The organism is Niveispirillum sp. BGYR6, from assembly GCF_027568365.1.
In the GTDB taxonomy this organism is placed as follows: domain Bacteria; phylum Pseudomonadota; class Alphaproteobacteria; order Azospirillales; family Azospirillaceae; genus Niveispirillum.
Genome location: NZ_JANLNL010000010.1, coordinates 1 through 57,671 on the forward strand (window position 1 = coordinate 1; position 57,671 = coordinate 57,671).

A 57,671-nucleotide genomic window follows, 5' to 3' on the forward strand; every position below is an offset into this window, starting at 1 on the left:
GCGCAATCTGCCGCCTCATTCGCGCCGCCATCCTCATCGGCTCACCCAAAACACCAATCGCCGCCTGAAATCACCAAAAACAAAACCCCGCCGAATTTCGACGGGGTTTGTCAGCAGTCTGAAGGGCCAGACCGGCGACGGTCTGGCCCTTTTGCTTATATATTCAGTGGCCTCAATCGCCGGCGCCAACATCCGTTGGCTTGGCTTTACGCGGCCCGTGCCGCGCGGCGGCAGTCGCCGCCGTACCAAGCGGCGATGCGTTCATCTCATCGCCGCTTGGTATTACCGACGCCCGAAAGCGTAGAACGCCACGACGGCAAAACAGAGCAGCGGCAGCAGGAAGGCCATCTGCATGGTACCGGCCGCCACCGCCACCCAGCCCATCAGCGGCGGGCAGATGGCCCCGCCAATGATCGCCATGATGATGAAGGAAGAACCCAGCGGCACCAGTGGCCCCAGCTTGTCGATACCGAGGGCAAAAATGGTGGGGAACATCACCGACATGAAAAAGCTGGTCAGCATCAGCGCGCCGACCGCCACCGGACCGGGCGCAAAGGCCGCCACCGCGCACAGCAGCGCGTTGATCACGGCATAGATCCCCAGCAGCTTGGCCGGCGCCACCCGCGTCATCAATCCGGTGCCGACGAAGCGGCCAATCATGAACATCACCAGACTGGCCGACAGCATGAAGGCCGCCTGCTTTTCCGGCACCGCCGGCATGGCATCCTTCACGAAATCAACGAAATAGCTCCAGATACCCACCTGGGCGGCGACATAGAAGAACTGGGCCAGCACTGCCATGACCAGGCTGCGACGGGCCAGCAAGCGGCGCACCTGCTGGCCAAACGCCTCCCCCGCGCCCTGTTCAATATCGCCCCTGGGCAGCCTTGTCAGGATCACCGCCAGGGCGATGAAGCCCGCCACCCCGGCCAGCAGCGCATAGGGCAGCCGCACCGTTGCCGCCTCCATGGCGCGATAGGCCGCCAGATCGGCCGGTGCCATGGCGGCCAGCGCCTCTGGTGTGTGTTCCACGCCGGAAAAGATCAGCACGCCGCCGATAATGGGGGCGATGAAAGCGCCAAAACCGTTGAAGGATTGCGCCAGATTAAGCCGCTGCGGTGCCCGGCTGGGGTCACCAAAGGCGGCGATATAGGGGTTGGCGGCCGTTTCCAGAAAGGCCGCACCAGCCGCAATGACAAACAAGGCCGTCAGGAACAGCCCATAGGTCTGAACATAAGAGGCGGGCAGGAACAGCAGGGCGCCCGCCGCATAAAAGCTCAAGCCGGTGATAATGGCCGCCTTATAGCCGAACCGCCGCATCACCAGCCCCGCCGGCAAGGCCATGACGAAATAGCCGATATAGAAAACGAACTGGATGAAACCCGCCTGCATCCTGTCCAGGCCCAGGGCCTTCTGGAAATGGCGGATCAGGATGTCGTTGAAATTATTGGCAAGGGCCCACAGAAAAAACAGGCTGACCACCAGCGCAAAACCCCAGCGATAGCCGCTGGTAATGAAGGGTGCCGGGCCATGCCCCGCACTCCCGGACTTTTCCTCTCCTGACATAACGGCCGTCTCCTGGCTCTTTTTTGCATGGGGAAAATCAACAAAGGGCGATGGCTTTCAGCGCATGGTCTGTCCCCTTCACCACGGGCCCGGATTGTTCCCGGCAACAGTTTATATCATATATGCAAATTACTTCTCATAAGCAAAATCTAAAACGGTAGGGGAAAGCCTGTCTCCCAAGGCAGGAGAGCCGTTGCAACAGGGCCCCGACGCGCTTGGCCTCCCCGTACCATCACGCCCTCCTGTGTCAATTTTCCCTTCATAAAATCCGGCGAAAGTGTCAATATAAATTGACACCTTTCAAGGGAAGCGCGTGCGATGTCGAAACCGTTTCCGTTTGCCGCCATCGTTGGCCAGGAGGATATGAAGAAAGCCCTGTTGCTGGCGGCGGTGGAACCGTTGCTGGGCGGGGTGCTGGTGATGGGGGACCGGGGGACCGGCAAATCCACCGCCGTGCGGGCGCTGGCCGAATTGCTGCCCAAGATCGAAACGCGCAGTGGCTGCCGCTATAATTGCCCGCCCGGCGCCCCCCAGCCGGCCTGTGCCCGCTGTTGCACCACCGGCACGGGAAGGCCGGCGCTGGTGAAGATCCGCACGCCCATGGTCGATCTGCCGCTGGGGGCGACGGAGGACCGGGTTTGCGGCGCCCTGGATATTGAAAAGGCGCTGGTGGCCGGCGAACGGGCCTTTGAACCGGGGCTGCTGGCCGCCGCCAACCGGGGTTTTCTCTATATCGACGAGGTGAACCTGCTGGAAGATCACCTGGTCGACCTGCTGCTGGATGCGGCGGCATCGGGCGTGAATGTGGTGGAGCGGGAGGGGTTGAGCATCCGCCACGCCGCCCGCTTCGTGCTGGTCGGCAGCGGCAACCCGGAAGAGGGTGACCTGCGGCCGCAATTGCTGGACCGGTTCGGCCTGTCGGTGGAGGTCCGTACCATCATGGACCTGAAATTGCGGATAGAGGTGATCCGCCGCCGTGATGCCTATGAAAGCGACCCCGATGGTTTCGTGGCGGCCTGGGCCAAACAGGATGCCGCCATCGGCAGCCAGGTGGTGGCGGCCCGCAAAATCCTGAAACAGGTGGCGGTGCCGGACGCCATCCTGTTCCGCCTGTCGCAGCTTTGTATGCGGCTGGGGATTGACGGGATGCGGGGGGAGTTGACCCTGATGCGCGCCGGCCGCGCCGCCGCCGCGCTGGATGGGCGCATGGCAGTGACCTGGACCGATATTGAGGAGGTGGCACCCATGGTGCTGTGCCACCGGCTGCGCCGCGACCCGATGGACGAGGCCGGCACCACCCCGCGCATTGAACGCGCCTTGGCGGCCCTGGATGCCGGGCATGGTCATGCCTGACGGGACCACCACTTGCCCCGACATGCAGCAGCAGAGCGAGGATCGCTGGCGCGATGCCATCACGGCCGCGCACATCCTGGCACGGGGCGGGGCCGCCATTGGCGGCCTGTGGCTGACAGCGCGGGCATCGGGGGTCCGTGACCATTTTCTGGATCAGTTGGGACGGATCACCCAGGCCACGCCGACACTGAAACTACCGCCCGGTGCCACGGCAGCGGCCCTGTGCGGCCATCTGGATATGAGCCGTTCACTGAAGAGGGGCCGCCTCATCTGGGACAGCGGCATTCTGGCCGCCGCCGATGGCGGTATCCTGCTGATCCCCATGGCGGAACGGCTGGAGGCGGGGGCGGCGGCCATCATTGCGGCGGCGATGGATACAGGAACCTGCCCAGCCCTTCGCCCGAGCGCTGAGGGGGGGCAGCAACCCAGCCGCTTCGCCGTGGTGGCATTGGACGAGGCCGCCGAGCCGGAGGAGATGCTGCCCGCCTGCCTTTCCGACCGTTTGGGCCTGCATATCTGCCTGGATGGCGTTACCTTGCGAACCATCCGCGCCATGCCCTTGGGCGCGCCCCCTGCCCCACCGGTTGATTGGCGATCCGTCTGCCTGGATGATGGGATGCTGGAACAGCTTTGTGGCATCGCCAGTGCGACCGGTCACGGCTCCCTGCGGGCGTTGCAGCATCTGTCAAAGGTGGCGCGCCTCCATGCCGCCCTTGATGGGCGGGGGACTGCCGGGGTGGCGGATGCTGTGGCGGCCCTGCGGCTTTGCCTGGGCATCCGGTTGGAGCATCGCCAGACCCAACCCGAACAGCCCACCCCTGCCGCCACCCCGGATCAACCGCCCTCTGCCGGCGGCGGGGAGGGCGAAGGGGAGAGCGGCGGGCTGGACTGCCTGACCGAACTGCTGACCGCCATCGAACAGGGTGCCGTGGACGGCCTGTCCCTGTCGGTCAGCGAACGGGCGGCCCGACAGGGCAAAAAGACCGGCAAGGGTGGGGCGGCCACCCGCCATGCACGGCGGGGCCGGCCCTTCGGCAGCAGCAGCACGCCCCCCTTCCCCGATGCCAGGCCCGATCTGGTGGAAACCCTGCGCGCCGCCGCCCCGTGGCAGCAGCTGCGTGCCCGCCTGTATCAAGTCCGCACCGGGGCGGAGCCAACCCATCCGCTGATCCGGAAGGAGGATTTCCGTTATCGCCGGCGGCGGCACCAGCAACCATCGACCGCCATTTTTGTGGTGGATGCCTCGGGCTCAACCGCGCTGGAACGGCTGGGCGAGACCAAGGGGGCCATCGAACAATTGCTGGCCACCTGCTACGTCCGCCGGGACGAGGTGTCCTTGATCGCCTTCCGGGGCAAGACGGCGGAAATCCTGATGCCGCCGACCCGGTCGCTGGTGGCGGCCAAGCGCAAATTGTCCGCCCTGCCCGGCGGCGGGCCGACGCCGCTGGCGTCTGGCCTGGAACGGGGGCTGGAGATGGCGCTGGCGGCCCGCCGCCGGGGCAGCACCCCCATCGTGGTGGTGATGACCGATGGCAGCGGCAATATTGCCCTGGATGGCACGGCCGACCGTGCGCTGGCCGGACGACAGGCAGAGACCATCGCCCGGCTCTATCGCGCCAACGGGCTGAAATGCCTCTGTATCGATATTGCCCGCCGCCCGCGTGACAGCGTGGCCACCCTGGCGGGGCTGCTGGGGGCGGAGCTGCATTTGCTGCGTCAGGCAAACGCCGCCCATATGTCGGAGATTGTCCGCGCCTCCATGCATCGGGGGGTGCCAGCATGATCGGCAGCTGGCTGGATTGGGACAGGGATGGACGCGACTGGCCCCACCGGTCGGCCAGCCGCTTTGTCTCCACCGCCGGGATAGGCTGGCATGTGCAGGAAATGGGGCCGGCGGACGCGCCGGTATTGCTGCTGCTGCACGGCACCGGCGCTTCCAGCCATTCCTGGCGGCATCTGCTGCCGCTTCTGTCAACGGTGTACAGGGTTGTGGTGCCCGACCTGCCCTGCCATGGTTTCAGCCGCCCCCAGGGCTGGCCGGACCTGTCGCTGAACGGCATGACCGGGGCCATCCAGTCCTTGATTGCGCTGCTGGGCATCGCACCCACGGGCATTATCGGCCATTCGGCGGGGGCAGCCATCGCCGTGTCGCTGGGTGCCAAGCCCGCCGCCCAGACCAAACCGCTGGTGATTGGCATCAATGGGGCCTTCCGGCCGATCCGGGGGGAACGCGTCTTTTCCCCCCTGGCCAAGGCCTTGTTCGCCGCCCCCCTGTCGGCCAGCCTGTTCGCCCTTGTGGCGCGGGGCGGCTGGTTCGGGGACAATCTATTGACCGCCACCGGATCGCCCATCGACCCGGCGGGGGCGGCGCTGTACCGGCGGCTGCTCACCGCGTCCAGCCATGTGCGCGGGGCGCTGGGGATGATGGCGGCCTGGGATCTGACACGATTCGATGCGCTGCTGTCTGCCCTGCCTCAGCCGCCCGTGCTGATCGCCGCCAAGGATGACCCGATGGTGCCCTGTGGTGACAGCCGCCATGCGGCGAGTGTTGCGCGCGGCGCCAGCCTGACGCTGGTGGATCGCGGCGGGCATCTGCTGCATGAATGCCGCGCTGATCTGGTGGCGGGGCTGATCACGGACGCGTTGCGGGCGCGCCCGGCCAACCGGGTGGATGCAGCATGAATATGATCACCCCCCATCTCCGGCCTGACGCCCAGGCCCCCGATCCGTCCAGGCCCCAGGCGATTATCATCGGGGCCGGTGTGGGCGGCCTGTCCACCGGGGCGCTGCTGGCGGCGCGGGGCTATGGCGTCACCATCATCGACCCGCTGGATGCACCGGGCGGGCGGGCCTATGCCCACCGCCAGGATGGTTTCATCTTCGATGCCGGCCCCACCATCATCACCGCCCCCTGGATGTTTGAGGATCTGTGGCGCGATTGCGGCGGGCAGCTTTCAGAGGATGTGGCGCTTCGGCCCTGCAACCCGTTTTACAAAATCCGCTTCGATGATGGTGCCTGGTTCAACTATTCCGGCGACCCGGCGGCGATGGCGGCGGAGGTGGCGCGCTTCAACCCCGCCGATGTCGCAGGCTATCAAAGCTTCATGGCGGAAAGCCGCCGCATTTACGAGGTCGCCTTTGAACAACTGGCCGATAAGCCCTTCCACAGCCTGGGCTTCACCGCCCGCACCCTGGCATCGCTGGCCCGGCTGGGGGGCTATCGCTCTGTTTATGCGGTTGTTTCAAGGCATTTCCGCGATGAAAGGCTGCGCACCATCTTCTCTTTCCATCCGCTGCTGATCGGCGGCAACCCTTTCTCCGCCACCTCCTTTTACTGCCTGATCGCGCATCTGGAGAGCCGGTATGGCGTGCATTACGCCATGGGCGGCACCAACGCGCTGGTGCAGGGGATTGCCAACCTTGTCCGCCGCCATGGCGGGGTGATCCGGCTGGGCGAAACCGTGGACACCATCCTGACGGCGGGACGCCGCGCCACCGGCGTGCGGCTGGTCTCGGGGGAAATTGTGCCGGCAGATATTGTCATCTCCAACGCCGATCCGGCCACCACCTATGGCAAGCTGCTGCGCCATCATCCCAGGCGGCGCTGGACCGATGCGAAGATCGCGCGGGGCGATTATTCAATGGGTCTGTTCGTCTGGTATTTCGGCACCAACCGGCGCTATGAGGATGTGTATCACCACACCATGCTGTTCGGGCCGCGATACCGGGGCCTGTTGGATGATATTTTCCGCCATCAGCATCTGGCCGATGATTTCAGCCTTTATCTGCACCGCCCCAGCGCCGTGGACCCCACGCTGGCACCCGCCGGCGGCGATGCCTTTTATGTGCTGAGCCCCGTTCCCCATCTAGGCAGCGGCACGGACTGGCAGGCGATGGCGGAACCCTATCGCCAGCGGATCGCGGCCTATCTGTCCCGCACCCTGCTGCCCGATCTGGAACGCCATATCGTCACCTCCAGACTGGCGACGCCGCTGGATTTCCGTGACCGGCTGCTCTCCTGGCAGGGGGCCGCCTTTGCGCTGGAGCCCAAGCTGCTGCAAAGCGCCTGGTTCCGCCCGCATAATCGCAGCGAGGAATTGGACAACCTGTTCCTCTGCGGGGCCGGCACCCATCCCGGTGCGGGGCTGCCGGGGGTGCTGTCATCCGCGCGGATCGTCAACGGGCTGGTGCCGGATGCCGCCGCCTGCATCCGCCAGCACAGGGAGAGGCATCAACCATGATGGACGCGCTTGAATGCAGCCATGACAGTCCGTGCCGCACCCCACGCCGGACGGTGGCGACGAATTACGGCTTCACCGGTGATGCAATCGACCTGGATGACTGCACCGCCGCCATCCGGCGCGGGTCGAAATCGTTTCATATCGCGTCGCTGCTGTTGCCGCGCGGCACGCGGCAGGCGGCCCATGCGCTCTATGCTTTCTGTCGGCATTCCGATGATGTGATTGATGATCCGGCCCGCCGGCCCGATGCGCTGCTGCGGCTGCGCCACCGGCTGGAGCGGATTTATGCGGGTGCCCCTTGCGACCATGCCTGTGACCGCGCCTTTGCCCGGATCGTGCAGAATTATGCCATCCCCAAAACCATCCCGCTGTCCCTGCTGGACGGGTTCGCCATGGATATGGCGGGGCGGCAATACCACACCATCGCGGCGGTGAAAGAATATGCGGCAGGCGTGGCCGCCACCGTCGGCCTGATGATGTCGCTGGTGATGCGGGCCGGCGATGGCTGGACGCTGGCCCGCGCCGCCGATCTGGGGCTGGCCATGCAATTGACCAATATCGCCCGCGATGTGGGGGAGGATGCGCGCCAGGGCCGGCTTTACCTGCCGCTGGACTGGCTGCGCGAAGCGGGGATCGACGGGGACACCTTTCTGCGCGATCCACGCTTCACCCCGGCCCTGGGCGGGGTGGTGAAACGGCTGCTGGAGGAGGCGGACCGGCATTACCAATTGGGCCATGCCGGGATCGCCCGGCTGCCCGGCAACTGCCGCCACGCCATCCGCACCGCCGCCCTGACCTATCAGGATATCGGACGCAGCATTGCCCGCAACGGCTATGACACCATTTCCCGCCGCGCGCGCACCAGCTTGCCCCGCAAACTGGCCCTGGTGCTGCGCGCCGTCCGGCCCACAGAATTGCAGGCAGATCGGGGGGCAACGGCCCCGCCCGATCCCGCCGTGGCGGAACTGGTGGCCGCCGCCGCCGATGCCTTTGCCCTGGTGGAGGGCCAGCGCCGCGCCGGGGCGCGATCAGGCTCCCCCTTGGAGCGAGTAGCCCTGATCATGATCGAAATCCAGCAGCGCCAGCGCGACGACCAACGCCAGCAGCGGTTGGCGCGCTGGCAGAAGGTGGCGCGCCTTGTTTGAACGCTATTTCGGATTGATCGAGGCGGGTTTTGTCTTCAGCCTCGCCATTGCCTTTTACATCTGGCAGCGGCGCGACCTGCGCCGCTATGAACAGCAGGACCGGGAGGCGCGGGAAAAGAAATCAGACAACCCGCCCCCCTGATGTCAGGGATAGCGGCCCCGCCGCGGCATCCGGAAAGGCAGCATCAGCCGCACCAGCGGGTGGGACAGTCGCCGGCAATCCAGCGTTTCATGCACCATCACCAGCCGCTGACCCTGCAACGACGTCTCAATGCAGGCGCGGGTATAGAAGGGGGAATCCTCCAGCCGTGTCAGCAATTGCGGGGTGCCCGCCGCATCACAGGCAACCCCACTGCGCACGCCCCAGAAGCCACGCGGCAGGGGTTGCCGGGGTGGAAGGCCGATGACCTCCGGTGCCGCTTGACCGCTGTACCGCAGGGCCAGACGGCGGGGGGTGCCGCTGCGCAAAGTGGCATCATAGAGGATGATGGTGTCACCCCTCGCCCCGCAAAGGCCCCGCGCCCAATCCCAGCCGATGAAATCCTGTTCAATCGGGCGGTTGCCAAAATTCATGTCGTGATAGGCTGGTCCGCGCCAGCCACCGCCCGGCAGGGCGTCACAGGTGATGGTGGCCCTGGCCCGTGGCATTCGGGGGCACCAGACATGCCGGCCTTCCTGGTCCAGATCGACAGAATGTGTGCTGGCAATATCCGCCACCAGTTCCACACGGCCCGACACGCGGCCAGGTTTCAGGCGCTGCCCCGGCCAGGGCAGTGCCGTTTCACTGAAATCAATCACCAACCTGTCATCCTGCATCACCATACGGCTGGGACCGATGCGCAGATGCTGCGGCCCGCGATCCAGGCTGCCCTGCCCCCGTTCGGTCATGCACCAGATATTACCCTGCGGGCCATATAGCGCGACATTGAAGGCGACATGATTTTCAGGCCGCCCCCGCCCCGACCAATGATAATAGGGGGAGAAGACGGAGCCGATGAAGGCGATGATGGTCAGCGCGTATTGTCCGCAATCGCTGACCGCATCGGCATACCACCAGTGATAGCCACCGGGCGGGACCGGCCGGTCAAAGCCCGGTCCGCCAGCAAACGCTCCGCCGCGATCTTGCCCGACAGGGCCGCCATCGGCACCCCCGGCCCCGGATGCACGCTGCCCCCGGCCAGATAGAGGCCCCGGATCGGCCCCTGGGCGGAGGGCCGCCGGAAGGACGCCATCGCGCCATGCGACGCCATCCCGTACAGCGCCCCGCCCGTGGCCGGGAACAGCCGGTTGAAACCATCCGGTCCCGTGACCGACATGGCCTGTCTGTCGAACGGCAGGGTCAGCCCGTTGCGGGCCAGACGGCGTTCCATCGTGGACAGGCATCGGTCGATCTCGCTTTCCGAATAGGCGCGGCTGTCGCCGTCCGCCGGCATGTTCATCAGGCTGTAAAGCCGCTCCCCCTTGCCGGTGGCTGGCCCGCACAGGGCCCCCATATCCGTCCGGTCCTGGGCGCAGATATAGATGGTGGGATCATCCGGCGGGCGGCGGTGTCGCTGAAGGGCATCGAACTCCGCCGCATAATCGTCGGAGAAAAACACCGTATGATGGGCCAACGGCACCCCGCACGGCCGGGCCGGACCACAGGCAACCAGGGCCGACAGGGATCGCTGGGCCACGGGCCGGCCCGGTTGTCTGGTGGAACCCAGCAGCGGGGCCAAGGCGGCAATATCGCCATTGAAGATCACCGAACCGGCGCGGAGCTGGCGTTGCTGATCGGTGGTGACACCGGCAACGGCCCGGCCCGACCGGTCCTTGTTGATGGCGATGATCTTCTCCCCAAAGCAGAACACCACCCCCATAGCCTGGGCCAATTCCATCAGCCGCTGCGCCAGCCTGTTCATGCCGCCATCGACGATCCACACGCCCGCCTGTTCCACATGCGCGACCAGCATCAATGTCGCCGGCGCCAGAAAGGGGGAGGAGCCGCAATAGGTGGCATAACGCCCGAACAATTGCCGCAGTCGCGGATCAGCGAAATAGCCCGACAGGGCTGACCACAGGTTGCTGTAAGGCTTCAGCGCCAGCAGCGCCCCCGGCCGATGCAGCCCGATCCGGGCCGACAGTGACAGTGGGTTGGGCCGGGGGGCATCGATAAAGCTGCGCTCCAGCAACTGATAGACGCGGGCACTGTCGGCGGCAAAGCGCTGGAAACCGGCCGCCGCTGCCGCCCCGGCAAAATCCCCGATGGCGTCACGGGTCCGGTCCTGATCGGCGAACAGATCCAGCCGGGTGCCCCCCTGCCAGTAATGCCGGGCCAAAAGATCAGATCGCGTCAACCGCACTTCGCTGTCCAGCGTGGTGCCGCAGCGGGCCAACAGCGCATCGAAGACCCATTTCATGGTCAGCACCGTGGGGCCGGCATCGAATTGCTGCCCGCCGGCCGTCACCTGACGCAGCTTGCCGCCCGGCCCCGCCGCCGCCTCCACCACCATCACCGGCACGCCGGCGCTGGCCAGCACCAGGGCGGCCGACAGGCCACCCATCCCGGCACCCACGATCACAACGCTATCGTCGCTTCCCCCCGCCACACGCCCCCCTGCTGCATTGACTTTCCATTTTTGTGTGTCAATTTATGTTTACACATTTTGTCGTCAAATAGAATTGACATTTAAGTGTGAGGAGGCCGCCCCATGGATTTGCCTGAGCGCATTGAAACCGGCTTGCAGCTTGCCCTGCGGCTTGCCACCGCCAATGGCTGCCCGCCCTTATTGGCCAAGGGGATGCGCCACGCGGTGTTTCCTGGTGGGGCGCGCATCCGCCCCCGGCTCTGTCTGGCGGTGGCCATGGCCTGCGGCGACCCTGACCCACAGGCGGCCACTGCCGCAGCGGTGGCGATTGAGCTGCTGCACTGTGCCTCCCTGGTGCATGACGACATGCCCTGTTTTGACAATGCGGCGACCCGCCGGGGCCAGAGCGCTGTGCATGTCGAATATGGGGAGGAAATCGCCCTGCTGGTGGGCGATGGGTTGATTGTGGCGGCGTTTGAAACCCTGGCGCGGGAAACGCTGCACGCGCCAAGGCTGACCGCACCGCTGGTAGCCACCATCGCCAAGGCGGTGGGTTCCCCCTATGGGCTGGTCGCCGGTCAGGCTTGGGAGAGCGAGGCTGAGATTGACATCGTGCAATATCACCGCGCCAAGACGGCATCGCTGTTTGCCGGGGCCGTTTCCACCGGTGCGCTGGCGGCCGGCGGCAATCCGCAGGATTGGCTGACCTTGGCCGATGCGCTGGGATCCGCCTATCAGGTGGCTGACGATCTTTATGACGCGATGGGCCTGACCGGCAGCATGGGCAAGCCCGTCGGCCAGGACGGGCGGAATGGCAAACCCAACATCGCCCTGTCGCTGGGCATTGCCGGCACGTTGAAGCATCTGCGCACCCTGGTGGAAACAGCCGCCGACAGCGTGCCCGACTGCGCCGGGCGGGAGACCTTCCGCGCCATGATCCGCCATGAGGCGGTGCGGCTGATGCCGAAGACGCTTTCTGTCAACGCTGCTTGACACGGGACATGTCGACGCGGCTCCCCCATGCCGACGCTGTGCCCGTGGCGGGGATGGCGGCGCTGCCGCTTCGCCTGCGGCTGCGGCTCTGGCGCAACCGGCTTGTGGCATCGCCCGGTTTTCGCCGGTTGATCGCGCGGCTGCCGCTGCTGCGCGCCATCGGCAATCGCAAGGCGAACGACCTGTTCCGCCTGACCGGTGGGTTCATCTTCTCCCAGGTGCTGCTGGCCGGGGTGCGGCTGGGCTTGTATGAGGCTTTGGCGGGCGCACCGGCGACAACCGCCCTTCTGGCCACCCGGCTTGGCGTGCCGGAGGCCCGGTTGCGGGTGCTGCTGCGCGCCAATGGCTCCCTCGGCCTGCTGGTGGAGGCGGCCCCCGACCTCTGGCTGCTGGATGATGCCGGCGTGATCCTGGCGGCCGACCGGGGGCTGGCGGCCATGGTGCTGCACCACGCCATGCTGTACCGCGATCTGACCGAACCCGACCGGCTGCTGCGCGACGGTGCCGCACAGACGGAGCTGCGACACTATTGGGCCTATGTGCGGGAGATGGGACAGCAAGGCCCCGACGCGGCGGCGGTGGAGGGCTATTCCCTGCTGATGCGGGAAAGCCAGACCATGATGGCTGACTGCATCCTGGCCAGCCATGATTTCAGCCAATACCAAACCCTGTTGGATGTGGGCGGCGGGGATGGCGCCTTTCTGGCCGCAGCGGCGGCGGCCCATCCCCGCCTGTCACTCTGCCTTTTCGACCTTCCCGCTGTCGCAGAACGGGCCGCCCGCCATCTGACAGGGCTGGGGCTGGCGGAACGAACCCATATCCATGGCGGTGATTTCACCCGCGACCGGCTTCCGGCGGCGGCTGATTGCGTCACCCTGGTCCGGGTGCTGTGCGATCATGACGATTCGCGGGTGGCGGCCATTCTGGCCAACCTTCACCGCTCCCTGCGTCCCGGCACCAGGCTGGTGGTGGCAGAGGCGATGGATGGCCCGGCCGAAGGGGCACGGCTCTCCGCCGCTTATTTCGGGCTTTATTTCCTGGCCATGGGATCGGGGCGTTGCCGCAGCGCGCGGGAGATTGCCGATCTGCTGTCAGCCGCCGGCTTTCATTCAATCCGTACCGTGGCCACCGCGAACCCGCTGATCGCCACCCTGGTCACCGCAAAGCGGTAACGGCCATCCCCTGCACGGTTAAAAAGTGTAAATATTGATTGACAGTTTGATGTGTCAACTTAATATGACACTCGCGTAATCAGAAGCCATGCCTTGGGGAGTTGCCCGGATGTACGCGTCGGCAATCGTGTTTGAGAGACCGGGGGAAGTCGCCGTTCAGCGGCTGGCCCTCCACGCTCCCGGCCCCGCCGACTTGGTGGTCGACACCCTTGTCAGCGGTGTTTCCACCGGTACGGAGAAGATGCTGTTCCAGGGCACCATGCCCCGGTTTCCCGGCATGGCCTATCCGCTGGTCCCCGGCTATGAAACGGTGGGCCGGGTGGTACAGGCGGGCCCGGCCGCCGGCCATCTTGTGGGGGAAACGGTCTTTGTCCCCGGTGCCAGTTGTTATGCCGATGCGGCGGGCCTGTTCGGGGCCAACGCCTCGCAATTGATCGTCCCCGGCGCACGGGTGTTCAAGATCGCCGAGACACTGGCAGAAAACGGGGTTTTGCTGGCCCTGGCGGCAACGGCCCATCACGCGGTAAGGCGCGCCCAGGGGCCTGTCGGTCTGGTGGTGGGCCATGGTGTGCTGGGCCGCCTGATCACCCGCATGGTGATGGCGCTGGGTTTCTCAGCGCCCATGGTTTGGGAAACGGCGGCCGCGCGCCGCACAGGTGCCAGCCCCTATGGGGTGATGGATCCAAAGGATGACCGGGACAGCCGGTACGACACCGCCATTGATGCCAGTGGAGATGCCGGTGCCATTGACGGCATCATCGACCGGCTGCGCAAACCGGGGGAACTGGTCCTTGCCGGCTTTTATGGGGAGCGGGTGGGGTACGCCTTCGCACCCGCCTTCATGCGGGAACTGACGGTTTCCATCGCGGCGGAATTCCGCCCGGAAGATGTGCGCGCCGTCATCGAACTGGTGGAAGCCGGGCGCCTGTCGCTTGACGGGCTGCTGACCCACCGGGCCGCCCCGAAAGACGCATCGTCTGCTTACCAAACCGCTTTCAACGACCCCGGCTGCCTGAAAATGGTGATCGACTGGAGGAACGCCGCATGAGCCTTGATCTGGACGTCCGCAGCAGCCCGAAACAGATGAGCCGACGCCTGCGCGAAGAAGCGGCGATTGAACCCGATGCGCCGCACACCGGCAAAGTCAGCAAGGAAACCCAGATCATCGCCATCTATGGCAAGGGCGGTATCGGCAAGAGCTTCACGCTGGCCAACCTGTCCTACATGCTGGCGCAACTGGGCAAGAAGGTGCTGCTGATCGGCTGCGATCCGAAAAGCGATACGACCTCCCTGCTGTTCGGCGGGCGTGCCTGCCCGACCATCATCCAAACGGCATCGCGCCGCAAGGAAGCCGGCCAGGAGGTTTCCATCTCCGATGTCTGCTTCAAGCGCGATGGCGTCTTCGCCATGGAGTTGGGGGGGCCGGAGGTGGGCCGTGGCTGCGGCGGTCGCGGCATCATCCATGGGTTTGAAACGCTGGAAAAGCTGGGGTTCCACGAATGGGACTTCGACTATGTGCTGCTGGATTTCTTAGGCGATGTGGTCTGCGGCGGCTTCGGCCTGCCGATTGCGCGCGACATGTGCCAGAAGGTGGTGGTCGTTGGCTCCAACGATCTGCAATCGCTCTATGTCGCCAATAATGTCTGCTCGGCGGTGAAGTATTTCCGCAATCTGGGCGGCAATGTCGGCGTGGCGGGTCTGGTCATCAACAAGGATGATGGCACCGGGGAAGCCCAGGCCTTTGCCGATGCGGTCGGCATCCCAGTGCTGGCCTCCATCCCGCAGGATGAGGATATCCGCCGCAAGAGCGCCAATTACCAGATCATCGGCACCCCCGATAACCGGTGGGGGCCCCTGTTTGAGGCCCTGTCGATCAATCTGGCGGAGGCCCCGCCGGTGCTGCCGCGCCCGCTGGATCAGGATGGTTTGCTGGGCCTGTTCGATGCCAGCCAGACCGGCGGCAATTTCCAGCTTGTGCCGGCCACACCGGAAGATATGTGCCCGGCGGGCGCGCTGAAACGCGCCTCGCTGGAAGTCATCTACGACCGGGTCTAGGGGGCACACAACCATGGATGACCACCACACCCTTTTCGCAGCGGAAACAGCCGGCAGTGACGACGGTGGCCAACCCGCCGCCGCGGCTGGGTGCCATGGTGGCGTCGAACTGTCGCGTGCAGCCGCCCGTGCGGCCGGCAATGATGAAGTCATGGACCGGCTGGAACGCGATTACCCCAAGGGGCCGCATGACCAGCCGCAATCCATGTGCCCGGCCTTCGGGTCGCTGCGGGTGGGGCTGCGGATGCGGCGGGTTGGCACCATCCTGTCGGGATCGGCCTGCTGCGTCTATGGCCTGACCTTCACCTCGCATTTCTACGGGGCCAAGCGTTCCGTCGGCTATGTGCCGTTCAGTTCTGAAACGCTGGTCACCGGCAAGCTGTATGAGGATATCGTCGAAGCCGTGCATCTGATGGCCGATCCGGGCCGCTTCGATGCGCTGATCGTCACCAATCTCTGCGTTCCCACCGCCTCTGGCGTGCCGCTGAAAATGCTGCCGAAGGAGATAGATGGGGTCCGTATCATCGGCATCGACGTGCCGGGCTTTGGCGTGCCCACCCATGCGGAGGCCAAGGATGTGCTGTCGGGTGCCATGCTGGCCTATGCACGGCAGGAAGCAGAGGCCGGGCCGGTGCAGAGGCCGCGCGCCGGGTTGAAAGACAAGCCGACCGTCACCCTGGTGGGGGAAATGTTCCCCGCCGATCCGGTGGTGATCGGCAATATGCTGGACCCGATGGGGCTGGCCGTGGGGCCCAGCATTCCGGTGCGGGAATGGCGCGATCTTTACGGTGCGCTGGATTGCGCCGCCGTGGCCGCCATCCACCCCTTCTACACGGCAACCTTCCGCGAATTTACCGCCGCCGGGCGGCCCATCGTCGGTTCCGCCCCCATCGGGCTGGATGGCACCGATGCCTGGCTGTCCGCCATCGGCCAGCGCTGCGGCGTGCCGCAGTCCCGAATCGACCAGACACGCAACGCCATGCGCGGTGCCATCAGCGCCGGGTTGGCCGCCAACCGAATCAAGGGTCGCATCACGCTGTCGGGCTATGAGGGCTCCGAACTGTTGGTTGGGCGGCTGCTGGTGGAGTTGGGTGCCGACCTGCGCTATGTCGGCACGGCCTGTCCGAAGACGCCCTACAATGCTGAAGATGCGGAATGGCTGGCGGCCAAGGGCGTCATCGTCCGTTTCCGCGCCTCGCTGGAACAGGATTTGGCAGCCTTCGCGGAATTCAAACCCGATCTGGCCATCGGCACCACGCCGGTGGTGCAGAAGGCCAAGGAGGCGGCAACGCCGGCGCTTTACTTCACCAACCTGATTTCCGCCCGCCCCCTGATGGGGCCAGCGGGGCCGGGATCGCTGCCTTCTGTCATCAACACCGCCATCGCCAACAAGCCGCGCTTTGATGCCATGAACGCCTTTTTCGAAGGGGTGGGCACGGGTGACGCCGCCGGCATCTGGGAAGATGTGCCGCCGGACCGCAGCGCCTTCCGCCGGAAATACGCGGCCAAGACCAACCAATCGCGCAATGCGGTCGAGAATGGAGATAGCGTCGGATGCTGATCCTCGACCATGACAGGGCCGGCGGCTATTGGGGCAGCGTCTATGCCTTTACCGCCATCAAGGGGCTGCAGGTCATCATCGATGGCCCGGTGGGCTGTGAGAACCTGCCCGTCACCTCCGTGCTGCACTATACCGACGCCCTGCCCCCGCATGAGTTGCCCATCGTGGTCAGCGGCCTGTCGGAGGATGAGTTGGGCCGCCACGGCACCGAAGGGGCGATGAAACGCGCGCGGCTGGCGCTGGACCCCAGCCTGCCCGCCGTCGTTGTCACCGGATCGATTGCGGAAATGATCGGCGGCGGCGTCACGCCGGAAGGGTCGAACATCGTCCGCTTCCTGCCGCGCACCATTGATGAGGATCAGTGGCAGAGTGCCGACCGCGCCCTGAAATGGCTATGGACGGAATTTGGACCCAAGGGCGGCAAGGTGCCGGCCCCCCGCCGCCGTCCGGAGGGGGCCAAGCCCCGCGTCAATATCATCGGCCCGATCTATGGCACCTACAATCTGCCGTCGGACTTGGCCGAAATCCGCCGGCTGGTGGAAGGGCTGGGGGCGGAAATCAACATGGTCTTCCCGCTGGGAAGCCATGTGGACGATGTGCGCAAGCTGGCCGATGCCGATGCCAATATCTGCCTGTACCGGGAATTCGGCCGTTTGCTGTGCGAAAGCCTGGACCGGCCCTATTTGCAGGCCCCCATCGGCATCCATTCCACCACCGCCTTTCTGCGCCAGTTGGGGGAAATGCTGGGCCTGGACCCGGAACCCTTCATCACCCGCGAAAAGCACACGACGCTGAAACCGCTCTGGGATCTCTGGCGCTCGGTGACGCAGGATTTCTTCGGCACGGCCAGCTTTGCCGTGGTGGCCGGCGAAACCTATACGCGCGGCGTGCGCCATTTCCTGGAAGAGGAAATGGGATTGCCCTGCGCCTTCGCGGTACAGCGCAAGCCGGGTGTTAAGACCAACAATGATGCGGTCCAGGACCTGCTGACCGGCAAACCGCCGATGATCATGTTCGGATCGTTCAATGAGCGCATGTACATGGCCGAACGCGGCCAGCGCGGCAAGTTCATCCAGCTCTCCTATCCCGGTGCCATCGTCCGCCGCCATACCGGCACACCGGTGATGGGCTATTCAGGGGCGACCTGGATGATCCAGGAAGTCTGTAACGCCCTGTTCGACATGCTGTTCGACATCCTGCCCCGGGCGGGGGAGCTGGACGCCATCGAGCCGACCACCACACGCGCCGGCAGCGCCCTGCCCTGGTCGACGGACGCCCAGGCGCTGTTGGAACGGCAGATCAGTGCAGAGCCGGTTCTGGTGCGTATTTCAGCGGCCAAGCGCCTGCGCGAAGCCGCCGAACGGGAAGCGCGCCAGGACGGCGCGCACGAGGTCTCACCGCGTCACCTGGCGGGGGCCACAAGGCCCAGCAGGGTGAACGCATAGGACGCAACCAAAATGCCGCCCGATGACGGCAGCAGGGAGGACAGAATGACGTTCAGCATCCGGCACAGTGCGGTAGATGACGCCCGCCGGCACCGCCAGTTTGAACGCGTGGAGATGCAGCTCCTCTTCCTGATCTCCTATCCGCTCTGCCTGATCGCAGCGATGACGGGCCGGCTTGCCCTGCATGTCAGCCGCCGCAGCACCCGCCCGGCGCAATCCGTCTTTGCCGAGGCCCGCGCATCGGTCCATGCCGCCATTGGTTACGCGTTCAACGTGTGACTATCGCCTTGCCGGTGTTCTCGACACCGACAAAAGCCCGGCCGCACCGCCACAAGGGTGCTGCCGGAACCCGGCCGCGGGGGTGCCGCGGCGTTCGAGACGAGGAGGTGGATTTGATGGCTGACTCATCAAACGTCTCACTTTCGGGTCTGACCGAAAGCGAAGCCCGCGAGTTCCATTCGCTCTTCATCCAAGGCTTCCTGATCTTCACGGCGATCGCCATCGTCGCGCATGTTCTGGTCTGGATGTGGCGCCCATGGATACCGGGGCCGAACGGTTATGCCTCTCTGGAGAGCATCAACCAGACGGCCCAGGCAGTTCTGCCAATGATCGGTTAGGGGGAAGCGACATGTGGAGAATCTGGCTGTTGTTCGATCCGCGCAAGGCGCTGGTCGCACTTTCCGTGTTTCTGTTCACGCTCGCCATCCTGATCCATTTCATTCTGTTGAGCACTGACCGGTTCAACTGGCTGGAGGGCAAGCCCCTCAAGACCAGCGCCATCGAACAGTCGCTCTCTCAGGATGCGGATCACCGGCACGTCGGCTGAAGCAAAAGACGGCAGCAGGCGTGGCCGGCAACGGCCCGCCCGCCGCCAACGCTCAACCACAGACATCGCCAACTGGATCACCAACTGGCTGGCCGCTGCGGGAGGATACGTACATGGCGCTGCTCAGTTTTGAACGCAAATATCGCGTGCGCGGTGGCACGCTGATTGGCGGTGATCTGTTCGACTTTTGGGTCGGGCCCTTTTATGTCGGGTTTTTTGGTGTCACCACCGCCTTCTTCGCCGCCTTGGGCACGGCCCTTATTCTTTACGGGGCCGCCATCGGCCCCACCTGGAACATCTGGCAGATTTCCATTGCCCCGCCGGACCTCTCCTATGGGCTGGCGCTGGCGCCCCTGAAACAGGGGGGGCTCTGGCAGATCATCACTGTCTGCGCGCTGGGGGCCTTCATCTCCTGGGCGCTGCGGGAGGTGGAAATCTGCCGCAAGCTGGGCATCGGCTATCACGTGCCCTTTGCCTTTTCCTTCGCCATTTTCGCCTATGCCACGCTGGTGGTGTTCCGCCCGCTGCTGCTGGGGGCCTGGGGCAACGGTTTCCCCTATGGCATTTTCAGCCATCTGGATTGGGTGTCGAACGTCGGCTATCAGTATCTGCATTTCCATTACAACCCGGCGCATATGATCGCCGTGTCCTTCTTCTTCACCACCACCTTCGCGCTGTCGCTGCATGGCGGCCTGATCCTGTCCGCCGCCAATCCCGGCGCGGCATTGGACGAGCCGGGCCAGCAGGCCGAGGTGAAGACGCCGGAATATGAAGACACCTTCTTCCGCGACATTATCGGCTATTCCATCGGCACGCTGGGCATCCACCGTCTGGGCCTGATCCTGGCGCTGAATGCCGGGTTCTGGAGTGCCGTCTGCATCATTATCAGCGGCCCCTTCTGGAACAAGGGCTGGCCCCAATGGTGGAGCTGGTGGCTTGAACTTCCGATCTGGCGCTGAGGGAGGGTTGAGCGATGACACAATATCAAAACATCATCACCCCGATCCAGATCAGCGGCCCCATCGAAGAAGGGATGCCGCTGCCCCGGGGGGACGGCAAGCGCACCGGCAAGCCCTTCTTCGTGCGGCTGTTCGGCATGATCGGCAATGCCCAGATCGGCCCGATCTATCTGGGCTATCTGGGCACCCTGTCGCTGGTTTTCGGCTTTATCGCGTTTGAGATCATCGGTCTGAACATGTTCGCCTCGGTCGGCTGGAACCCGATTGAGTTCGTGCGCCAGCTTTTCTGGCTGGGGCTGGAACCGCCGGCGGCCAAGTACGGGTTGAAGGTGCTGCCACCGCTGGCCGAAGGCGGCTGGTGGCTGATGGCGGGTTTCTTCCTCACCCTGTCTGTCCTGCTCTGGTGGGTCAGGGTCTATCGCCGCGCCCGGCAATTGGAAATGGGCACCCATGTTGCCTGGGCCTTTGCCTCGGCCATCTGGCTGTTTCTGGTGCTGGGCTTCATCCGGCCCTTGCTGATGGGCAATTTCTCCGAAGCGGTGCCGTTCGGCATCTTCCCGCATCTGGATTGGACGGCGGCTTTCTCCATCCGCTACGGCAATCTCTACTACAACCCGTTCCACTGCCTTTCCATCGTCTTCCTTTATGGCTCGGTCCTGCTGTTCGCCATGCATGGCGCGACCATTCTGGCGGTTGGCAAATATGGCGGGGAGCGGGAACTGGAGCAGATCACCGATCGCGGCACCGCCTCTGAACGCGCCGCCCTGTTCTGGCGCTGGACGATGGGCTTCAACGCCACGATGGAATCCATCCATCGCTGGGCCTGGTGGTTTGCCATCCTGACCCCGCTGACGGGCGGCATCGGCATCCTGCTGACCGGTACCGTGGTGGATAACTGGTACCTGTGGGGTGTCAACCACGGGCTTGTGTCACCGCTGCCCACCATGTGGCCTGGCGTTGTCGATCCGGCCCAGGGAGGGGCACCATGAAACTCTGGCTACCATTCGCCGCTTCTGCCGGCGCCCTGCTGGCCATCGCCAGTTTCGTCGGTGCCGGCTGGGATGCCCCGCCGGTGGCAAGCGAACAGATCGGCTTTCGCGGTACCGGTATGGTTCATCACCGGGACATTGAAAGCGAAGCCGCCCTGCGGCAGGCCAATGTGGTGCCCCAGGCCCCCTGGCAGGCCGATCCAGCGGGCGACAAGGCCGGGACGCTGTATCAGAATGTGCAGGTGCTGGGCGATCTGTCCGACGATCAGTTCAACCAGTTCATGGCCTCCATCACCGAATGGGTGGCACCGGAAACCGGCTGTAATTACTGCCATAACCCGGAAAACATGGCGTCGGACGAGATCTATCAGAAGGTTGTCGCCCGCCGCATGATCCAGATGACCCAGGCGATCAATGTCGACTGGAAGCCCCATGTCGCGGAAACCGGCGTCACCTGTTACACCTGTCATCGCGGCAAGCATATTCCCGCCGCCATCTGGTCGGCCAGCCTGGAACCGAAACCGGCCGGCAACATGACGCAGAACCGGCAGGGCCAGAATGTCGTTGCCGACTATGCTGGCAAAAGCTCCCTGCCGCAGAATGCGCTGATGGATTATCTGCTGGGGGATCAGCCGATCCGCGTGCATTCCACCACCGCCCTGCCCACCGGCAGCAACCATGCCGGCACCAAGGAAACAGAGCACACCTGGGCGCTGATGATGCATATGTCGGAATCGCTGGGGGTGAACTGTGTCACCTGCCACAATTCCCGCGCCTTCAATGACTGGGACCAGAGCCCGCCGCAGCGGGTGACCGCCTGGCATGGCATTAAAATGGCCCGTTACCTGAATACCAATTACATGGAAGGTTTGACCCCCGTTTTCCCGGCCAACCGCAAGGGGCCGGAAGGGGATGTGCTGAAGATCGGCTGTGCGACCTGCCATAATGGCGTGCAGAAGCCGCTCTATGGTGTGTCCATGCTGAAGGACTATGTGGCGGCCATGACGGTCAAGGGATCGACCGAGGTGCCGGATTTCACGACCTATGTTCCCGGTAAAACCCAGGTTCTGGGTGGCCCACCGCCGACGCAGTGATGGGGGATGGACTTGCCCTGGAAAAGTAAGAACCATCCATGCTTTGCCCGTCAGGCGGCGAGCTCGGACAGGATAGGGCTTCTTTAAGCCCACAGGCTAGAGCAGATCGCGGAAAAGCGGAATCGCTTTGCAGCGTGAATCTGCTCGCTGAACAAGAGCTTAGAGCCTGATGCGTTTACGATTAAACGCATCAGGCTCTAAGTGTAATACCACCGGCATGAGGATCGCACAGCGCCAGAGCCTGCCCGCCTTCGCCCAATGTAGCGACGCGCCCACCAAAAAAGTATAAAACGCGTTCATATCAGGAGAAATACGCAGCTGCAATGCTGGCAAAACGTGTCTCGGAGGGGGAGAAATAGGGGGCGCCTTACTAACGCCCCCGTACTTCAAGAAGCCGCTTTCTCCATCTCCCCCGCCCACGCTGCATGTTCGTCGCGCAGACTTTTGATCACGCTGGCCCAGTCGCCCAGGTCAGGCTGGCGGTGGATGCGGTGGTTGGGGTACCAGGGGGAATGGGTTGTGCCGATTTCCCAGCGCCAATCCACCGAATGGGCCAGCAGCAGTGATACCGGCTTGCCCATGGAACCGGCCAGATGCGCGACACCGGTATCCACCGCCACCACATGATCCAAATTGGCGATCACCGCGGCCGTGTCGATGAAATCCTGCAACGCCCCGCTGATGTCATGCAGGCGGCCGCGGAAGGCCAACGCATCCCCCGCCCGGTTGCCCACCTGCAGCGAAATCCACTGCGCATCCGGTACGGCATCCAGCACCGACCCCAGCAGAGCCAGCGGCAGCGACCGGCGGGAATCTTCCGAATGCTGCGGCCGGCCGGCCCAGACCACGCCGATGCGCCGCTTACCGGGCTGGGCCGGGGGCAGCAGGGTGGCGCCACGCGCCACCTCCGCTTCCGGCAATTGCAGCCAGCCGGGCAGCAGGGGCAGGTCCGGCACCCGCAGGGACAGGAAATGCGGCAGGCTTAACAAAGGGATATGGTAATCAAAGCTCTCTTCTACCCCGAACCGGTGCGGATTGTCGGGCCGGGAAATTACCCGCATACCGGGCCGGTCCAACACGGCAGACAACATCCGCACCAGCGGGGCGGAAACCTCCAGCACCACCTCATCCGGGCCATAGCGGTCGGCCAGAATCTGCGCCAGCGGCGTGAATTGCAGGATGTCGCCGAAGCCCTGCTCGCCCCAGATATAGATGCGCTTGCCGGTCAGCTCCTCCCCGCGCCATTGCGGGGCCCCCAGCATCCGGCGCGGTTCGGGGAACTGGTCCCAGACCCAGCGCCATTCATAATCAGCCCAACCCTGGGCATAATCGCCCCGCGCCAAACAGGCCAGCGAATGGTTCCAGCGGGCCAGCGCATTGCCGGGCGCCAGCTTCAGGGCCACGGTCAGCGAAGCAGCGGTGGCATCAATGAACCCCGCCGTGCGCAGCGCCTTATCCAGCGTCTGCAACACCTCCTCCAGCCGTTCCAGACGGCCATCGGGCAGTCCGTCGGGCAGCACGGCCAAGGCGGCCGTCAGTTCCGGCAGCCGGTCGCCGATATCGGCCAGCAGCCGTTCTCCCAGTTCCCGCGCCTCGGGCAGGAAGCGGCCGAACAGGATGACGCCGATAATCAGCGGTACCACCGCCTCGCGCGAGCGGTTGGTCCAGGCCAGACCGGTGCCCATATTGACCCAGGCCGAATAATTCAGCGGCGAGAGGTGCAGGATGCGGCGATAAAGCGGAATGGCATCTTCATGCTTGCCTTGGGTCTGCAGCATCACCGCCAGGTTGACCATGGCGGCCACGGCGCGCGGCAGGTCGCCCATCCGTTCGAACACAGTGCCGAGCGAGCAATAATAAAGCGGCTCGGCCGGCTCCAGCCTCATGGCATGTTCAAATAGACCGGCGGCGCGACCATTATCGCCCTGGAAGGCAGCGATCACGCCCAGCTGGTGGAGGGCGGGTGCCGTCAGTTCCGGCCGTTCGGTCAGTTGCAGAAACAGGCTGCGGGCCTGATCCAACTGGCCGGTCGATTGCAAGTGCAAGCCCTGGGCAAAGGCGGGCACGCGACGGCCGATCTCCATCAGCACCGCCCCGCTCCGTTCCACGATGGGGATCGACAAGTCGGTATTATTGCTGGCGCTCATTATTCTCTGTGCCTTTGATCGGGTCGGAGGTCATCTGGATCTGACTATAGACATTCTCGCCACTGCCGGCACCACTGACAAGGATCGGCAGCGCTTCGCCCTTGGCGCTTCCACTCTCCGTTCCGCCCGACGAAGCAGCGTTATCGGTGCTGGTACCGCTGCCGCCGCCACTGGAGGAAGAGGAAGAGGAAGAGGAAGAGGAAGAGGAAGAGGAAGAGGAAGAGGAAGAGGACGAAGATGAAGAGGAGCTGGTTGTGGAGGAAGCCGGGGAACCAGTAGAAGAGCCCGTGCTGCTGCTGGTCGTGGTGGGTGTACTGCTGCCCGCCGACACGCTGGGGCCAGACACATTGCCGGTCGCCACGTTGGTGGTGACGGCAACGTTGGTGGTGACGGCAACGTTGGCGGTGATGGCCACCGTGGGCACCACGGCCGACACAACGATACGCTGCACGGCGCTGGTGGTCAGGGTCGGGGCTGCCGGCGTGACGGTCAGCTGACCGTCCTGATAACGGATGGTGTAATTGCCCAAACCTGTACCGGCGGCATTGCTGGCACTGATCGCATAGGTGCCCGCCACCGCGCTGGCCGGCGTGCCAGGGCTGGCCAGGGTCACTGTGGCCACATTGTCACCATTGACCAGTCCATTGGCGCTGAAACCGGTCAATGCCAGATCCGTACCGGCCACCTTGCTGGCATCGGCGGCAATGATGGTCAAGGCCGCCGGATTAACCACCAGGGTGCCGCCGACATAGGTGATGGCATAGTTTGCCAGGCCGTTGCCGATAGCACCGGAGGCGGTGATGCCATAGCTGCCCACCCCTGCCGTTGCCGCAACACCCCCGCTGGACAGAGCCACGCTGCCCACACTGTCACCATTCACCAGCCCAACGGCGTTATAGCCGGTGAGGCCGGCGACATTGCCGTAGGTCTTGCTGGCGTTGGTGGCAGCAACAACCAATGTCGCGCGATTAACCGTCAGCGTGCCACCAACATAACTGATGTCATAGTTGGACAGACCGCTGCCGGTGGCGCTGGAGGCGGTGATGCCATAGCTGCCAACGACAGCCGTCGCCGTAGCGCCCCCGCTGGACAGGGCCACACCTGTCACGCTGTCACCATTCACCAGACCGGCCACGTTATAGCCGGTCAGACCAGCCGCATTGCCATAGGTCTTGCTGGCGTTGGAAGCAGCAATCACCAGGGCCGCACGGTTCACCGTCAGCGTGCCCCCCAGATAGGTAATGTCGTAGTTCGACAGGCCCGTACCCGTCGCACCCGTGGCGGTAATGCCATAGCTGCCGGCTGCCGCCGCCGCACCCGTGCCGGCACTGGACAGTGTAATGCTGCCCACATTATCGCCGTTAACCAGCCCGATGGAACTGAAGCCCGTCAGGCCGACGCTGTTGCCATAAGTCTTGGCGGCATCCGCCGCAACAATGGTCAAGCCGGCACGATTGACCGTCAGCGCCCCACCGACATAGGTAATGTCATAGTTCGACAGGCCGTTGCCGGTGGCGCCCGAGGCGGTAATACCATAATTGCCAACCGTCGCGGTGGCACCGGTACCGGCACTGGACAGCACCACGCTGCCCACGCTGTCGCCGTTCACCAGACCGGCGGCATTATAACCGGTCAGGCTGACGGCATTGCCATAGGTCTTAGCAGCATCCGCCGCAACAATGGTCAAAGCCGCCCGATTGACCGTCAGCGCCCCACCGACATAGGTAATGTCATAGTTCGACAGGCCGTTGCCGGTAGCGCCCGAGGCGGTAATACCATAATTGCCAACCGTCGCGGTGGCACCGGTACCGGCACTGGACAGCACCAAGCTGCCCACGCTGTCGCCATTCACCAGTCCGGCGGCATTATAACCGGTCAGGCCGACGGCATTGCCATAGGTCTTGGCAGCATCGGCCGCAACAATGGTCAAAGCCGCCCGATTGACCGTCAGCGTGCCGCCGACATAGGTGATGTTGTAGTTCGACAGCCCTGTCCCCGTGGCGCCCGACCCTGTGATCGAATAGCTGCCGACAGCGGCGGCCGCGCCGGCGCCAGCGCTGGACAGCACCACGCTGCCCACGCTGTCACCATTCACCAGACCAACAGTATTGTAGCCGGTCAGGCTGGCCGCATTGCCATAGGTCTTGGCGGCATTACTGGCGGCAATCACCAGGGCTGCCCGATTGACCGTCAATGTGCCGCCAGCATAGGTGATGTCGTAGTTTGACAGGCCCGTACCCGTCGCACCCGTGGCGGTAATGCCATAGCTGCCGGCTGCCGCCGCCGCACCCGTACCGGCACTGGACAGTGTAATGCTGCCCACATTATCGCCGTTCACCAGACCGATGGAACTGAAGCCCGTCAGGTTGACGCTATTGCCATAGGTCTTGGCGGCATCCGCCGCAACAATGGTCAAGCCGGCACGATTGACCGTCAGCGCCCCACCGACATAGGTAATGTCATAGTTCGACAGGCCGTTGCCGGTAGCGCCCGAAGCGGTAATGGCATAATTGCCAACCGTCGCGCTGGCACCGGTACCGGCACTGGACAGCACCACGCTGCCCACGCTGTCGCCATTCACCAGTCCGGCGGTATTATAACCGGTCAGGCTGACGGCATTGCCGTAGGTCTTGGCAGCATCGGCCGCAACAATGGTCAAAGCCGCCCGATTGACCGTCAGCGTGCCGCCGACATAGGTGATGTTGTAGTTTGAAAGCCCTGTCCCTGTGGCGCCCGACCCTGTGATCGAATAGCTGCCAACAGCGGCGGCTGCGCCAGCGCCAGCGCTGGACAGCACCACACTGCCCACGCTGTCACCATTCACCAGACCAACAGTATTGTAGCCGGTCAGGCTGACCCCATTGCCATAGGTCTTGGCGGCATTACTGGCCGCGATCACCAGGGCCGCACGATTGACCGTCAATGTACCGCCGGCATAGGTGATGTTGTAGTTGGAAAGCCCCGTCCCCACGGCATCGGCGGCATTGACGCTATAGGAACCGGCCGCCGCCCGCGCATCCGCCCCCAGGCTGGACAGGGTGACGGCGCTGACGCTGTCCCCATTCACCAGTCCGGCGACATTGAAGCCCGTCAGACTAGCGGTATTGCCATAGGTCTTGACACTGCTGCCGGCGCTGATGGTCAGGTTGGCCGGCGTCACACTCAGTGTGCCACCGATATAGGTGACGGCATAATTATCCAGCCCTGCGCCAGTAACGTTGCTGGCATTGATGGCGTAGTTGCCCACTGTGGCCGCAGTACCCAGCCCACCGCTGGTCAGTGTCACGCCGCTGACACTGTCACCATCCAGCAAGCCGGCAACGCTGTAGCCGGACAGGCTGCCATTGCTGCCATAGATCTTGGTCGCATCATTGGCCGTCACGGTCAGGATGGCCTTACCCACGGTCAGGGTGCCGGCAGCATAGTTGATGACATAATTGGAAAGCCCAGCCCCGGTGGCGTTGCTGGCCTGGATCGTGTAGCGGCCGATGGCGGCATTGGCCGCACTGCCATCGCTGACCAGCTGCACGGCGCTGACACTGTCACCATTCACCAGACCGCTGGCGCTATAGCCAGTCAACCCTAAAGTACCACCATAGGCTTTCACGGCGTCGCTGGCGGTAATGGTCAGCGACGCCTGGTTCACCACCAAGGTTCCGTTGACATATGTGACGGCATAGTTCGACAGGCCGGTACCTGTCGCACCGCTGGCGACGATGCTGTAGCTGCCGGCATTGGCCGAGGTGCCAGACCCGTTGCTGGCCAGCGATACCGCACTGACGCTGTCACCATTCACCAGACCATTGCTGGTAAAGCCCGTCAGGCTGACGCTGTTGCCATAGGTCTTCGTCGCACCCGATGCCGTCACCGTCAGGGAGGCCGGGTTCACCACCAAGGTGCCGTCAGCGTAGGTGATCGAGTAGTTCGACAGACCGGTGCCCGTCGCACCGCTGGCGACGATGCTGTAGCTGCCGGCATTAGCCGAGGTGCCAGACCCGCTGCTGGCCAGCGACACCACACTGACGCTGTCACCATTCACCAGACCGGAACTGGTAAAGCCCGTCAGGCTGACGCTGTTGCCATAGGTCTTCGTCGCACCCGACGCCGTCACCGTCAGCGACGCCGGGTTCACCACCAAAGTGCCGTCAGCATAGGTGATCGAATAGTTCGACAGGCCCGTGCCTGTCGCGCCGGAACCCGTGATCGTGTAGCTGCCCACCGTCGCCGTGGTACCAGACCCGCTGCTCGCCAGCGATACCGCACTGACACTGTCACCATTCACCAGACCGGAACTGGTGAAACCCGTCAGGCTGACGCTGTTGCCATAGGTCTTCGTCGCACCCGACGCCGTCACCGTCAGCGAGGCCGGGTTCACCACCAAGGTGCCGTCAGCATAGGTGATCGAATAGTTCGACAGGCCCGTGCCTGTCGCGCCGGAACCCGTGATGGTGTAGCTGCCCACCGTCGCCGTGGTGCCAGACCCCGTGCTGGCCAGCGACACCGCACTGATGCTGTCACCATTCACCAGACCATTGCTGGTGAAGCCCGTCAGACTGACGCTGTTGCCATAGGTCTTCGTCGCACCCGATGCCGTCACCGTCAGCGACGCCGGGTTCACCACCAAGGTGCCGTCAGCATAGGTGATCGAATAGTTCGACAGGCCCGTGCCTGTCGCTCCGGAACCTGTGATCGTGTAGCTGCCCACCGTCGCCGTGGTGCCAGACCCCGTGCTGGCCAGCGATACCGCACTGATGCTGTCACCATTCACCAGACCATTGCTGGTAAAGCCCGTCAGGCTGGCGCTGTTGCCATAGGTCTTCGTCGCACCCGATGCCGTTACCGTCAGGGAGGCCGGGTTCACCACCAAGGTGCCGTCGGCATAGGTGATCGAGTAGTTCGACAGGCCCGTGCCCGTCGCACCGGAACCCGTGATCGTGTAGCTGCCCACCGTCGCCGTGGTACCCGAACCCGTGCTGGCCAGCGAGACCGCACTGATGCTGTCACCATTCACCAGACCATTGCTGGTAAAGCCCGTCAGGCTGACGCTGTTGCCATAGGTCTTCGTCGCACCCGACGCCGTCACCGTCAGCGACGCCGGGTTCACCACCAAGGTGCCGTCGGCATAGGTGATCGAATAGTTCGACAGGCCCGTGCCTGTCGCGCCGGAACCCGTGATCGTGTAGCTGCCCACCGTCGCCGTGGTACCCGAACCCGTGCTGGCCAGCGATACCGCACTGATGCTGTCACCATTCACCAGACCGGAACTGGTGAAGCCCGTCAGGCTGACGCTGTTGCCATAGGTCTTCGTCGCTCCCGACGCCGTCACCGTCAGCGAGGCAGGGTTCACCACCAAGGTGCCGTCGGCATAGGTGATGGAGTAGTTCGACAGGCCCGTGCCTGTCGCACCGCTGGCAACGATGCTGTAGCTGCCAGCATTGGCCAAAGTGCCAGACCCGCTGCTGGCCAGCGATACCACACTGACGCTGTCACCATTCACCAGACCGGAACTGGTAAAGCCTGTCAGGCTGATGCTGTTGCCATAGGTCTTCGTCGCACCCGATGCCGTGACCGTCAGCGACGCCGGGTTCACCACCAAGGTGCCATCAGCGTAGGTGATCGAGTAGTTCGACAGGCCCGTGCCCGTCGCACCGCTGGCGACGATGCTGTAGCTGCCAGCATTGGCCAAAGTGCCAGACCCGCTGCTGGCCAGCGAAACCACACTCACGCTGTCACCATTCACCAGACCATTGCTGGTGAAGCCCGTCAGACTGATGCTGTTGCCATAGGTCTTCGTCGCTCCCGATGCCGTCACCGTCAGCGACGCCGGGTTCACCACCAGCGTGCCATCGGCATAAGTAATGGAGTAGTTCGACAGGCCCGTGCCCGTCGCACCGCTGGCGACGATGCTGTAGCTGCCCACCGTCGCCGTGGTACCCGAACCCGTGCTGGCCAGCGAAACCACACTCACGCTGTCACCATTCACCAGACCATTGCTGGTAAAGCCCGTCAGGCTGGCGCTGTTGCCATAGGTCTTCGTCGCACCCGACGCCGTCACTGTCAGCGAAGCAGGGTTCACCACCAAGGTGCCGTCAGTGTAGGTGATCGAATAGTTCGACAGGCCCGTGCCCGTCGCGCCAGAACCTGTGATCGTGTAGCTGCCCACCGTCGCCGTGGTACCCGAACCCGTGCTGGCCAGCGACACAGCGCTGATGCTGTCACCATTCACCAGACCATTACTGGTGAAGCCCGTCAGGCTGACGCTGTTGCCATAGGTCTTCGTCGCACCCGATGCCGTCACTGTCAGGGAGGCCGGGTTCACCACCAAGGTGCCGTCAGTGTAGGTGATCGAATAGTTCGACAGGCCCGTGCCCGTCGCACCGGAACCCGCGATCGTGTAGCTGCCCACCGTCGCCGTGGTGCCAGACCCCGTGCTGGCCAGCAATACCGCACTGATGCTGTCACCATTCACCAGACCATTGCTGGTAAAGCCCGTCAGGCTGACGCTGTTGCCATAGGTCTTCGTCGCTCCCGATGCCGTCACCGTCAGAGACGCCGGGTTCACCACCAAGGTGCCGTCAGCGTAGGTGATCGAGTAGTTCGACAAACCCGACCCCGTCGCACCGGAACCCGTGATGGTGTAGCTGCCCACCGTCGCCGTGGTACCCGAACCCGTGCTGGCCAGCGACACCGCACTGACGCTGTCACCATTCACCAGACCATTGCTGGTGAAGCCCGTCAGACTGACGCTGTTGCCATAGGTCTTCGTCGCACCCGACGCCGTCACCGTCAGCGAGGCCGGGTTCACCACCAAGGTGCCGTCAGCATAGGTGATCGAGTAGTTCGACAGGCCCGTGCCCGTCGCACCGGAACCCGTGATCGTGTAGCTGCCCACCGTCGCCGTGGTGCCAGACCCCGTGCTGGCCAGCGACACCGCACTGATGCTGTCACCATTAACCAGACCATTGCTGGTGAAACCCGTCAGGCTGACGCTGTTGCCATAGGTCTTCGTCGCACCCGACGCCGTCACCGTCAGGGAGGCCGGGTTCACCACCAAAGTGCCGTCAGCATAGGTGATCGAGTAGTTCGACAGACCGGAGCCCGTCGCACTGCTGGCGACGATGCTGTAGCTGCCGGCATTGGCCGAGGTAGCAGATCCGCTGCTGGCCAGCGACACCACACTGACGCTGTCACCATTAACCAGACCATTGCTGGTGAAACCCGTCAGGCTGACGCTGTTGCCATAGGTCTTCGTCGCTCCCGATGCCGTCACCGTCAGAGACGCCGGGTTCACCACCAAGGTGCCGTCAGCGTAGGTGATCGAGTAGTTCGACAGGCCCGTGCCTGTCGCACCGGAACCCGTGATCGTGTAGCTGCCCACCGTCGCCGTGGTGCCAGACCCCGTGCTGGCCAACGACACCACACTGACGCTGTCACCATTCACCAGACCGGAACTGGTGAAGCCCGTCAGGCTGACGCTGTTGCCATAGGTCTTCGTCGCACCCGACGCCGTCACCGTCAGGGAGGCCGGGTTCACCACCAAAGTGCCGTCGGCATAGGTGATCGAGTAGTTCGACAGGCCGGTGCCTGTCGCACCGGAACCTGTGATCGTGTAGCTGCCCACCGTCGCCGTGGTACCAGACCCGCTGCTCGCCAGCGATACCGCACTGATACTGTCACCATTCACCAGACCATTGCTGGTGAAACCCGTCAGGCTGACGCTGTTGCCATAGGTCTTCGTCGCACCACTTGCCGTCACCGTCAGCGACGCCGGGTTCACCACCAAGGTGCCGTCAGCATAGGTGATCGAGTAGTTCGACAGGCCCGTGCCTGTCGCGCCGGAACCCGTGATCGTGTAGCTGCCCACCGTCGCCGTGGTACCAGACCCCGTGCTGGCCAGCGACACCACACTGATGCTGTCACCATTAACCAGACCATTGCTGGTGAAACCCGTCAGGCTGACGCTGTTGCCATAGGTCTTCGTCGCACCCGACGCCGTCACCGTCAGGGAGGCCGGGTTCACCACCAAAGTGCCGTCAGCATAGGTGATCGAGTAGTTCGACAGACCGGAGCCCGTCGCTCCGCTGGCAACAATGCTGTAGCTGCCGGCATTGGCCGAGGTGCCGGACCCGCTGCTGGCCAGCGAAACCACACTGACGCTGTCACCATTCACCAGACCATTGCTGGTGAAGCCCGTCAGGCTGACGCTGTTGCCATAGGTCTTCGTCGCTCCCGACGCCGTCACCGTCAGGGAGGCCGGGTTCACCACCAAAGTGCCGTCAGCATAGGTGATCGAGTAGTTCGACAAACCCGAACCCGTCGCGCCGGAACCCGTGATGGTGTAGCTGCCCACCGTCGCCGTGGTGCCAGACCCCGTGCTGGCCAGCGACACCGCACTGATGCTGTCACCATTCACCAGACCATTGCTGGTGAAGCCCGTCAGGCTGACGCTGTTGCCATAGGTCTTCGTCGCACCCGACGCCGTCACTGTGAGGGAGGCCGGGTTCACCACCAAAGTGCCGTCAGCATAGGTGATCGAGTAGTTCGACAGGCCGGTGCCTGTCGCACCGGAACCCGTGATCGTGTAGCTACCCACCGTCGCCGTGGTACCAGACCCCGTGCTGGCCAGCGATACCGCACTGATGCTGTCACTATTCACCAGACCGGAACTGGTAAAGCTCGTCAGACTGACGCTGTTGCCATAGGTCTTCGTCGCTCCCGATGCCGTCACCGTCAGCGACGCCGGGTTCACCACCAAGGTGCCGTCAGCGTAGGTGATCGAATAGTTCGACAGGCCCGTGCCTGTCGCGCCGGAACCCGTGATGGTGTAGCTGCCCACCGTCGCCGTGGTACCAGACCCCGTGCTGCCCAGCGACACCGCACTGACGCTGTCACCATTAACCAGACCATTGCTGGTGAAACCCGTCAGGCTGACGCTGTTGCCATAGGTCTTCGTCGCTCCCGATGCCGTCACCGTCAGCGACGCCGGGTTCACCACCAAGGTGCCGGCGGCATAGGTGATCGAATAGTTCGACAGGCCCGTGCCCGTCGCTCCGCTGGCAACAATGCTGTAGCTGCCGGCATTGGCCGAGGTGCCGGACCCGCTGCTGGCCAGCGAAACCACACTGACGCTGTCACCATTCACCAGACCATTGCTGGTAAAGCCCGTCAGGCTGACGCTGTTGCCATAGGTCTTCGTCGCTCCCGATGCCGTCACTGTCAACGAGGCCGGGTTCACCACCAAGGTGCCGTCAGCGTAGGTGATCGAATAGTTCGACAGACCGGTGCCTGTCGCGCCGGAACCCGTGATCGTGTAGCTGCCCACCGTCGCCGTGGTACCCGAACCCGTGCTGGCCAGCGACACCGCACTGATGCTGTCACCATTCACCAGACCATTGCTGGTGAAGCCCGTCAGGCTGACGCTGTTGCCATAGGTCTTCGTCGCACCCGACGCCGTCACAGTCAGCGAGGCCGGGTTCACCACCAAGGTGCCGTCAGCGTAGGTGATCGAATAGTTCGACAGGCCGGTGCCCGTCGCACCGGAACCCGTGATCGTGTAGCTACCCACCGTCGCCGTGGTACCAGACCCCGTGCTGGCCAGCGACACCGCACTGATGCTGTCACTATTCACCAGACCGGAACTGGTAAAGCCCGTCAGGCTGACACTGTTGCCATAGGTCTTCGTCGCACCCGACGCCGTCACCGTCAGGGCGGCCGGGTTCACCACCAAAGTGCCGCCGACATAGGTGATCGAATAGTTCGACAGGCCGGTGCCTGTCGCCCAGTTGCTGGTGATGCTGTAATTGCCGACGCCCGCCGTCGTCCCTTCCCCATCGCTGATCAGGGAAATGGCCGTGATGCTGTCGCTATTGACCAGACCGGAACTGGTAAAGCCCGTCAGGCTGATGCTGTTACCATAAGTCTTGGTCGCACCACTTGCCGTTACCGTCAGCGAAGCCTGTTCCACCACCAAAGAGCCGTTGGCATAGCTGATCGAATAGTTCGACAGACCCGTGCCTGTCGCCCCGGAAGCCGTGATCGTATAAATGCCGGCATCGGCGGTGGCGGCGGTGCCGCCACCGACCTGCAGCGTCACCCCGGACAGCGTATCGCCATTGACCAGCCCGCTGCTGGTATAGCCGGTGACGCTGACCGCGTTACCATAGGTCTTGGTGACATTGCTGGCGGTGATGGTCAGCGCAGCCGGATTGACCACCAGTGACCCGCCGACATAGGTGATGGAATAGTTGGACAGCCCCGTACCCGTGGCCCCGGATGCGCTGATCGTATAGGTGCCGAGGGCGTCACCCGCACTGGTGCCGCCACTGGGCAGCAGCGTGACAGAGGCGATGCTGTCACCCGTCACCAGCCCGGATGTGGTGTAGCCGGTAACGCTGACCGAGCTGCCATAGCTCTTGGTCACCCCGCTGGCCGTGACGGTCAGTGCAGCGGGCGTGATGGTCAGCGTGCCATTATAGGTGAACTGATAAACTCCACCGGAATAACTGGCCCCACTGCCGCCCAAGGTGGCAGTACCGACCGACGCACTGGCGACAGCCGGTGCCCAAGTCAGCCCCGCGGTGGAAATGCCACTGGTGATGCTGTTGCCGTTCTGGTCAATCGCGCTGACGATACTGACAGAACTCGACGCTTGGCCATAGGTACCGGTGCCGGACCCGGTGAGGGCGATATAGGGCAAAGCCTTCAGCACCGGATAGGGATAGCCCTGCACCCAGCCATTGCTACTGAAAACAGACTGCGCCAGCGGGCCGTTGCTGAACCATTCAGATGTGGAAAGGCCGGCAATCGTACCAGACGTCGAAATGCCAGTGGTGCCCACCGTCAGACCGGATTTGGTCACATCCCAGAAACTGTCGATGATCATGGAGGAGCCGGACCCTGTTCCGACCAGCCCGCTCACAGCGCTCGAACTCGCCCCCACACTGATGCTGTTGGCGGCATAGGACGCGGAAATGGTGCCGGCGGTCTGATAGCCGACAAGCCCGCCAATGAAGGTGGCGCCGGTCCCGACCGTCAAGTTAACAGTGCTGTAGGCATTGGTGATGAGCCCACCGCTAATAAACGACCCAACCAACCCGCCGATCCGAAACGACCCGTCGCCGGCGGTGATGGAGCCTGTGGCATAGGCGCCGTAGATAGACCCTACGGAATTTGAACCGACCAGCCCGCCAATAGCAAAGCCTTTGCCATTGATCTGTACCGTTACATTGGCGGCGCTGTTAATGATCTGCCCGGCATTCAGGCCGATCAGACCAGCGGCCGAGTTGACGGTCTCGGCCAGATCAAGGCTACCGGAAGCGTAGACGCTGCTGACGGTACCGTCATTGCGCCCTGCAAACAGGGCGACCTGCGACACACCGGACGCGGTGGTCACGCGGGCACCGGTGAGGGTCAGGTTGTTTACCTGTCCGACGGTGTCGATACGGGAGAACAGCCCCAGATTGGCGGATGTGGCATCGCTGATGGTCATGCCGGAAATGACATAACCGCCGCCGTTAAGCGTTCCGCTGAAAGTGAGGGGAGTGGCGTTACTGCCGGCGGTGTTGAACCCGATCGGCACCCAGCCTTTGGAGGACCAGAGGCCGCCCGTCTGGGCCAGCTCGCTCATCGAGATGTTGGCGATAAGCTGATAGCTGGCCGTCAGATCCAGGCTGATCAGTTGCAACTGATGCGCGTTGCTGATGGTCTTGGAATATTCGGCGCGCAGGAATGGCCGCGTATAGCCGTCCACCATGTACCAGATATTGGTCAGGTCGAACCCGCTATAGGTGGCGGTGGCATAGGCGGCGGTGCCGCTGACATCGCTGCCCGCGAAGCTGCCCGTGCCGCCGCCGGTACCCACGGTCTGGCCGCTGGTGCTGCTGTCCCAGAAGACAGTGGCGATGGTGCCGTCATTGCCGCCGACAAAGGCACCCACCGTTCCGGCCCCGGAACCCGCTGTCACCCGGCCGGTGGCAAAGACGGCGCTGATGATGCCGCTATTATACCCGGCCAGCCCGCCCACCGAATTGGTGCTGGCCCCTGCCGTAACGCCGGCCGTGGCATAGGCAGCACTGATCGTGCCACTGTTGGCACCAACCAGCCCGCCCACATTGGCGGCACCACTGGCCGCACTCAGCCTGCCCAAATTGGCATAGGCGTTAACGATGGTGCCGGCATTGCTGGCGGCCAGCAGGGCAACATTGCCGCCCCCGCCCACCACGGTGCCGCTGTTCAGGCCGATGCTGCGCAGCACGCCGCCGCTGCCCACTGAGGCGAACAGGGCGACATTGCTGATGCCAGTATTGTTGATATAGAGGTTGTTGATGATATGACCCTGGCCGTCCAGGGTGCCGGTAAAGCTATTCGGGCTGGCATTGCTGCCGCTGCTGTTGAACCCGATGGGCACAAAGCCCGTGGCGCTGTTCCACACGTCCCGGGCGATGGTCACTTCGCTCAAATCAATGTCACCACCCAGCGTATAGCTGGCGGACAGGTTCAGGCTCACCAGTTGCAGCTGATGGGCATTGTTGATGGTGGTGTTGTATTCGCTGTGCAGAATGGGGCGCGTAAAGCCTTCGGCCAGGTACCAGTCATTACTGAAATCAAACCCGGCATAGGTCGCGGAAGCATAGGCTGCCGTCCCGCTGAAGCCAGTAATCGTTCCGCTGCCATTGTTGGTGCCGACGCCCACGGTCAGCCCGGTGGTGGCTGTGTCCCAGTAGCCGTTGCTGACGACAAGGCCATTGGTCCCCACCAGCCCACCGACATTGCTGGACCCGGTTCCGGCCACCACACTGCCCGTGGCATAAACATTGCCCAGGGTGCCGACATTCCGGCCGGCGAACCCGGCCACATTGGTGCCGGTTCCGGCGACGGAAATGCCCCCCAGCGCATAGGCATTGAGGATGGTGCCAGTCAGATGGACCCCGACAAGCCCGCCGATAAGCTGCGCCCCATTGCCGGCGAGGATGGAGGTGTTGGCATAGGAGCCGGTGATACCACCGGTGCTGCGCCCCACCAGCCCGCCCACCATCTGGCTGGCACTGCCGACACTGACCGTGCCCATGGCGTAGGAGCCGCTGACACTGCCCGATGACAGGAAGCCGCCCAGCCCGCCCACCTGGCTGGCACTGATGCCTGTCTGGATGGTGCCATTGGCGTCGCTGCCCAGGACAGTGCCGCTATTGGTACCGAACAGGCCACCGACCGCCACAGCATTGTTGCCCAGCACGATGCTGGCCGCAGCATGGCTGCCGGCCACCAGGCTCTGGTTCGCACCAACCAGACCGCCCACGGAACCGATGCCGGAGCCCGACGCGGTGATGGTGCCGCTGACACTGACCCCGCTGATGGTGCCCAGATTCTGGCCCGCCAGCAGGCCCAGGTTATTGCCACCGCCGGTCACGTTCGCGCCCGTCAGGGTCAGGTTGGAAACCGAACCCGTGCTGGCAATGGTGCTGAACAGCCCCAGGCTGCCCGAGGCGGTCTGATTGATGGTCAGGCCGCTGACAGTATATCCCCGGCCATCCAGCGAACCGGAGAAAGCCAGGGGAACGAAACCGGTGGCCGTGTTCCACAGGCCCGAAGCACTGGCCAGTTCCGCCATGGTAATGTTCTTACCAAGGACGTAGGTACCCGAGGGGTTGACGGCGATGGCCTGCAACTGGTGGGCATTGACAATGGTGGTCCAATTCTGCGCCCGCAGCAAGGGCCGGGTTGCACCCTCGATCTGGTACCAAGCGGTGGTGAAATTGAAATTGCTGTAGGTGGCGGAGGAAAAGGCCGCCGCACCGCTGAACCCGGTCGCGGAGAAGCTGCCGCCAGTACTGGTGCCAAAGGCGCTCAACTGGCCAGAGCTGCTGGTATCCCAATAGGCATTAAGCACCGTACTGCTGGCCATGAGGCCGACCAGGCCGCCCACGGAAATGCCAGTGGCCGCCGTGACCGGGCTGCTGGACCAGACATTCGCAACCGTGGCTATAACCGTGCCGCTGGTGGCGACTTGACCGATCAGACCGCCGACAGCAGTGGACCCGACCCCGGCCGTCACACTGCCGGTTGAATAGGAATCAGTGAGGATGCTGCCAAAGACACGGCCGACCAGCCCACCAACATTGCTGGCGACGCTGCCCCCAATAACCTGCCCGGTGGCAAAGCTGCCCAGCACCGACGATGAGGTCAGATTGAAGGCTTCTGCCGACCCGACCAGCCCGCCGACATAGGTGGCGGAACGGCCAACCGAAACGGTGCCAGAGGCAAAGCTGCCACTGACAACGCCATTCTGCATATGTCCGGCCAACCCGCCGATATATTGCGCGGTGGCAACGGCCGCCGTCGCGTTGCCAACCGCGATATCGCCGGTCGCATAGCTGTTGAAAGCCCGGGCACTGACAACGGAAACGGTTGTCTGGGAATTGACGCCGACCAGACCACCAACATATTGATTGCCCGTGCCGCCAAGGGTGATATTCCCCGTCGCATAAGAGTTGGTGATAAGACCTGAACTGCTGCCGACCAAGCCGCCAATGCGGGTTGACGCATTCTGGAGCCCGATATTGACCGCTGCATAGGCGTTGGCGATCGTGCCGTTAAGATTGATCCCGACCAGCCCGCCAATATACTGCGTCAAACTGGCGGTGCTGGTGGTGGCCGTAATCGTACCGGTGGCGTAGGAATTGAGTACGGTCAGCCCCGTCGCGTCGCCCGCCACCCCGCCGATGCGCACATTCGACACACCAAGGACGAAGTTGATATTGGCGTAACTGTCGCTGATGTAGGAATTGACCGAGACCTGCCCAGCCAGGCCACCCATGGCTGATATGCCGGAGCCGTTCGCCGTTGTGATACTGCCGCGGCTGTTGAGGATGGTGCCGGCATTCAGCACGCCCACCAGCCCCCCCAGGCCCGTCAGGCGGGAGCCGGCGATGGTGCCATTGACAGAGCTGTTGAAAACAGTGCCGGACAGCCGTCCGGACAGGAAACCCCAGGCCGTCGTGGCCGACGTCGGCACACCACCACTGATGGTGGCGTTGGTCAGCACCAGATTGGCCAGCACCCCGGTACCGCCGACGGAACTGAACAGCCCGATATTGGACCAGCCGGCCTGGCTCAAGGTCAGCCCGCTGATCGTATGGCCCAGCCCGTCCAGCGTACCGCCAAAGGCAAATGTCGGCGCGGCGTTGGCGCCGGTGCTGGTGAACCCGATGGGCGTCCAGGCGCCGCTCAGCGTCAGGTTGCTGGCCAGGGCATAGGACCCCGTGGAAGTGATGCTGCCCAACTGCGCCGCCGTGCTGATCAGCGTGTAGGCGGTGGCGTTGATGTTCAGGCCCGTGCTCAGATCCACGGGCGCATTGGCCGCAAAACGCCCACCCGTGCCGCCATTATTGGTGACCACCGACAGGTTGGTGCCCGACAGGGCGGCATTGACGGTGACGCCGCGATAGGCATCCAGCGTCAGCGCATTGGCCGATGCCCAGGTAATGCCGGAATTGACGAAGATATCGCCATTGCCGCTGGCATTGGTGGTGCCGCCGGCAGACACACCGGTATTGTTGACCGCAGTATTCGTGGTCTGCAGCGTCACATTGCCCGAAGCCAGGGCCGACTGGATGGCCGTGGCATAGGCGGCATTCACCGTCAGATCATAGGGGTCCAGCAGCCAGTTGCCGGCCTTGCCCTTAACGGCACCGACATCCACCTTGATCCCGTCGAAGGCCAGTTCATGGCCTGACGTTTCAACAAAACCGCCATCGCCCCACAGGCTGCCACCGCGGGACAGGATCACGCCATGGGCTTCCGTATCCCGGCTGTTGACGATGACCGTACCGCCCTTGCCACTGTCGGTGGCCGAGGCATCAATATGGCTGGCGGCATCCATGGTGACGGATGTCGTCTCCGCATCGCCCACCAGCACAGTGCCGCCACCCATCGCCCCCTTGGCGCTGAACAAGGCACTTTGCAGGGTGATCGGGCCGCTGCCATCCAGCACGATCTTGCCGCCCTGGTCGGTCAGGCTGTCCGCCTCAATCACACCGGTCGCCTTGATGACGCCGGCATTGACCTTGTTCATCGCCTGGGCGGACAGGTAAACGGCCCCGCCGCTGGCCTGGATGATGCCGCCGGCCTCAATCTCCGCCCTGATCAGGGAGGCATCCACCTTCAGTGGAGCACCGCCATCGGGCCGCAGGGTGACGGTTTCCCCCGCCGCCAGCACCACCGACCCCAGTTCCGCCCGGATATAACCCCGGTTGGTGATCTGAGAGGCCAGCAGGGCCACCGAGCCGCCGCGCGCAGTGATGCTGCCCTGGTTGATGATGGCACCGTCAGACGTGCCGCGCTTGAAGGCAAGGTTGCCCTTTTCGAAATCTTCGTTCGCGATATCCAGGGTGGAGGCGACAATGCCGCCCACATCCACCTTGCTGCCGCCACCAAACACCACCCCGCTGGGATTGACCAGAATGACCGTTCCGGGCGCGCGCAACGCGCCCTCAATCAGCGATTTCTCCCCGCCGCGCACCCGGTTCAGCGTCATGGCGCTGGTACTGGGCTGCTGGAACGTGACGCTGGCACCCGCCCCGATATTGAATTGCTGCCAGGAGATGATGGCCTTGTCCGTCGTCTGGTTGACGGTCATGGCATTGCCGGTGCTGGCGATGCTGGCCGCACCCGACTGCACCTGGCCACCCGTTGGCAGGGCCCCCGTCGCCGGGCTGGATTGGGCCCAGGCGGCACCGCTCAACGCCTGCACAACGGACAGAACGGCGGTACAGCCCAGCAGGCGGGCCCGGAAGGCAGATGCTTTGGAGCGGGGGGTCGGGTTGGCCATCATCGCACCTGCCTTAAACCGTCAGAACCAGTTGCATCCAGGCGCGCATTTCCGCCCGGCGCTCATTCGCTACTTTCAAATCCAGCCCACGACCCGCATCCGGGCCGACACGCTTAGCTAAAGTTGTCTTCAGCTGCATATTATCAAGCGGCAACCATTGAACAGAAGCACCGACATCATGCTGGAAATAGGTATTGTGGGGGGAGCCAACGCCCTCCCAGCCTGTCCAGCGTTCCTTATGCTGCTGGATCAGCCCGCCATCCCAGAAGGTGGCGACCCGCAGATTATCCAGCAGCATATGCCCCAGCTCCACCCCCAGCATGGCGCCCTGGTCACCGCTGCCGGCATTGACCGGATAGCCGCGCGTGCCGCTCATCCCCCCGAGGGAGAATTGTTCGGCACTGTTCAGGTTCTTGCTGGCCAGCTGGCCGGAGAGGGAAATCTGTAAATCCCCCCCTTGCCACAGGGCCTGACGCCGGGAAGCCGACAAAGTCAGCTTGGCATAATTGCCCTGGGTATCGGCGGTGGCGCGATCCAGCGCCTTGTTCGTTGCATTACGGGAAAGATCGACATTGCCGACCTTCAAGGCGGCATCCAGCACAAAGGCCCCGCCGCCCTGCCACTGGTCACGCATGACCCGACGGGCGCTGAAGGTCAGGCCGGCCAGCCGGTTGCTGGCCGTGGTCAGGCCGCCCACCTTGTCCTGCGTCCATTTATGTTCGACGCCAAGTGACAGGTTCACCGGCTCCCCGCTGGTCTGCAGCGCCAGCCAGCGCACCGTCAACCCCGCCGTCTGGGCATTACCCGCCGGCTGGGTGACGTTGACGCTGCGGGGAATATCATAGGCCAGGGCCGCCCCGGACCCTTCCAGCCAGAACCGACCGTCCAGCACCGGCGCGCCGGCCACCAATTGGCCATAGCGCGAAGATTTGGTGGCCTGGCCGATCAGCGACGCCTGTTCGCCGTAACCACTGGCATCGGTCAGGGTGGCGATGGCCAGCCCACGCAGCCGGCCGATTTCAGCCGCCGAATTATTGTCCACCACCAGCGTGCTGCTGAACATCGCCGGTTCCTGGATTTTCAGGATGACATCGGTGGTGCCCTCCTGCTCCCCGGCATCCAGAATACCGATGGCCTGCAGGCCGGGAATGATCCCCAGATTGGAAACGCCGGTGGCGATGGCGCCGGGACGCACGGCGTCACCCTGGGGGTTTTGCGCATGGATGAAGGCTTCCGCCTGTGCCGGGTTCAACCGTGCCTTACTGGTCGGGTCGATCTTCACCCGCCCCATCCGCGCTTCCAGCACCTGAATGGTGACAATGCCCCCCTCCAGAGTCTGGCGCGGCAGCACGGCGCGCGCCAGCAGGTCGCGCTTGGCGTAATAGCGACTGATGCGGGCCGCCGCCTCCTTCAGATCGCCCAGGGTGCAGTCCCGGCCCACATAGCTGGCCAGTTCCGCCTGAAGTTCCTTTTCCGCAATCAGGCTGGCTTCGATTTTGAAGCCGGTGACGCGTACCGTCTGACCTTCTTTCAGGAAATCATCGTCCGGCAGTGCCGGGGCCAAATTGGGCACAGACGGGGTCGGCGGCGGCGGTTTGGGAATATTCCGCTCCACATCACGCAGAATCTGGCCGGCATCCTGCCCCATGGCATTCACGCCCACCCCGGACATCAACAGGGCGGCAACAGCTACGGCGACTTTCTTCTTGCGCAAGGCGACACCTGACCGATCTGAAAAGCATAAGAACACCCCATTCAGGAATGTTCTATCGCCCAAAAGCAGCACCGACAACAAAAGACGACAACCTTAAGATATCAACGATCCCTTGATGTCACAAGCCGCCAAATAAAATCGAAAACAAACACACCAAACACGCAATAGGATAGTTTATAAGAAAGCAATTGAAATAAATTTTAGTTGCCAGTCGCGATTTAAATTAAAATTTAATTAATTTTAAAAGAAATTTCGCTCAATATTAAATATGCTAAAGCATAATATATCTTTTTAGTAGAGTAATGATCAGAATTTGGGCAGCGGCGACCTTTTCCCATTTGGAACCGAAATCACATTGCAAGGCTGAATTCTGCGCTTTTGCTGAAAACAAGAATAGGTTACGATTGCTGCCCATATCCCCTTTTATGAGCGAAGGGAATGGGTACCGCGTCGCCCTCATTCAATCCGATGGTCGGACTCGGGGGTAGATAGGACACCAGGGAACCCCGCCGGGATTTTCGGCAACTCCAACCCACTTCGCTGCCGTTCGCAGCAATTTCCGGCCTCTATCAAATCTCCATACGATCTCGACCAAAACGCAATCGTCTGCCTACAAACTGCTGGCGTCGTTTTGCCAATGCCGACCTGGGCCTGAAGGAAAGCTGATGTGGATTGACCCGTCGCGCCGCCAGGGCGGCGTTTCTGTCTTAGCAACCATGTTGCTGATGGGGTGTGAGCAATCCGAACCGGTCGTTGCCCTCCGCCTTTTCCAGCTCATGGGCCGCCACCAACACGTCTGAAAAGGGCGGTAGATCGACCGGCTCTATCCGGATACCAATCCACCCAACTTTGATCAGTCAAGCATTGATCCAATGACAGACGATTTTTCTTCCAAACCATATCGGGGAGAAATAGGATGAATTTGAAATAAGGCATGGCCATTTCCCCTGGGATCAAGGGGGCGCAAAGCCCCGGCCAGCCAAAACAAACGCTGGACGGGAGTACGGGTCATGGAATTGCTTGCGGGAGCACCTCCCGACGGAGGATCAGTGCGCCGGCTGTTAGCGCAGCCGGCGCATGAATTATTTCGCTTCACTGAAACCGATCAGGTACGCAAGGCGGTCGGGCAAGTCTTCAAGCCGCATGATCTGCGCCCTGCCCAGGGCGGTGCCACCGTCGAAGCCGGCATGTACCATCTCTCCCGTGGCCAGCTTTCCTTAAGCCTGCTGGAATATGGCGGGGATGTGGAGATCGACCCCGGCCGGCTGGAACATTTCTATCTGATCCAGATCCCGTTGCAGGGTGAAGCCACCATCCAATGCGGGGGGCACCGGTTTGTGTCCCATGCCGGGCTGGCCTCCTTCGTCTCCCCCAACATGCCCTTGCGGATGCGCTGGGGCGCCGGCAGCCCGCAGGTGATCCTGCGGATCGAAGCGCAGGATATGCTGAACCATTGCCGGCAGTTGCTGGGCTGTGAGCCGGCTGCCATGCCGGAATTTGCCCCGGCGCTTGATTTCACCACTGGCGGCGGTGCTGGTGTGCGACAGGTGATCGGGCTGTTGGTCCAGGCCCTGGCCGATGACCAGCACCCGCTGCATCACCCGATGGCGCTGCGTTCCTTCAAATCAACCCTGTTCAACAGCCTGCTGTTCGGGGTGCCCAGCACGTTCAGCAGCAGCCTGGCGGGCGGATCGGCGGCCCCTGTCTCCCCCTATTATGTGCGCCGGGCGGAGGAATTCATCCGTGCCAATCTGGCCCAGCCGCTCAGCCTGGAAACCATCGCCGAACAGGCGGGGATATCAGTGCGCACGCTACATGCCGGTTTTCAGACCTATCGCAACACCACGCCGCTGAATTATCTGCGCGACCTGCGGCTGGCCCGCGCGCGGGAGGATCTGTTGCAGGGCAAGGATGCGGTGACAGAGGTGGCCCTGCGCTGGGGTTTCAGCCATCTGGGCCGCTTCGCCCAGGATTACAAGCGCCGCTTCGGGGAATCCCCCTCCACCACGCGGGAACGGATATCCCCCATCTCCTCCCCCTCGCGGCGGCGCAGCGCGGTTTCAGAGGGCAACTCGCCAAACGCCTCCTTATAGGCATTGGCGAAACGGCCGAAATGGTTGAAGCCCCAGGAAAGCGCGATGGAGGCCACGGTGCGGCCAGTGCGCGGGCTGTCCAAAATCATCTGCCGCGCCGCCTCCAACCGGCGGCGCTTCAGATAGGCCAGCGGTGTACAGCCGCGCCAGGTATGAAACGCGTCATACAGCTTCTGGCGGGAGACACCGGCCACCACCTCGATATCGGCCAGATCGATATCATCCTGTAAATGCTGGTTGAGATAGCGTTCCACCCGCCAGACGAAATCCGGACAGTCAGAGGCCACAGCCGGGTCCAGAACGGGGGACAGGTTGTTGGGCTGGGCCAGCAACAGCCCCTTGATCAACATCATTTCCAGATCGGCCGCCATGGCCGGCATCTGGCACAGGGCCGCCAGATGGCCCCAGCCTTCCAGCGTCTGGCGCACCATCTGCCACCAGGCCGTCACGGCCGGGCGGCCCAAATCCATCATGGGATCAAAACGGATCGGCTGGGCGACCGGGCGGCTCAACAGGTTTTCCGCCACACGATGCAGCGCCTTGCGCGGGATGATCACCTGTAATTTCCGGCAGCCCTCAGCCATATCCAAATTCTGGTCGCTGTCGGGGCCGACAATCAGCCCCCGGCGCACATCCGACAGATGGTTCTCGCCGGCGCTATGCAGCGACTGCCGCCCCACCAGCGGCAGGCTGAGGCTGAAGGATTCAAAATGTTCCCCCCGCCGCACGCCGATGGTGACATCCGTGCCATACCGGATGCGGCCGATCACCGTGCCCAGATCGGGAAAGCGCACCGCCTCGTGCCGGAATTCCAGCAACCCGCCCTGACGGGCGGACAGATCATGCGGGCCGCAAATCCGGCTCATCCATTGCCGGGCCGGTTCGATCTGGTGATGGGCGATGGCCAGTTCCGTCGTCTTCATGGGCGTCACTCCACACCAGGGAATAGTGATACCGAGTATGCCGCACCTGTCGGGCCCGGCTATCCAGATTGCGCAATTATGACAGCTTCTGCCTGCGTAATCCGGACAGGCGGAAAAAGCGGCCAGCATTTCGGGAAAAGCGGCTAGAGCGGCGGGGCCGGATACGGCGTCATGGGCCATCCCTTTTCAGGAAGGAAGGCCCGATGAACCCCCGCAGCGTGCCGCAATGGCAGGACTATATCAACGGCTGCCTCGATTTCCGTCCGCAGGACGGCATCTATCGGGTGGCGCGTGACATCTTCACCGAACCCGACCTGTTCGATCTCGAAATGGAACTGATCTTCGAGAAGAACTGGATTTACGCCTGTCACGAAAGCGAAATTGCCAACCCGCATGATTTCATCACCATGCGGGCCGGCCGCCAGCCGATGATCATCACCCGTGGTGCCGACGGGGCCCTGCACGCCCTGGTCAATGCCTGCCAGCATCGTGGCGCCACGCTGACACGGGTCTGCAAGGGCAAGCAATCCACCTTCGCCTGCCCCTTCCATGCCTGGACCTACCGGTCCGACGGGCGGCTGGTGAAGGTGAAGGCACCGGGCGAATATCCCGAGGATTTCGACAAGAATGCACGCGGCCTGAAAAAGGCCCGCATCGCCAGCTATCGCGGTTTCGTCTTCATCAGCCTGGACACGACGGCCACCGACACGCTGGAAGACTATCTGGGCGATGCCCGCATCTTCCTGGACATGATGGTGGCACAGTCCCCCACCGGTGAACTGGAAGTGCTGCCGGGCCGTTCCACCTACAGCTATGACGGCAACTGGAAATTACAGTGTGAGAACGGGCTGGACGGCTATCATGTCAGCACCGTGCATTATAATTACGTGGCCACGGTGCAGCACCGCCATCAGGTGAATGCCGCCAGCGGCGCTGTCACCGAAACGCTGGATTACAGCAAGCTGGGGGCCGGCGATGCCGCCACCGATGATGGCTGGTTCTCCTTCCATAATGGCCATTCGCTGCTGTTCAGCGACATGCCCAACCCCAGCGTCCGCCCCGGCTATGCCACGGTGATGCCGCGCCTGCTGGCCGACCATGGGCAGGCGCGGGCGGAATGGATGATGCACCGGCTGCGCAATCTGAACCTGTATCCCAGCCTGTTCTTCATGGATCAGATCAGTTCCCAGCTGCGCATCATCCGCCCGGTGGCCTGGAACAAGACGGAAATCATCAGCCAGTGTATCGGCGTCAAGGGCGAAAGCCCCAGCGACCGGGAAAACCGCATCCGTCAGTTTGAAGATTTCTTCAACGTCTCCGGCATGGGCACGCCCGACGATCTGGTCGAATTCCGCGAGGCGCAGCGCGGCTTCCAGGCCCGGCTGGAACGCTGGAACGATATTTCCCGTGGTGCCGGCCGCTGGGTCGAAGGCCCCAGCCGGCACAGCGAAACGCTGGGCATCCGCCCCACGCTGACGGGGCAGGAATTCACCCATGAAGGGCTTTACGTCAACCAGCACGCCAACTGGCAGCGCTTCATGCTGAACGGTCTGGCCCGCAAGCAGGAGCAGCAGGCATGACCCCCGAACTGCAATATCGGATCGAACAGTTCCTCTACCGTAAATCCGCCCTGTGTGATGCCCAGGATTGGGACGCCTATCTGGCGCTGTTCGACCCGGCGGCAGAATTCCATCTGCCGCAATGGGACAGCGAGCATGACTATACCCGTGACCCGCGCACGGGCATGTCGCTGATCTATTACAGCAGCCGGGCTGGGCTGGAAGACCGGGTTTTCCGCATCCGCACCGGCAAATCCGCCGCCTGCACGCCCATGCCGCGCACCCTGCACCAGATCAGCAATGTGCGCATCGCCCCGCTGGTAGATGACCGGCTGGAGGTCAAGGCGAACTGGCACACGCTGTATCACCGGCTGGGCAACAGCGAGCAGTTCTATGGCCATGCAACCTATCATCTGCGGGCTGAGGGCGATGACTGGCGTATCCTGCGCAAGCATGTGCTGCTGCTGAACGACACCATCAATTCCGTCCTTGATTTCTACCATCTGTGATGGGGGGCAGCATGACACACAGGCTCGCCATCAATTTTGCCGACGGCAAGACCGTGTTCGCCAGCGCCCGGCCCGGTGAATTGCTGCTGGATGCCGCCATGCGACACGGCATTTCCCTGCCGGTGGATTGCCGGGAGGGCGTATGCGGCACCTGCCGGGGCCGCTGTGACAGTGGCAGCTATGCCATGGATTATGTGGATGAGGAGACGTTGAGCGAAAGCGATCTGGCCGCCCGCGCCGTGCTGGCCTGCCAGACGCGGGTGACGTCCGACGCGGCCTTCAGCTTCGACATCCCTTCCCGCCTCTGCCAGGTCGCCGCCGAAGCCCCGCGCCGGGCCGTGGTGACCGGGGTGGAGCGGGTATCGGCGGAAACCGTCATCCTGTCGGTGCAGGTGGCCGGGCCGCAACTGGACTTTCTGCCCGGCCAATATGCCCGCCTCTCAGCAGCGGGCTGGACTCAGACGCGGGCCTATTCCTTCGCCAACCGGCCCAACGCGGAAAACCGGCTGCAATTCCTGATCCGGCTGCTGCCGGACGGGTTGATGGGGCGGTTCCTGGCCGATGAATGCCGGCCGGGCCTGGAACTGTCCCTGGAAGCACCCTTCGGCAGCTTCTTCCTGCGTCAGGTGGAACGTCCCCTGGTGCTGGCCGCCGGCGGTACGGGGCTGGCCGCTTTCCTGGGAATGCTGGAGGAAATGGCGGACAGCACCCAACCCCTACCGCCCATCCGGCTTTATTACGGGGTCAACCGGGTGGACGATCTCTGCGCCGGCGATCAGTTGGAATCCCTGAAGGAAAAGCTGGCTGATTTCGAGTTCGTAACAGTGATCACCCAGCCGCCGGAAGGCTATGCCGGGCGGCGCGGCTATGTCACCGATCATTTCGATCCCGGTTTCTTTGCCGACCGCCCCGCCGATATCTATGTCTGCGGGCCGCCGCCGATGGTGGACAGCGTGCGGGGCTGGCTGGACCGCCACGCCCACCCCGATCATAAGCTGTATTTCGAGAAATTCCTGGCCAGCGGGGTGGGCTGAACAAAAACTACATTTCCCTGCGCTGTGCGGATAATGGCTGCGCTGGGCGGATAGCCCGACAAGGCAGCTTCCCGCAAGCTGGACAAAATAAAATCAACAGGAGCAGGACATGGGTACGGGTCAATTCGTGGAAATTACCGCGGCGGATGGCACATTCGCCGCCTATCTGGCCACCTCAGCCGATGGGCGCGGCCCCGGCATCGTGCTGTGTCAGGAAATTTTTGGCGTCAATGCCGCCATGCGCACCCTGGCCGACCAGTTGGCCGAGGAAGGCTATACCGTGCTGGTGCCCGATCTTTACTGGCGCCAACAGCCGGGCGTGGATCTGGCCTATACGCCGGCTGATTTCGACCGGGCCTTCACGCTCTATCAGGCCTTCGATGAACAGGCGGCCCTGCGCGATATCGCCGATACCGCTGCCCATCTGCGCGGCCTGCCCGGCTGGTCCGGCGATGGGCTGGGGGTGATCGGTTACTGCCTGGGGGGCAAGCTGGCCTATCTGGCGGCCTGCGATGTGCCGGGCGTTGATATCGCCATCGGCTATTACGGCGTCGGGATTGAAAAGGCGCTGGACCGGCTGGCCGGGCTGAAGGGCCGGCTGGTGCTGCATATCGCCGGCGAGGATGCCTATTGCCCGGCCCCAGCGCGCGAGGCCATCCAGGCTGCGGCCGCCGGAAATCCCAAGGTGGAAATCTTCGTCTATCCCGGCGTCGATCATGCCTTTGCCCGCCCCGCCGGCGACCATTACAACCGGGCCGCCGCCCTGCTGGCGCATGAACGCAGCATCACCGCCCTGCGCCCGGTCATCGGCCCGCATTACAACCTGTCCGCCCTGTGGGATGAACATGTGCGGCATGAGTTCGACACCCGCAACGTGCCCGACACGATGGCAACCATGGTGGCCGAACCCTATGTCAACCATATCCCCACCATGACGGGCGGGGTGGGGTACAAGCAGTTAAGCCGCTTCTACCGCCACCATTTTATCCATAACAACCCGGCCGACATGCGGCTGGAACCGATTTCCCGCACGGTCGGTGCCTCGCAGGTGGTGGATGAATTCATCCTCTGCTTCACCCATGACCGGGAGATCGATTGGCTGCTGCCCGGCGTGGCGCCGACCGGCAAATATGTGGAAATCCCCATGCTGGGGGTGGTGAAGTTCCGCGGTTCCAAGCTCTATCACGAACATATCTACTGGGATCAGGCCAGCGTGCTGGTGCAGATCGGCCTGCTGAACCCCGCCGGCCTGCCCGTGGCCGGGGCCGAGACAGCGCACAAGCTGCGCGATGAGAGCCTTCCTTCCAACAGTCTGATGCCAAGCTGGCCCACCAGCGAAGGCAAGCCGGTTGATTGATCAGGAGGATCAGGCCATGGAACTTACTTTCAAGGGCAAGACCGCCATTGTCAGCGGCGGCGCCACCCTGATCGGGGCCGCTGTCGTCAAGGCCCTGGCCGATGCCGGTGCCCAGGTCGCCATTTTTGATATCAACCCAGCGGGGGAAAGCATCGCCCGCGATATCGGCCCCGGCGTGCTGTTCGTGCCGGTTGATCTGACCCAGGATGCCGCCATCACCCAGGCGGTGGCCGCCGTGCGGAACCGGTTTGGCGGCGTCGATCTGCTGGTCAATCTCGCCTGTTCCTACCTGGATAACGGCTTTGCCTCCCCGCGGGCGGAATGGCTGACGGCGCTGGATATCAACCTCGTCTCCCTGGTGGCGCTGACCCAGGCCGTCTATCCCGATCTGAAGGCGCGCAAAGGGGCGGTGGTGAATTTCACCTCCATCTCCTCCGGCGTGGCGCAGACGGGGCGCTGGCTCTATCCCGTCTCCAAGGCGGCGATCCTGCAATTGACCCGCAGCATGGCGATGGATTTCGCCCCCGACGGGGTGCGGGTCAATTCCGTCTCCCCCGGCTGGACATGGTCGCGGGTGATTTCGGAAGTCTCCGGCGGCGACCGGGCCAAGGCTGATCGCGTGGCCGCCGATTTCCACCTGCTGGGCCGATTGGGCGACCCGGCAGAGGTGGCCAATGTCGTGCTGTTCCTGCTGTCGCCCGCCGCCAGCTTCGTGACCGGGGCCGATTACGCCGTCGATGGTGGCTATGCCGCCATGGGACCGGAGGGCAACAAGCCCGCCATTCCGCGTCTGGCGGAATAACACGCTTTTCCTGACTGACTTGGCTTCAGGCGGCCCGCAATGCGGGCCGTCAACCCCCTCCCCTTGCCTTCTGCATCTTCCTTCATCAAGGAGTTACCCCCATGCGCCGTATCGCCATTGTCGGGGCCGGACAGGCCGGTCTGTTGATCGCCGCCGGGCTGTTGGCCCGCAATTACGACGTCACCCTGGTCACCAACCGCGCCGCCGAAGATATCCGCGCCGGGAATGTCACCTCCAGCCAGTGCATGTTCGATGCCTCGCTGGAGATCGAGCGTGAGCTGGGCCTGAATTTCTGGGAAAATACCTGCCCGCCGGTGGAAGGGATCGGCCTGAACGCCGTCAATCCGGAAGCGTTCGGCGAAACCCTGTTCGCCTGGGCAGCCCGGCTGGACAAGAAGGCACAGTCGGTCGACCAGCGGCTGAAGATGCCCGTCTGGATTGATGAGATCGTGCGCCGGGGGGCGGAACTGCGCATCCAGGATGTCGGCATCGCCGAACTGGAAGTGCTCGCCGCCGAACATGATCTGGTGCTGCTGGCCGCCGGCAAGGGCGAGGTGGTGCGCCAGTTCAAGCGTGACGCTGCGCGCAGCAGCTTCGACCAGCCGATGCGCGCCCTGGCGCTGACCTATGTGACCGGCATGACGCCGATGCCGGAGTTTTCGCGGGTCAATTTCAACCTGATCCCCGGCGTTGGTGAATATTTCGTCTTTCCGGCCCTGACCCTCTCCGGCCCCTGTGAAATCATGGTGTTCGAGGGCATTCCCGGCGGCCCGATGGATTGCTGGCAGGGCATCGCCTCGCCCGAGCAGCATCTGGAAACCAGCCTGGGCATTCTGGAGAAATATATCCCCTGGGAGGCGGAGCGCTGCCGCAACATCGCCCTGACCGACGCCAAGGGTATCCTGTCCGGCCGCTTCCCGCCCACGGTGCGCGAACCGGTGCTGACCCTGCCGTCCGGCCGGCTGGTCTTTGGCGTGGGTGACGCGGTGGTGGTGAATGACCCGATCACCGGCCAGGGGGCCAACAACGCCGCCAAGGCCGGCAAGGTCTATCTGGATGCCATTCTGGCGCGCGGGGCCAAGCCCTTCAATGCGGCCTGGATGAATGCCACGTTCGAGAATTTCTGGGCCTATGCCCAGCATGTGGTGAGCTGGACCAACAGCCTGCTGACCCCGCCGCCGCCGCATGTGCTGAAGCTGTTGGCCAGCGCCACCGGCGCGCCGGAACTGGCGTCCCTGATCACCAATGGCTTTGATGATCCGCGCCGCTTCCATCCCTGGTGGTTCGACCCTGCCGCCAGCGAAGCCCTGCTGGGCCGCACCCTGCCGCGCGCCGCCTGATCGGGGGAGAGGAGCAATGTCCGCCAACCACTTGCAACCCGTGCCCGCCGATGACCGGCGGGCCCTGCGTTCCCTGCTGGGCCAGTTCGCCACCGGGGTCACCATCGTCACCACCCGCGCCGCCGACGGGCGCAAGGTGGGGCTGACGGCTAATTCCTTCACCTCTGTCTCGCTCGACCCGCCGCTGGTGCTCTGGTGTCTGGGCAACAACGCCCCCAGTATGCGGGACTTTCTGACGGCCGAGCATTTCGCCATCCATGTGCTGGCAGAGGAACAGAATGGCCTGTCGCAGCATTTCGCCACCCCGTCCGCCGACAAGTTCGCCGGTGTGGCGCATGGGGAGACGGCGGAAGGCGTGCCGGTGCTGCACGGCACCCTGGCCACCCTGCTTTGCCGCCAGCATGACAGGGTGGAGGCCGGTGACCATGTGATCTTCATCGGCCGGATCGAACGGTTCGATCTGGCCGGCGGGGCGCCCCTGCTGTTCCATGCCGGCCAATATCGCAGCAGCGCCCCGCACCCGGCCCGCGCGGCCTGACCCATCCCCCCCATCACAATCGATACCCCCCGCACCCGCCCAGGGTGCGGGAACGGTCCCCTGCATCCCAACGGCCCCGCAGAAGGGCCACCCACCTTCACCCCCCAAAAAGAAGGAAGCCAACATCATGGAACAGAGAGAGATTTCGCGTTTTGTCCCCAGCATCCGCCGCCTGCTGTGCGGCGCCAGCCTGCTGGCATTATCGCTGGCCGGTCCTGCCATGGCCGGCGAAGGTGGTGGCAGCCATGACCCGACCGGGGCGGAGAGCTTTTTCGCCGGCTTCACCCCGCCGCAGGGCGGTGGCTATCTGGTCAGCCATCTGAACTGGTACAGCGCCAACCGCCTGAATGACGGCAATGGCGACCGCAATCGTGCGGTGAAGAAATTCGATCTGGATGCCACGGCCTATATCGCGCGCTTTGGCTATATCTTCAATGATGTCAAAGTCCTGGGGGGCAATCTGGGCACCCAGGCCATCGTGCCGCTGGTGAACCTGAGCGTGTCCGTCAACGGGATGAAGGACAGCGATTTCGGCTTCGGCGACATCATGCTGGACCCGGTCTATCTCACCTGGCATCTGGGGGCGCTGAACATGGTGCTGGCCCCGGAACTGACGGTGCCCACCGGTTCTTACAAGCGCACAGCGCTGGCCAATGTCGGCCGCAACTATACCAGCCTCAGCGGCGTCTTCTCCGTCACCTATCTGGCGGGACCGGTCGATCTGTCGATCAAGGCCCGTTACAACCACAATTACACCAACAAGGATGGCGCCTTCAGTGGCATCAACCCCACCGGGGCGGATTACCGTTCGGGTGACGAAATCGCCGCCGATTTCGCCATCGGCTATAATATCAGCCAGTCCTTTGAAATCGGCGCCCAGGGTTATTGGGTGAAGCAGATCGAGGATGACGAGATCAAGGGCAATGCTGCCGCCAACGCCATCCTGCAAACCGCCCTGGACGGCAATCGTGGACAGTTGTTCGCCTTTGGCCCCGGCGTGCGCTATGCCTGGAACGGTATCCAGTTCATCGGCGCCTGGCAGCATGAATTTGTGGCGGAGAATATGCCCCAGGGCGACCGCTTCTGGCTGAAAGCGGCCTTCTCCTTCTGACACCATGTACGTGTGGATATATTCACCAATCGAACCTTCCACATAGCTCATAAGCATGGGGGGGCCGGTCAGCGTATCGCCACCGGCCCCTTTGCCTTCACCGACAAGCGGGGACAAGGATGGGCAGCCACCGTCTCTTCACACGCAGCGGCAGGTTCCAGGCGCGTCTCGCCGAATTCCTGCTGGCCAACTTCCCGGACAGTATTTTTGTGGTGGAAGACGGGCGCATTGTTGATTGCAACCCCGCTACCCTGAAGATCTTGCGCTGCACGCGTGAGCAGATTTTGGGGATGCCGCCGCAAAACCTGTCGCCCCCGCAACAGCCTTGCGGCCGATCCTCGGCGGAAAAAGGCGGGGAGATGATCGCCCGCGCCATCGAAAAGGGCCATAACAGCTTTGAATGGCAGCATCGTCGCCTGGATGGCGCGCCCTTCATGGCCCAGGTCACCTTGATGATGGCCTCCATCGGTGGGCGTAAGGTGATGATCTGCTTCCTGCGCGACATTGCCGATCTGGTTGAAGCGCGCGAGGCGGAAGCAAGGCTGCGCCAGCAGCAGGAACAGGACCGCCGCGATCTGGCGCAATCCTTCATGGCCGAGGTCGATGCCATCGGCGCTGACGTCTCACAAGCTGCCGCGCGCGTGCATGGCGATTTCGAGCGCCTGTCCCGGTTGCTGGCCAGTGCCATGAAACAGACGGTCGATGGGCAACAGGCATCCGGTCGTGCCGCCGACAGCGTGGAAGGCACCGCCACGGCGGCCTCGCAACTTGCCGCCTCGGTGGGGGAAATTGCCCAGCAGTCCGGGCTGGCCCTGGACCGCACGCGGATATCGGTGGAACAGGCCGACGCCGCCCGCCGCATCATGGAAGATCTGGGCCAGGGCGTCGGCCGGATCAGCGGCGTGGTGAACCTGATCAATGCCATTGCCAGCCAGACCAACCTGCTGGCCCTGAATGCGACCATCGAGGCGGCAAGGGCGGGAGAGGCAGGCAAGGGCTTCGCCGTCGTCGCCAGCGAGGTGAAAACCCTGGCCACGCAGACCGCGAGGGCGACGGATGAGATCAGGGACGAAATCCAGCGCATCCGGGCCATTTCCAGCCAGGCAATCGAGGCCACCAACAAAATCCATGCGATGATCGGTGAACTGGATACGGCGCTGGGCACCATCGCCACCACCACCCGGCAGCAACAGGCCGCCACCAACGACATTGCCAGCGGCGTCCGGGAAACGGCCCGGCAGGCCAGCGCCAGCCATGCCGGCCTGTCGCAAGTAACCGACGCCATGGCACAGGCCGATAATGTCGCCAGCACCCTGACCGGTGACACACGACTGCTGGTCGGCAAGGTGGAGGATTTGCGCAGCCATTCCAATCGCTTCGTCACCCGCCTGACGGGCACGGCGGGACGAGCGGCACGATAGAAAAAAGGGGGGGGGCACCGGCCAAACCGATGCCCCCCTTTTCATTCTGCAAGAATACGCGTCAGCCCAGAAAATCCAGCAACGCTGCCGTAAAGCCCGCCGGCTGTTCAACGTTCGACAGATGGGCGGCCGGCAGCTCCACCAACCGGCCCCGGGGCAGGTGGTCCACCAGAAAGCGGGCATCTGCCGGCGGGGTGGCCGGATCGTGGCTGCCACCAATGACCAGGGTGGGCAGATCGATCAAAGGAAGCAGGCGGCGCTGGTCCATATCGCGGATGGCAGCACAGCAACCGGCATAGCCCACAGGATCATTGGCCATAAGCATGGAACGGATCGCCGCCAGCGCCGGCGATCCGGCCGCAATAAAATCCGGGGTGAACCAGCGGGCCAGCGATGCCTCTGCCAGCGGCCCCATCCCGTCACGCAGCACGCCATCAATGCGTTTCTGCCAGTTCGCCGGCGGCCCCATAAAGGCCGCCGTATTGGCCAGCACCAGCCGGCGCAACCGGTCCGGGGCGCGCCAGCCCAGCCACTGGCCAACCATGCCGCCCTTGGACAGGCCGCAGAAATCCACCTTGTCCAGGCCCAGCGCGCCCAGCAGTTCCAGCACGTCGCAACCCAGCCGGTCCATGGAATAGGCCCCTGGCGGTGCGGCAGACGCACCATGGCCACGGCTGTCATAACGCAGCACCTGGAAGCGCTGGCACAGGGCCGGCATCTGCGCATCCCACATGCCAAGGTCCGTGCCCAAGGAGTTGGCGAGCAGCAGCACCGGCGCATCCGCCGGCCCATCAAAACGATAGGCCAGCCGGCAGCCATCCCCCAGGATCAGAAATGAACGGTCCTGCATCACAGACGCTCCACCGCCAGGGACAAGCCCTGGCCCACCCCGACACACAGGGTCGCCAAGCCGTAACGGCCGCCCTCGACCTCCAGCCGGTGCACCAGCGTCTGCACCAGCCGGGCGCCGGACATGCCCAGTGGATGGCCCAGCGCGATGGCCCCGCCCATGGCATTGACCTGCGGCGCATCATCCGGCAGACCCAGCCCGCGCAGCACCGCCAGCGACTGGGACGCAAAGGCCTCGTTCAGTTCAATGGCGTCAAAGCGATCAATGGTCAGGCCCAGCCGGGCCAACAGCTTCTGTGTGGCCGGCACCGGGCCGATACCCATCACGCGCGGCGGTACACCGGCGCTGGCCATGCCCAGGATGCGGGCGCGCGGGCGCAGACCATGGGTCTTCACCCCCACCTCCCCCGCGATCAGCAGGGCGGCCGCCCCGTCATTGACGCCCGAGGCATTGCCCGCCGTCACCGTACCATCCGGCCGCACCACGGGTTTCAGCTTCGCCAGGGCAGCGGCGTCGGTTTCCGGGCGTGGATGCTCATCGCGGTCGATCACCACATCCCCCTTGCGGCCGGCAATGGTGACGGGGGTGATCTCCGCCGCGAAGAAGCCGGCAGCCTGGGCGGCGGCCGCCCGCTGCTGGCTGCGCAGCGCGAAGGCATCCTGATCCGCGCGGGAAATGGCGTGGTCCTGCGCCACATTCTCCCCCGTCTCCGGCATACTATCCACGCCATGGCTGGCCGCCATGGCGGGGTTGATGAAGCGCCAGCCGATGGTGGTGTCCTGAATGCTGGTATTGCGGCTGAAGGCGGTTTCGGCCTTGGGCAGCACGAAGGGCGCCCGGCTCATGCTTTCCACCCCGCCGGCCACGATCAGGTCGGCATCGCCCGACCGGATGGCGCGGGCGGCATCGCCCACCGCCTGCAGGCCCGAGGCGCAGAGCCGGTTGACGGTGGTGCCGCTCACCGATACCGGCCAGCCGGCCAGCAGCGCCGCCATGCGGGCGACGTTACGGTTATCCTCCCCGGCCTGATTGGCGCAGCCCAGGATGACATCATCGATGGCGGCCGGATCGATCCCGGCGCGCGCCAGCAGTGCGCGCAACGGAATGGCCGCCAGATCATCGGCCCGCACACCGGAAAGCGCGCCAGCATAACGGCCGATGGGGGTGCGCACGGCGTCGCAGATGAAGGCCTCACTCATGCTGTCAGCCTTTCGGTGAAGGGGGCGGCCGTCCTGGCCCGTACCGCGTCCAGTGTCACACCGGGGGCCAGTTCCAGCAGGGTCAGGCCGCCCTTTTCCTTGTCACAGGCAAAGACGCACAGGTCAGTGATGATCAGGTCCACCACCCCGGCGCCGGTCAGCGGCAGGGTGCAGCGTTCCAGCACCTTGGGTTCGTTGTTCTTGCTGACATGCTCCAGCACAGCCACCACGCGGCGCACGCCGGACACCAGATCCATGGCCCCGCCCATGCCTTTCAGCATCT

Annotated in this window: 38 protein-coding genes and 1 pseudogene (1 of these 39 running past the window's edge); 29 read left to right on the top strand and 10 right to left on the bottom strand. The window is 63.7% G+C overall.

Annotated features, from left to right (window positions below):
- Positions 1-304 (top strand): hypothetical protein (locus PCJ49_RS18530; protein WP_269912252.1); only part of this gene is annotated, 304 nt, incomplete at its 5' end.
- Here the strand turns inward: PCJ49_RS18530 and fucP are convergent.
- Positions 283-1,566 carry an L-fucose:H+ symporter permease gene (gene fucP / locus PCJ49_RS18535; protein ID WP_269912253.1) on the bottom strand — a complete coding sequence of 428 codons (1,284 nt, stop codon included), beginning with the start codon at positions 1,564-1,566 and terminating at the stop codon, positions 283-285. The genes PCJ49_RS18530 and fucP overlap by 22 nt on opposite strands.
- A 318-nt stretch (positions 1,567-1,884) precedes the next feature.
- On the opposite strand from fucP, the gene bchI reads away from it, so the two are divergent.
- From bchI to PCJ49_RS18565, 6 genes are read left to right on the top strand one after another with little or no spacing between them, the layout of a single operon-like run.
- Positions 1,885-2,919: a magnesium chelatase ATPase subunit I gene (gene bchI / locus PCJ49_RS18540; protein ID WP_269912254.1), complete on the top strand. Its 1,035-nt coding sequence runs from the start codon at positions 1,885-1,887 to the stop codon at positions 2,917-2,919.
- Positions 2,906-4,702: a VWA domain-containing protein gene (locus tag PCJ49_RS18545; RefSeq protein WP_269912255.1), complete on the top strand. Its 1,797-nt coding sequence runs from the start codon at positions 2,906-2,908 to the stop codon at positions 4,700-4,702. Before bchI ends, PCJ49_RS18545 begins: the two co-directional genes overlap by 14 nt.
- The gene (gene bchO / locus PCJ49_RS18550) at positions 4,699-5,601 is read left to right on the top strand and encodes an alpha/beta fold hydrolase BchO (protein ID WP_269912256.1); all 903 of its coding nucleotides are present in this window, start codon (positions 4,699-4,701) and stop codon (positions 5,599-5,601) included. Before PCJ49_RS18545 ends, bchO begins: the two co-directional genes overlap by 4 nt.
- Entirely contained in the window at positions 5,598-7,160 is a 1,563-nt protein-coding gene (locus PCJ49_RS18555) for a phytoene desaturase (RefSeq protein WP_269912257.1), read from the top strand. The genes bchO and PCJ49_RS18555 overlap by 4 nt, the downstream gene beginning before the upstream one ends.
- Positions 7,157-8,305, top strand: a complete 1,149-nt coding sequence (locus PCJ49_RS18560) for a phytoene/squalene synthase family protein (protein WP_269912258.1) — start codon at positions 7,157-7,159, stop codon at positions 8,303-8,305. Before PCJ49_RS18555 ends, PCJ49_RS18560 begins: the two co-directional genes overlap by 4 nt.
- Entirely contained in the window at positions 8,298-8,447 is a 150-nt protein-coding gene (locus PCJ49_RS18565) for a hypothetical protein (protein ID WP_269912259.1), read from the top strand. Before PCJ49_RS18560 ends, PCJ49_RS18565 begins: the two co-directional genes overlap by 8 nt.
- Positions 8,448-8,449: 2 nt before the next feature.
- On the opposite strand, the gene PCJ49_RS18570 is transcribed toward PCJ49_RS18565, so the two are convergent.
- Both PCJ49_RS18570 and crtD read right to left on the bottom strand, forming a co-directional pair.
- Positions 8,450-9,193: a carotenoid 1,2-hydratase gene (locus PCJ49_RS18570; protein ID WP_269912260.1), complete on the bottom strand. Its 744-nt coding sequence runs from the start codon at positions 9,191-9,193 to the stop codon at positions 8,450-8,452.
- A 122-nt stretch (positions 9,194-9,315) separates the two neighbouring features.
- Entirely contained in the window at positions 9,316-10,893 is a 1,578-nt protein-coding gene (gene crtD / locus PCJ49_RS18575) for a 1-hydroxycarotenoid 3,4-desaturase CrtD (protein ID WP_269912261.1), read from the bottom strand.
- Between the two features lie 102 nt (positions 10,894-10,995).
- On the opposite strand from crtD, the gene PCJ49_RS18580 reads away from it, so the two are divergent.
- The 12 genes from PCJ49_RS18580 to pufC all read left to right on the top strand — a co-directional run bounded on the left by PCJ49_RS18580 (position 10,996) and on the right by pufC (position 21,966).
- Complete coding sequence (locus PCJ49_RS18580; protein WP_089290113.1) at positions 10,996-11,865, top strand: polyprenyl synthetase family protein; 870 nt, start codon at positions 10,996-10,998, stop codon at positions 11,863-11,865.
- 8 nt (positions 11,866-11,873) lie between these two features.
- A complete protein-coding gene (locus PCJ49_RS18585) occupies positions 11,874-13,037 on the top strand; it encodes a methyltransferase (protein WP_269912262.1) in 1,164 nt (387 codons plus the stop codon).
- Positions 13,038-13,146: 109 nt separating this feature from the next.
- Positions 13,147-14,085 (top strand): chlorophyll synthesis pathway protein BchC, encoded by a 939-nt coding sequence (gene bchC, locus PCJ49_RS18590; RefSeq protein WP_269912263.1) that lies wholly within the window; start codon positions 13,147-13,149, stop codon positions 14,083-14,085.
- Positions 14,082-15,092, top strand: coding sequence for a chlorophyllide a reductase iron protein subunit X (locus PCJ49_RS18595; RefSeq protein WP_269912264.1), 1,011 nt, complete (start codon positions 14,082-14,084; stop codon positions 15,090-15,092). The genes bchC and PCJ49_RS18595 overlap by 4 nt, the downstream gene beginning before the upstream one ends.
- Positions 15,093-15,105: 13 nt before the next feature.
- Positions 15,106-16,653 carry a chlorophyllide a reductase subunit Y gene (bchY, locus tag PCJ49_RS18600; protein WP_269912265.1) on the top strand — a complete coding sequence of 516 codons (1,548 nt, stop codon included), beginning with the start codon at positions 15,106-15,108 and terminating at the stop codon, positions 16,651-16,653.
- Positions 16,647-18,098 carry a chlorophyllide a reductase subunit Z gene (bchZ, locus tag PCJ49_RS18605; protein ID WP_269912266.1) on the top strand — a complete coding sequence of 484 codons (1,452 nt, stop codon included), beginning with the start codon at positions 16,647-16,649 and terminating at the stop codon, positions 18,096-18,098. The genes bchY and bchZ overlap by 7 nt, the downstream gene beginning before the upstream one ends.
- 45 nt (positions 18,099-18,143) lie before the next feature.
- A complete protein-coding gene (locus PCJ49_RS18610; RefSeq protein ID WP_269912267.1) occupies positions 18,144-18,377 on the top strand; it encodes a hypothetical protein in 234 nt (77 codons plus the stop codon).
- A 116-nt stretch (positions 18,378-18,493) separates the two neighbouring features.
- On the top strand, positions 18,494-18,715 hold the full coding sequence (gene pufB, locus PCJ49_RS18615) for a light-harvesting antenna LH1, beta subunit (RefSeq protein ID WP_089290118.1): 222 nt from the start codon (positions 18,494-18,496) through the stop codon (positions 18,713-18,715).
- An 11-nt stretch (positions 18,716-18,726) separates the two neighbouring features.
- Entirely contained in the window at positions 18,727-18,924 is a 198-nt protein-coding gene (gene pufA, locus PCJ49_RS18620) for a light-harvesting antenna LH1, alpha subunit (protein ID WP_269912268.1), read from the top strand.
- Positions 18,925-19,037: 113 nt separating this feature from the next.
- Positions 19,038-19,883 (top strand): photosynthetic reaction center subunit L, encoded by an 846-nt coding sequence (gene pufL / locus PCJ49_RS18625; RefSeq protein WP_089290120.1) that lies wholly within the window; start codon positions 19,038-19,040, stop codon positions 19,881-19,883.
- Between the two features lie 14 nt (positions 19,884-19,897).
- Positions 19,898-20,872 carry a photosynthetic reaction center subunit M gene (gene pufM / locus PCJ49_RS18630; protein WP_269912269.1) on the top strand — a complete coding sequence of 325 codons (975 nt, stop codon included), beginning with the start codon at positions 19,898-19,900 and terminating at the stop codon, positions 20,870-20,872.
- The gene (gene pufC, locus PCJ49_RS18635; protein ID WP_269912270.1) at positions 20,869-21,966 is read left to right on the top strand and encodes a photosynthetic reaction center cytochrome PufC; all 1,098 of its coding nucleotides are present in this window, start codon (positions 20,869-20,871) and stop codon (positions 21,964-21,966) included. Before pufM ends, pufC begins: the two co-directional genes overlap by 4 nt.
- 386 nt (positions 21,967-22,352) lie before the next feature.
- On the opposite strand, the gene PCJ49_RS18640 is transcribed toward pufC, so the two are convergent.
- Genes PCJ49_RS18640 through PCJ49_RS18650 form a run of 3 tightly spaced genes read right to left on the bottom strand, consistent with a single transcriptional unit; the run spans position 22,353 to position 42,652 of the window.
- Positions 22,353-24,113 carry a tetratricopeptide repeat protein gene (locus PCJ49_RS18640; protein ID WP_269912271.1) on the bottom strand — a complete coding sequence of 587 codons (1,761 nt, stop codon included), beginning with the start codon at positions 24,111-24,113 and terminating at the stop codon, positions 22,353-22,355.
- Positions 24,097-40,941: an MBG domain-containing protein gene (locus PCJ49_RS18645; protein WP_269912272.1), complete on the bottom strand. Its 16,845-nt coding sequence runs from the start codon at positions 40,939-40,941 to the stop codon at positions 24,097-24,099. The genes PCJ49_RS18640 and PCJ49_RS18645 overlap by 17 nt, the downstream gene beginning before the upstream one ends.
- A 10-nt stretch (positions 40,942-40,951) precedes the next feature.
- Positions 40,952-42,652, bottom strand: coding sequence for a ShlB/FhaC/HecB family hemolysin secretion/activation protein (locus PCJ49_RS18650; RefSeq protein ID WP_269912273.1), 1,701 nt, complete (start codon positions 42,650-42,652; stop codon positions 40,952-40,954).
- 1,010 nt (positions 42,653-43,662) lie between these two features.
- Here PCJ49_RS18650 and PCJ49_RS18655 point away from each other — a divergent pair.
- Positions 43,663-44,610, top strand: a pseudogene (locus PCJ49_RS18655) (AraC family transcriptional regulator); the annotation flags it as partial.
- A gap of 14 nt (positions 44,611-44,624) precedes the next feature.
- On the opposite strand, the gene PCJ49_RS18660 reads toward PCJ49_RS18655, so the two are convergent.
- The gene (locus tag PCJ49_RS18660) at positions 44,625-45,668 is read right to left on the bottom strand and encodes an AraC family transcriptional regulator (protein ID WP_269912274.1); all 1,044 of its coding nucleotides are present in this window, start codon (positions 45,666-45,668) and stop codon (positions 44,625-44,627) included.
- Positions 45,669-45,871: 203 nt separating this feature from the next.
- On the opposite strand from PCJ49_RS18660, the gene antA reads away from it, so the two are divergent.
- From antA to PCJ49_RS18705, 9 genes are all read left to right on the top strand, one after another.
- Positions 45,872-47,248 (top strand): anthranilate 1,2-dioxygenase large subunit, encoded by a 1,377-nt coding sequence (gene antA, locus PCJ49_RS18665; RefSeq protein WP_269912275.1) that lies wholly within the window; start codon positions 45,872-45,874, stop codon positions 47,246-47,248.
- The gene (gene antB / locus PCJ49_RS18670; protein ID WP_269912276.1) at positions 47,245-47,736 is read left to right on the top strand and encodes an anthranilate 1,2-dioxygenase small subunit; all 492 of its coding nucleotides are present in this window, start codon (positions 47,245-47,247) and stop codon (positions 47,734-47,736) included. Before antA ends, antB begins: the two co-directional genes overlap by 4 nt.
- Before the next feature lie 11 nt (positions 47,737-47,747).
- Positions 47,748-48,770, top strand: a complete 1,023-nt coding sequence (gene antC, locus PCJ49_RS18675; protein WP_269912277.1) for an anthranilate 1,2-dioxygenase electron transfer component AntC — start codon at positions 47,748-47,750, stop codon at positions 48,768-48,770.
- Positions 48,771-48,879: 109 nt separating this feature from the next.
- Positions 48,880-50,127, top strand: a complete 1,248-nt coding sequence (locus tag PCJ49_RS18680; protein WP_269912278.1) for a dienelactone hydrolase family protein — start codon at positions 48,880-48,882, stop codon at positions 50,125-50,127.
- Between the two features lie 16 nt (positions 50,128-50,143).
- A complete protein-coding gene (locus PCJ49_RS18685) occupies positions 50,144-50,929 on the top strand; it encodes an SDR family oxidoreductase (protein ID WP_269912279.1) in 786 nt (261 codons plus the stop codon).
- Between the two features lie 101 nt (positions 50,930-51,030).
- On the top strand, positions 51,031-52,269 hold the full coding sequence (locus PCJ49_RS18690) for a styrene monooxygenase/indole monooxygenase family protein (RefSeq protein ID WP_269912280.1): 1,239 nt from the start codon (positions 51,031-51,033) through the stop codon (positions 52,267-52,269).
- 16 nt (positions 52,270-52,285) lie between these two features.
- Complete coding sequence (locus tag PCJ49_RS18695) at positions 52,286-52,807, top strand: flavin reductase family protein (RefSeq protein WP_269912281.1); 522 nt, start codon at positions 52,286-52,288, stop codon at positions 52,805-52,807.
- A gap of 127 nt (positions 52,808-52,934) precedes the next feature.
- Positions 52,935-53,918, top strand: a complete 984-nt coding sequence (locus PCJ49_RS18700) for a transporter (protein ID WP_269912282.1) — start codon at positions 52,935-52,937, stop codon at positions 53,916-53,918.
- A 119-nt stretch (positions 53,919-54,037) separates the two neighbouring features.
- The gene (locus tag PCJ49_RS18705) at positions 54,038-55,339 is read left to right on the top strand and encodes a methyl-accepting chemotaxis protein (RefSeq protein WP_269912283.1); all 1,302 of its coding nucleotides are present in this window, start codon (positions 54,038-54,040) and stop codon (positions 55,337-55,339) included.
- A gap of 61 nt (positions 55,340-55,400) precedes the next feature.
- Here PCJ49_RS18705 and pcaD read toward each other — a convergent pair whose 3' ends face one another.
- The 3 genes in view from pcaD to PCJ49_RS18720 are tightly spaced (each overlapping or abutting the next) and all read right to left on the bottom strand, a layout consistent with a single transcriptional unit that may run on beyond the window.
- Positions 55,401-56,189, bottom strand: coding sequence for a 3-oxoadipate enol-lactonase (gene pcaD / locus PCJ49_RS18710; protein WP_269912284.1), 789 nt, complete (start codon positions 56,187-56,189; stop codon positions 55,401-55,403).
- Positions 56,189-57,388, bottom strand: coding sequence for a 3-oxoadipyl-CoA thiolase (gene pcaF, locus PCJ49_RS18715; protein ID WP_269912285.1), 1,200 nt, complete (start codon positions 57,386-57,388; stop codon positions 56,189-56,191). Before pcaF ends, pcaD begins: the two co-directional genes overlap by 1 nt.
- A protein-coding gene (locus tag PCJ49_RS18720; protein WP_153203298.1) for a 3-oxoacid CoA-transferase subunit B crosses the window boundary here: on the bottom strand, positions 57,385-57,671 show its end. It continues 361 nt past the right edge of the window; only the last 287 of its 648 coding nucleotides appear in the window; its start codon lies beyond the right edge, outside the window — the gene reads right to left on this strand; the stop codon is at positions 57,385-57,387. The genes pcaF and PCJ49_RS18720 overlap by 4 nt, the downstream gene beginning before the upstream one ends.

Bases quoted from the DNA above. Each gene is read 5' to 3' on its own strand.
- PCJ49_RS18705 (WP_269912283.1), top strand. From the start codon at position 54,038: ATGGGCAGCCACCGTCTCTTCACACGCAGCGGCAGGTTCCAGGCGCGT.
- fucP (WP_269912253.1), bottom strand. From the start codon at position 1,566: ATGTCAGGAGAGGAAAAGTCCGGGAGTGCGGGGCATGGCCCGGCACCC.
- antA (WP_269912275.1), top strand. From the start codon at position 45,872: ATGAACCCCCGCAGCGTGCCGCAATGGCAGGACTATATCAACGGCTGC.
- PCJ49_RS18610 (WP_269912267.1), top strand. From the start codon at position 18,144: ATGACGTTCAGCATCCGGCACAGTGCGGTAGATGACGCCCGCCGGCAC.
- bchY (WP_269912265.1), top strand. From the start codon at position 15,106: ATGGATGACCACCACACCCTTTTCGCAGCGGAAACAGCCGGCAGTGAC.
- PCJ49_RS18580 (WP_089290113.1), top strand. From the start codon at position 10,996: ATGGATTTGCCTGAGCGCATTGAAACCGGCTTGCAGCTTGCCCTGCGG.
- PCJ49_RS18555 (WP_269912257.1), top strand. From the start codon at position 5,598: ATGAATATGATCACCCCCCATCTCCGGCCTGACGCCCAGGCCCCCGAT.
- PCJ49_RS18560 (WP_269912258.1), top strand. From the start codon at position 7,157: ATGATGGACGCGCTTGAATGCAGCCATGACAGTCCGTGCCGCACCCCA.
- bchC (WP_269912263.1), top strand. From the start codon at position 13,147: ATGTACGCGTCGGCAATCGTGTTTGAGAGACCGGGGGAAGTCGCCGTT.
- PCJ49_RS18685 (WP_269912279.1), top strand. From the start codon at position 50,144: ATGGAACTTACTTTCAAGGGCAAGACCGCCATTGTCAGCGGCGGCGCC.
- PCJ49_RS18595 (WP_269912264.1), top strand. From the start codon at position 14,082: ATGAGCCTTGATCTGGACGTCCGCAGCAGCCCGAAACAGATGAGCCGA.
- PCJ49_RS18680 (WP_269912278.1), top strand. From the start codon at position 48,880: ATGGGTACGGGTCAATTCGTGGAAATTACCGCGGCGGATGGCACATTC.
- pufB (WP_089290118.1), top strand. From the start codon at position 18,494: ATGGCTGACTCATCAAACGTCTCACTTTCGGGTCTGACCGAAAGCGAA.
- PCJ49_RS18695 (WP_269912281.1), top strand. From the start codon at position 52,286: ATGTCCGCCAACCACTTGCAACCCGTGCCCGCCGATGACCGGCGGGCC.
- PCJ49_RS18545 (WP_269912255.1), top strand. From the start codon at position 2,906: ATGGTCATGCCTGACGGGACCACCACTTGCCCCGACATGCAGCAGCAG.
- PCJ49_RS18640 (WP_269912271.1), bottom strand. From the start codon at position 24,113: ATGAGCGCCAGCAATAATACCGACTTGTCGATCCCCATCGTGGAACGG.
- PCJ49_RS18570 (WP_269912260.1), bottom strand. From the start codon at position 9,193: ATGACCGAACGGGGGCAGGGCAGCCTGGATCGCGGGCCGCAGCATCTG.
- bchI (WP_269912254.1), top strand. From the start codon at position 1,885: ATGTCGAAACCGTTTCCGTTTGCCGCCATCGTTGGCCAGGAGGATATG.
- pcaD (WP_269912284.1), bottom strand. From the start codon at position 56,189: ATGCAGGACCGTTCATTTCTGATCCTGGGGGATGGCTGCCGGCTGGCC.
- PCJ49_RS18645 (WP_269912272.1), bottom strand. From the start codon at position 40,941: ATGATGGCCAACCCGACCCCCCGCTCCAAAGCATCTGCCTTCCGGGCC.
- antC (WP_269912277.1), top strand. From the start codon at position 47,748: ATGACACACAGGCTCGCCATCAATTTTGCCGACGGCAAGACCGTGTTC.
- pcaF (WP_269912285.1), bottom strand. From the start codon at position 57,388: ATGAGTGAGGCCTTCATCTGCGACGCCGTGCGCACCCCCATCGGCCGT.
- pufA (WP_269912268.1), top strand. From the start codon at position 18,727: ATGTGGAGAATCTGGCTGTTGTTCGATCCGCGCAAGGCGCTGGTCGCA.
- bchZ (WP_269912266.1), top strand. From the start codon at position 16,647: ATGCTGATCCTCGACCATGACAGGGCCGGCGGCTATTGGGGCAGCGTC.
- pufL (WP_089290120.1), top strand. From the start codon at position 19,038: ATGGCGCTGCTCAGTTTTGAACGCAAATATCGCGTGCGCGGTGGCACG.
- PCJ49_RS18700 (WP_269912282.1), top strand. From the start codon at position 52,935: ATGGAACAGAGAGAGATTTCGCGTTTTGTCCCCAGCATCCGCCGCCTG.
- PCJ49_RS18690 (WP_269912280.1), top strand. From the start codon at position 51,031: ATGCGCCGTATCGCCATTGTCGGGGCCGGACAGGCCGGTCTGTTGATC.
- PCJ49_RS18660 (WP_269912274.1), bottom strand. From the start codon at position 45,668: ATGAAGACGACGGAACTGGCCATCGCCCATCACCAGATCGAACCGGCC.
- bchO (WP_269912256.1), top strand. From the start codon at position 4,699: ATGATCGGCAGCTGGCTGGATTGGGACAGGGATGGACGCGACTGGCCC.
- antB (WP_269912276.1), top strand. From the start codon at position 47,245: ATGACCCCCGAACTGCAATATCGGATCGAACAGTTCCTCTACCGTAAA.
- pufM (WP_269912269.1), top strand. From the start codon at position 19,898: ATGACACAATATCAAAACATCATCACCCCGATCCAGATCAGCGGCCCC.
- pufC (WP_269912270.1), top strand. From the start codon at position 20,869: ATGAAACTCTGGCTACCATTCGCCGCTTCTGCCGGCGCCCTGCTGGCC.
- PCJ49_RS18585 (WP_269912262.1), top strand. From the start codon at position 11,874: ATGTCGACGCGGCTCCCCCATGCCGACGCTGTGCCCGTGGCGGGGATG.